The sequence below is a fragment of the Bradyrhizobium sp. WSM4874 genome (genome assembly GCF_055811835.1).
In genome coordinates this window covers 68,608-125,584 of the sequence record NZ_JBVVPR010000017.1, presented here as the reverse complement: position 1 = coordinate 125,584, position 56,977 = coordinate 68,608, and the positions used below count along the sequence as shown (strand labels likewise).

50 protein-coding genes and 1 tRNA gene (1 of these 51 cut by a window edge) are annotated in these 56,977 nt (G+C 61.6%); 23 read left to right on the top strand and 28 right to left on the bottom strand.

The annotated features are described in order from the left end of the window. A protein-coding gene (locus tag AC0L3P_RS19345) for an alpha/beta fold hydrolase (protein ID WP_354205804.1) crosses the window boundary here: on the bottom strand, positions 1–274 show its beginning. Its footprint begins 491 nt before the window's first position; the window shows 274 of its 765 coding nt (coding positions 1–274); it begins with the start codon at positions 272–274; the stop codon falls past the left edge of the window. A gap of 306 nt (positions 275–580) precedes the next feature. Here AC0L3P_RS19345 and AC0L3P_RS19340 point away from each other — a divergent pair, with 306 nt between their 5' ends. The 3 genes from AC0L3P_RS19340 to AC0L3P_RS19330 all read left to right on the top strand — a co-directional run bounded on the left by AC0L3P_RS19340 (position 581) and on the right by AC0L3P_RS19330 (position 4,713). After that, positions 581–1,072 carry a (2Fe-2S)-binding protein gene (locus AC0L3P_RS19340; protein ID WP_275168695.1) on the top strand — a complete coding sequence of 164 codons (492 nt, stop codon included), beginning with the start codon at positions 581–583 and terminating at the stop codon, positions 1,070–1,072. Then, positions 1,069–3,351 (top strand): xanthine dehydrogenase family protein molybdopterin-binding subunit, encoded by a 2,283-nt coding sequence (locus tag AC0L3P_RS19335; protein ID WP_473304032.1) that lies wholly within the window; start codon positions 1,069–1,071, stop codon positions 3,349–3,351. Before AC0L3P_RS19340 ends, AC0L3P_RS19335 begins: the two co-directional genes overlap by 4 nt. 267 nt (positions 3,352–3,618) lie before the next feature. Further along, complete coding sequence (locus AC0L3P_RS19330) at positions 3,619–4,713, top strand: HD-GYP domain-containing protein (RefSeq protein WP_007616064.1); 1,095 nt, start codon at positions 3,619–3,621, stop codon at positions 4,711–4,713. Between the two features lie 95 nt (positions 4,714–4,808). On the opposite strand, the gene AC0L3P_RS19325 is transcribed toward AC0L3P_RS19330, so the two are convergent. Next, the gene (locus AC0L3P_RS19325; RefSeq protein ID WP_473304027.1) at positions 4,809–6,389 is read right to left on the bottom strand and encodes an ATP-dependent acyl-CoA ligase; all 1,581 of its coding nucleotides are present in this window, start codon (positions 6,387–6,389) and stop codon (positions 4,809–4,811) included. Positions 6,390–6,611: 222 nt separating this feature from the next. Then, positions 6,612–7,022 (bottom strand): VOC family protein, encoded by a 411-nt coding sequence (locus AC0L3P_RS19320; protein WP_473304024.1) that lies wholly within the window; start codon positions 7,020–7,022, stop codon positions 6,612–6,614. A 124-nt stretch (positions 7,023–7,146) separates the two neighbouring features. Here AC0L3P_RS19320 and AC0L3P_RS19315 point away from each other — a divergent pair, with 124 nt between their 5' ends. Next, positions 7,147–8,121, top strand: a complete 975-nt coding sequence (locus AC0L3P_RS19315) for a Bug family tripartite tricarboxylate transporter substrate binding protein (protein ID WP_027514642.1) — start codon at positions 7,147–7,149, stop codon at positions 8,119–8,121. Positions 8,122–8,288: 167 nt separating this feature from the next. Next, the gene (locus tag AC0L3P_RS19310; protein ID WP_473304020.1) at positions 8,289–8,567 is read left to right on the top strand and encodes a DUF3551 domain-containing protein; all 279 of its coding nucleotides are present in this window, start codon (positions 8,289–8,291) and stop codon (positions 8,565–8,567) included. A gap of 72 nt (positions 8,568–8,639) precedes the next feature. Here the strand turns inward: AC0L3P_RS19310 and AC0L3P_RS19305 are convergent, their stop codons facing one another. Then, complete coding sequence (locus AC0L3P_RS19305; RefSeq protein ID WP_275168684.1) at positions 8,640–9,884, bottom strand: S1C family serine protease; 1,245 nt, start codon at positions 9,882–9,884, stop codon at positions 8,640–8,642. 201 nt (positions 9,885–10,085) lie between these two features. Between AC0L3P_RS19305 and AC0L3P_RS19300 the strand changes: the two genes are divergently transcribed. From AC0L3P_RS19300 to AC0L3P_RS19280, 5 genes are all read left to right on the top strand, one after another. Beyond that, positions 10,086–10,703 (top strand): hypothetical protein, encoded by a 618-nt coding sequence (locus AC0L3P_RS19300; RefSeq protein WP_473304017.1) that lies wholly within the window; start codon positions 10,086–10,088, stop codon positions 10,701–10,703. Next, complete coding sequence (locus AC0L3P_RS19295; RefSeq protein WP_199198451.1) at positions 10,690–11,064, top strand: transcriptional regulator; 375 nt, start codon at positions 10,690–10,692, stop codon at positions 11,062–11,064. The genes AC0L3P_RS19300 and AC0L3P_RS19295 overlap by 14 nt, the downstream gene beginning before the upstream one ends. A 33-nt stretch (positions 11,065–11,097) precedes the next feature. Further along, a complete protein-coding gene (locus AC0L3P_RS19290) occupies positions 11,098–11,838 on the top strand; it encodes a di-trans,poly-cis-decaprenylcistransferase (RefSeq protein WP_473304015.1) in 741 nt (246 codons plus the stop codon). Positions 11,839–11,959: 121 nt separating this feature from the next. Next, positions 11,960–12,508, top strand: a complete 549-nt coding sequence (locus tag AC0L3P_RS19285) for a GNAT family N-acetyltransferase (protein ID WP_275168679.1) — start codon at positions 11,960–11,962, stop codon at positions 12,506–12,508. Positions 12,509–12,566: 58 nt separating this feature from the next. Continuing rightward, positions 12,567–13,052: a Crp/Fnr family transcriptional regulator gene (locus AC0L3P_RS19280; protein WP_275168678.1), complete on the top strand. Its 486-nt coding sequence runs from the start codon at positions 12,567–12,569 to the stop codon at positions 13,050–13,052. Here the strand turns inward: AC0L3P_RS19280 and AC0L3P_RS19275 are convergent. Then, positions 12,991–13,818 (bottom strand): metallophosphoesterase family protein, encoded by an 828-nt coding sequence (locus AC0L3P_RS19275; protein WP_275168677.1) that lies wholly within the window; start codon positions 13,816–13,818, stop codon positions 12,991–12,993. The genes AC0L3P_RS19280 and AC0L3P_RS19275 overlap by 62 nt on opposite strands. A 219-nt stretch (positions 13,819–14,037) precedes the next feature. Here AC0L3P_RS19275 and AC0L3P_RS19270 point away from each other — a divergent pair, with 219 nt between their 5' ends. Both AC0L3P_RS19270 and AC0L3P_RS19265 read left to right on the top strand, forming a co-directional pair. Continuing rightward, the gene (locus AC0L3P_RS19270) at positions 14,038–14,724 is read left to right on the top strand and encodes a DNA-3-methyladenine glycosylase I (RefSeq protein WP_473304009.1); all 687 of its coding nucleotides are present in this window, start codon (positions 14,038–14,040) and stop codon (positions 14,722–14,724) included. Between the two features lie 212 nt (positions 14,725–14,936). After that, positions 14,937–15,230, top strand: coding sequence for a hypothetical protein (locus AC0L3P_RS19265; protein ID WP_007598221.1), 294 nt, complete (start codon positions 14,937–14,939; stop codon positions 15,228–15,230). Between the two features lie 113 nt (positions 15,231–15,343). Here the strand turns inward: AC0L3P_RS19265 and dinB are convergent, their stop codons facing one another. Continuing rightward, positions 15,344–16,444, bottom strand: a complete 1,101-nt coding sequence (gene dinB / locus AC0L3P_RS19260) for a DNA polymerase IV (protein ID WP_473304005.1) — start codon at positions 16,442–16,444, stop codon at positions 15,344–15,346. 122 nt (positions 16,445–16,566) lie between these two features. Between dinB and AC0L3P_RS19255 the strand changes: the two genes are divergently transcribed. Continuing rightward, positions 16,567–16,776, top strand: a complete 210-nt coding sequence (locus tag AC0L3P_RS19255) for a hypothetical protein (protein ID WP_473304003.1) — start codon at positions 16,567–16,569, stop codon at positions 16,774–16,776. Positions 16,777–17,232: 456 nt separating this feature from the next. Here the strand turns inward: AC0L3P_RS19255 and AC0L3P_RS19250 are convergent, their stop codons facing one another. Next, positions 17,233–18,843 carry an AAA family ATPase gene (locus AC0L3P_RS19250; RefSeq protein WP_473304001.1) on the bottom strand — a complete coding sequence of 537 codons (1,611 nt, stop codon included), beginning with the start codon at positions 18,841–18,843 and terminating at the stop codon, positions 17,233–17,235. A gap of 740 nt (positions 18,844–19,583) precedes the next feature. Here AC0L3P_RS19250 and AC0L3P_RS19245 point away from each other — a divergent pair. Then, entirely contained in the window at positions 19,584–19,793 is a 210-nt protein-coding gene (locus AC0L3P_RS19245) for a helix-turn-helix domain-containing protein (protein ID WP_473303998.1), read from the top strand. An 895-nt stretch (positions 19,794–20,688) separates the two neighbouring features. Here the strand turns inward: AC0L3P_RS19245 and AC0L3P_RS19240 are convergent. The 14 genes from AC0L3P_RS19240 to AC0L3P_RS19175 all read right to left on the bottom strand — a co-directional run bounded on the left by AC0L3P_RS19240 (position 20,689) and on the right by AC0L3P_RS19175 (position 38,917). Next, positions 20,689–22,977 carry a DGQHR domain-containing protein gene (locus tag AC0L3P_RS19240; RefSeq protein ID WP_473303995.1) on the bottom strand — a complete coding sequence of 763 codons (2,289 nt, stop codon included), beginning with the start codon at positions 22,975–22,977 and terminating at the stop codon, positions 20,689–20,691. 4 nt (positions 22,978–22,981) lie between these two features. Beyond that, positions 22,982–23,881 (bottom strand): DNA adenine methylase, encoded by a 900-nt coding sequence (locus AC0L3P_RS19235; protein ID WP_473303991.1) that lies wholly within the window; start codon positions 23,879–23,881, stop codon positions 22,982–22,984. Between the two features lie 302 nt (positions 23,882–24,183). Continuing rightward, on the bottom strand, positions 24,184–25,473 hold the full coding sequence (locus AC0L3P_RS19230) for a hypothetical protein (protein ID WP_473303989.1): 1,290 nt from the start codon (positions 25,471–25,473) through the stop codon (positions 24,184–24,186). Positions 25,474–25,575: 102 nt separating this feature from the next. Further along, complete coding sequence (locus tag AC0L3P_RS19225; RefSeq protein WP_473303987.1) at positions 25,576–26,100, bottom strand: hypothetical protein; 525 nt, start codon at positions 26,098–26,100, stop codon at positions 25,576–25,578. Between the two features lie 57 nt (positions 26,101–26,157). Further along, positions 26,158–26,769, bottom strand: coding sequence for a site-specific integrase (locus AC0L3P_RS19220; RefSeq protein WP_473303985.1), 612 nt, complete (start codon positions 26,767–26,769; stop codon positions 26,158–26,160). 497 nt (positions 26,770–27,266) lie between these two features. Beyond that, positions 27,267–27,343 (bottom strand) — tRNA-Arg (locus tag AC0L3P_RS19215). 262 nt (positions 27,344–27,605) lie between these two features. Beyond that, a complete protein-coding gene (locus AC0L3P_RS19210) occupies positions 27,606–30,716 on the bottom strand; it encodes a bifunctional diguanylate cyclase/phosphodiesterase (protein ID WP_473303981.1) in 3,111 nt (1,036 codons plus the stop codon). 136 nt (positions 30,717–30,852) lie between these two features. Then, positions 30,853–31,938, bottom strand: coding sequence for a branched-chain amino acid ABC transporter permease (locus AC0L3P_RS19205; RefSeq protein WP_354205847.1), 1,086 nt, complete (start codon positions 31,936–31,938; stop codon positions 30,853–30,855). After that, complete coding sequence (locus AC0L3P_RS19200; protein WP_027566072.1) at positions 31,935–32,945, bottom strand: branched-chain amino acid ABC transporter permease; 1,011 nt, start codon at positions 32,943–32,945, stop codon at positions 31,935–31,937. Before AC0L3P_RS19200 ends, AC0L3P_RS19205 begins: the two co-directional genes overlap by 4 nt. After that, positions 32,942–33,664 carry an ABC transporter ATP-binding protein gene (locus AC0L3P_RS19195; protein WP_275168666.1) on the bottom strand — a complete coding sequence of 241 codons (723 nt, stop codon included), beginning with the start codon at positions 33,662–33,664 and terminating at the stop codon, positions 32,942–32,944. The genes AC0L3P_RS19200 and AC0L3P_RS19195 overlap by 4 nt, the downstream gene beginning before the upstream one ends. Continuing rightward, entirely contained in the window at positions 33,661–34,437 is a 777-nt protein-coding gene (locus AC0L3P_RS19190; RefSeq protein ID WP_275168664.1) for an ABC transporter ATP-binding protein, read from the bottom strand. The genes AC0L3P_RS19195 and AC0L3P_RS19190 overlap by 4 nt, the downstream gene beginning before the upstream one ends. Positions 34,438–34,601: 164 nt before the next feature. Then, a complete protein-coding gene (locus AC0L3P_RS19185) occupies positions 34,602–35,786 on the bottom strand; it encodes a substrate-binding domain-containing protein (protein ID WP_354205851.1) in 1,185 nt (394 codons plus the stop codon). 221 nt (positions 35,787–36,007) lie between these two features. Continuing rightward, entirely contained in the window at positions 36,008–37,744 is a 1,737-nt protein-coding gene (locus AC0L3P_RS19180; RefSeq protein ID WP_354064520.1) for a putative bifunctional diguanylate cyclase/phosphodiesterase, read from the bottom strand. Positions 37,745–37,951: 207 nt separating this feature from the next. Then, a complete protein-coding gene (locus tag AC0L3P_RS19175; RefSeq protein WP_275168660.1) occupies positions 37,952–38,917 on the bottom strand; it encodes a sensor histidine kinase in 966 nt (321 codons plus the stop codon). 195 nt (positions 38,918–39,112) lie between these two features. Here AC0L3P_RS19175 and AC0L3P_RS19170 point away from each other — a divergent pair, with 195 nt between their 5' ends. Beyond that, positions 39,113–39,952, top strand: coding sequence for an SDR family NAD(P)-dependent oxidoreductase (locus AC0L3P_RS19170; RefSeq protein ID WP_473303968.1), 840 nt, complete (start codon positions 39,113–39,115; stop codon positions 39,950–39,952). A 119-nt stretch (positions 39,953–40,071) separates the two neighbouring features. Here AC0L3P_RS19170 and AC0L3P_RS19165 read toward each other — a convergent pair whose 3' ends face one another. Together AC0L3P_RS19165 and AC0L3P_RS19160 are read right to left on the bottom strand one after the other, a co-directional pair. After that, positions 40,072–41,448: a cytochrome P450 gene (locus AC0L3P_RS19165; protein ID WP_473303965.1), complete on the bottom strand. Its 1,377-nt coding sequence runs from the start codon at positions 41,446–41,448 to the stop codon at positions 40,072–40,074. A 63-nt stretch (positions 41,449–41,511) separates the two neighbouring features. Then, positions 41,512–42,747, bottom strand: coding sequence for an LLM class flavin-dependent oxidoreductase (locus AC0L3P_RS19160; RefSeq protein ID WP_473303963.1), 1,236 nt, complete (start codon positions 42,745–42,747; stop codon positions 41,512–41,514). A gap of 551 nt (positions 42,748–43,298) precedes the next feature. On the opposite strand from AC0L3P_RS19160, the gene AC0L3P_RS19155 reads away from it, so the two are divergent. Beyond that, positions 43,299–44,465 carry an extracellular catalytic domain type 1 short-chain-length polyhydroxyalkanoate depolymerase gene (locus AC0L3P_RS19155; protein ID WP_473303960.1) on the top strand — a complete coding sequence of 389 codons (1,167 nt, stop codon included), beginning with the start codon at positions 43,299–43,301 and terminating at the stop codon, positions 44,463–44,465. A 1-nt stretch (position 44,466) separates the two neighbouring features. Here the strand turns inward: AC0L3P_RS19155 and AC0L3P_RS19150 are convergent, their stop codons facing one another. Beyond that, positions 44,467–44,769, bottom strand: a complete 303-nt coding sequence (locus AC0L3P_RS19150; protein ID WP_473303958.1) for a hypothetical protein — start codon at positions 44,767–44,769, stop codon at positions 44,467–44,469. Positions 44,770–44,901: 132 nt separating this feature from the next. Here AC0L3P_RS19150 and AC0L3P_RS19145 point away from each other — a divergent pair, with 132 nt between their 5' ends. Further along, entirely contained in the window at positions 44,902–45,282 is a 381-nt protein-coding gene (locus AC0L3P_RS19145) for a winged helix-turn-helix transcriptional regulator (RefSeq protein WP_473303955.1), read from the top strand. A gap of 4 nt (positions 45,283–45,286) precedes the next feature. On the opposite strand, the gene AC0L3P_RS19140 is transcribed toward AC0L3P_RS19145, so the two are convergent. Continuing rightward, entirely contained in the window at positions 45,287–45,967 is a 681-nt protein-coding gene (locus AC0L3P_RS19140; RefSeq protein ID WP_354064534.1) for an MBL fold metallo-hydrolase, read from the bottom strand. Positions 45,968–46,139: 172 nt separating this feature from the next. Here AC0L3P_RS19140 and AC0L3P_RS19135 point away from each other — a divergent pair, with 172 nt between their 5' ends. Next, the gene (locus AC0L3P_RS19135) at positions 46,140–47,738 is read left to right on the top strand and encodes an alpha-amylase family glycosyl hydrolase (protein WP_473303953.1); all 1,599 of its coding nucleotides are present in this window, start codon (positions 46,140–46,142) and stop codon (positions 47,736–47,738) included. 162 nt (positions 47,739–47,900) lie between these two features. Here AC0L3P_RS19135 and AC0L3P_RS19130 read toward each other — a convergent pair whose 3' ends face one another. After that, a complete protein-coding gene (locus AC0L3P_RS19130) occupies positions 47,901–49,598 on the bottom strand; it encodes an alpha-amylase family protein (RefSeq protein WP_473303950.1) in 1,698 nt (565 codons plus the stop codon). A 277-nt stretch (positions 49,599–49,875) separates the two neighbouring features. Here AC0L3P_RS19130 and AC0L3P_RS19125 point away from each other — a divergent pair, with 277 nt between their 5' ends. Further along, entirely contained in the window at positions 49,876–50,364 is a 489-nt protein-coding gene (locus tag AC0L3P_RS19125; RefSeq protein WP_354206428.1) for an MmcB family DNA repair protein, read from the top strand. Between the two features lie 156 nt (positions 50,365–50,520). On the opposite strand, the gene AC0L3P_RS19120 is transcribed toward AC0L3P_RS19125, so the two are convergent. Together AC0L3P_RS19120 and AC0L3P_RS19115 are read right to left on the bottom strand one after the other, a co-directional pair. After that, entirely contained in the window at positions 50,521–51,075 is a 555-nt protein-coding gene (locus tag AC0L3P_RS19120; protein ID WP_007598178.1) for an ActR/PrrA/RegA family redox response regulator transcription factor, read from the bottom strand. A 103-nt stretch (positions 51,076–51,178) separates the two neighbouring features. Next, a complete protein-coding gene (locus tag AC0L3P_RS19115) occupies positions 51,179–52,489 on the bottom strand; it encodes an ActS/PrrB/RegB family redox-sensitive histidine kinase (RefSeq protein WP_354064539.1) in 1,311 nt (436 codons plus the stop codon). Between the two features lie 105 nt (positions 52,490–52,594). On the opposite strand from AC0L3P_RS19115, the gene AC0L3P_RS19110 reads away from it, so the two are divergent. The 4 genes from AC0L3P_RS19110 (at position 52,595) to AC0L3P_RS19095 (ending at position 56,832) form a co-directional block, all read left to right on the top strand. Further along, a complete protein-coding gene (locus AC0L3P_RS19110) occupies positions 52,595–53,398 on the top strand; it encodes an ABC transporter ATP-binding protein (protein ID WP_354205872.1) in 804 nt (267 codons plus the stop codon). A 109-nt stretch (positions 53,399–53,507) separates the two neighbouring features. Next, positions 53,508–54,326: an ABC transporter permease gene (locus AC0L3P_RS19105; protein WP_354064543.1), complete on the top strand. Its 819-nt coding sequence runs from the start codon at positions 53,508–53,510 to the stop codon at positions 54,324–54,326. A 121-nt stretch (positions 54,327–54,447) separates the two neighbouring features. Further along, entirely contained in the window at positions 54,448–55,776 is a 1,329-nt protein-coding gene (locus AC0L3P_RS19100; RefSeq protein WP_275168641.1) for a polyhydroxyalkanoate depolymerase, read from the top strand. A gap of 216 nt (positions 55,777–55,992) precedes the next feature. Further along, positions 55,993–56,832, top strand: a complete 840-nt coding sequence (locus AC0L3P_RS19095) for a M48 family metallopeptidase (protein WP_473303946.1) — start codon at positions 55,993–55,995, stop codon at positions 56,830–56,832. Positions 56,833–56,977 lie beyond the last annotated feature (145 nt).

The following is a 56,977-nucleotide window of genomic DNA, read 5'->3' as shown; positions in this document are numbered from 1 at the left end:
CGATGATGGCGCGCTCAGTGCCGACCGCATCGAGGATCGCCGCCATGTCGCCGACCGTGAGCGCTTCGCTGTAAGCGGCGGCATCGGCGGGATAGTCAGACTGGCCGTGACCGCGCATGTCCCACAAGATCAGCTTGTGATCCCTGGCAAGCGCCTCGACCTGCCCATGCCACATCGCCGAGGTCGAGGAGTAGCCGTGGGTGAGCAGCAGCGGCGGACCTTCGCCATGAACCTCGTAGTAGATTCCGACGCCGTCCCGATCGATCCCAGGCATTGCTTCCACCTTGTCATCTTGTTTCTTCGCTCATCCTAACGCGGTCGGTTACTCGGAGGAAACCGCCGTGACGCGATGGCCTGCATGCTTGGTGTGCACTCTGTTGCGTTCAGCCGCTGCATCACCGCCGGTCTCGCAACGCACAAGAAGCGCGCGCCGCGTTTGTTTCGATCGTTTCCAAATTGCATTTGCCTCCGCGCCTGAACGCGATCATTCTTGCGGGCAAGGCTGGCGCCGGCCCGGTGGGCGTCCGCTACTCAAGTTGCCGCCGTAAGCGGCTTCATGCACCGGCAGGGGAAGACGCCTATGCCAACTCTCACCATCAACGGGCGGAGTCTGTCCGTGGATGCGGCGAATGACACGCCGCTCCTCTGGGCGATCCGCGAGCAATTGCAGATGACCGGCACCAAGTTCGGCTGCGGTGCCGGCCTGTGCGGGGCCTGCACCGTGCACGTCAACGGCGAAGCCGTGCGTTCGTGCCAGACCATGATCAGCGATGTCGCCGGCAAGAAGATCACCACCATCGAAGGCCTCGCTGCCAAGGGCGACCATCCCTTGCAGAAGGCATGGATCGCCGAGCAGGTTCCGCAATGCGGCTACTGCCAATCCGGGCAGATCATGCAGGCGGCATCGCTGCTAGCGAAGAATCCAAACCCGACCAAGGAAGAGGTCGTGGCGCATATGGACGGCAATCTCTGCCGTTGCATGACCTATTCGCGGATCCAGAAGGCAATCATGCGCGCCGCAACCGAGATGCGCACCGCATCCGCCTCCGGCAACGAGCGGAGGCCCACATGAATAAGCACATCAAGACCGTCACAGCCGAAACGACTGATCTTAGCCGCCGCTCCTTCCTGGTCGGCACCGCCGCGACCGGCCTCGTGCTCGGCTATGCCGGCGTGCCTGGCATCGGTGAGGCGCTTGCCGCGCCTTCGGCCTTCGAGCCGAGCGTCTGGTACGCGATCGCGCCCGATGGTCTCGTCACCGTCACCTGCGGCAAGGCTGACATGGGCCAGCACATCGCCTCCACCATGGCGCAGATCGTGGCCGAAGAGTTAGGGGCCAAATGGAGCGACATGCGCGTCGCCCTCGCCTCCAACGATCCGAAGTTCAACGATCCCGTGTTGGGCGCGCAGATCACCGGCGGCAGCTGGTCGACCATGATGAACTTCGACGCCATGAGCCGGGCTGGCGCAGCCGGGCGGATGGCGTTGAGCGAAGGTGCGGCTGCCGCGATGGGCGTGCCGGCGTCGGAACTCGTGGTGCGCGATTCCATGATCTCGCATCCGAAGTCGAAGAAGACGATGTCGTTCGCCGATATCGTGAAGAGCGGCAAGGCGACCAAGACCTTCACGCCGGACGAGCTCAAGGCGATCGTGCTGAAGACGCCGGATCAATACACCATGATCGGCGTTTCGGTGCCGCAGCTCGACATTCCCTCCAAGACCAACGGCACGGCCAAATACGGCATCGACGTAATGCTGCCGGGCATGGCCTATGGCGCAGTGGTGACGCCGCCGGTGCGCTTCGGCGCCACGGTGAAATCGGTCGACGACAGCGCCGCCAAGAAGGTGCCGGGATTCATCAAGGCCGTCACCCTCGACGACAAGACCGGAACGACTTCGGGATGGGTCGTCGCGGTCGCCAGCACCTATGCCAACGCCAAGAAGGCAGCGCAGGCGCTCAAGATCGCCTATGACGGCGGTCCGAATGCGAAAGTGTCGAGCCAGTCGCTGCTCGACGAAGCCAAGCGGCTTCAGAAGCTGGAGGATTCCGGGCAATTCTTTGTCAAGGACGGCGATCCCGCGGCGGCGTTCGGCACGGCGACCAAGGTGCTGGAGGCGGAGTACACCACCAGCATCAACATCCACGCGCCGATGGAGCCGATGAACGCGACTGCGGAGTTCAAGGGCGACATCCTGCACATCTATTCCGGCAACCAGTTCGCAACGCGCTCCGGTGCGATCGCGGCGGGTGCGGCCGGGATCGATCCGAAGTTCGTGGTCATGCACCAGATGTGGCTCGGCGGCGGCTTTGGCCGCAGGCTCGATGCCGACATGATGATTCCGGCGGTGCAGGCGGCAAAGGCCATCGGCAAGCCGGTGAAGGTGATCTACACGCGCGAGAACGACATGACGATGGATTTCTCGCGTCCGCTCACCTACCAGAAAGTGAAGGCGGGCGTGGACGGCGACGGCAAGCTCGTCGCGCTCAGCCACGACGTGGTTTCGGCCTGGCCGACGGCGCGCTGGGGAATCCCCGATTTCCTGACGCCCTCGGTGGACAAGAAGGGTCCGCTGGACTCCTTCACGGTGAACGGGGCGGACTTCTTCTACACCGTGCCCAACCATCATGTGCGCGCGATCAAGAACGAGATGGCGCACAGCGCCACGCCGTCCGGCCAGCTCCGCTCGGTGGCACCGGGCTGGACCTTCTGGGCGGTCGAAAGCATGATCGACGAGATCGCGGCTGCCGCGGGCAAGGACCCCGCGCAGTTCCGCATCTCGCTGCTCGACGGCGCCGGCAAGAACGACGGCGGCGCGCAGCGGCTGCGCAACACGCTGCTCGCCGCGATGGGCCTTGCCGGTTACGGCAGCAAGAAGCTGCCGAAGGGTGAGGGCATGGGCGTGGCCTGCGTGTCGTCGCAGGAACGCGCGACCGCAAGCTGGACGGCCTGCGTCGCCCACGTCGCCGTCGCGCCGTCGGGCGAGGTGACCGTGAAGAAGCTCACGGTCGCAACCGACGTCGGCACGCAGGTGCATCCCGACAACATCCGCGCCCAGGTCGAGGGTGCGGCGCTGTGGGGCCTGTCGCTGGCGATGTACGAGAAGGCGACGCTGAAGGACGGTGGCATCGAACAGACCAATTTCGACAGCTACACGCCCTTGCGCATGAGCCAGGTGCCCGAGGTCGCGATTGCCGTGATCGCCAATGGCGAGAAGGCCACCGGCGTCGGCGAACCCGCGGTGACGGTGATTGCACCCGCGATCGGCAACGCCATCTTCAACGCCTCAGGCGCCCGCGTCCGGGCCCTGCCGATCACGGCCGAAGCCGTGAAGGGCGCGATGAAGGCGTAAGGCTGGTTGCGATTGTTGACCTGACATGATCCGCCGGGGGGGCAGCCCCCGGCGGTTTCGTCGTTAAAAAATCCCTGTGTTTGCAAGCACATCTTTACTGTGCATGGGGTTGTTTTCGAGGTTTTTGATTGGAGCCGCCCGGGAAGGCGAACTCCGTAAAATTGTCCCTGATTCCGCAGGGTTCCATTGAGCACGCCTCTTAAGGGCCGGAGAACCTGATCCGGCTTAGGCTTTGGCCCGAAACACGCCCGTGCTCTTGGGGAAGCCATGAACGCCTCAGCCAAACCAGCCGCCAAACGCCGGCTTCTGCTCGCCTCCGACCGGAGCGACGAGAGCACCGAACTCGCCAGCATCCTCAAGGCGGTCGGCGACGTTGCCACGGTGACGACGCAGGAGCTCCCCGAGCAGCCCTCGCGCGATCTCTCCGGCCTCGTGGTCGACATCAATTTGCGCTCGCCCGAGAGCGTGCAGCGGGTGCGCAACAAGCTGCGCGGCGACGCCTATCGCGCGATGCCGCGACTGTTCGTGCTTGCGGACGCCCTGCATCACGGCACCATGCAGGCCTGGGCGCTGGGCGCCACCGACACCATCTCGCGGCCGCTTCAGCCCGAGGACATCCTGCAGCGCATCCGTGCGGCCTTCCCCGACACCGCCGTCTATGACGCGACCGATCGCGGCAAGACGCTCAACCGCGGCGTCGAGGCCGCACACGCGGTGCTGAAGAAGATGTTCGAGAAGCTGCCGCTCGGCGTGCCCCTGACCTTCGACGACGTCATCGCCGCCGAGAGCAAGATCCTGAAGGCAATCAAGCACTCCTCGCTGCGCGAGTGGCTCACCACGGTGGGCTGCCACCATGTCGGCAGCTACCGCCACTGCCTGTTCGTGACCGGATTTGCGGTCTCCTTCGCCCAGCATCTCGGCATGCGCGAGGACGACCAGCGCCGGCTGACCCGCGCCGCGCTGCTGCACGACGTCGGCAAGGCGTTCGTCCCCTCCGCGCTGCTCGACAAGCCCGGCAAGCTCACCGACGAGGAGATGGCCGAAATCCGCCAGCATCCGCGCCGCGGCTATGACGCGCTCGCAGCGCAGGGCGGCTTCCCGCCGGAGATGCTGGACGTCGTGCTGCATCACCACGAATTCCTCGACGGCTCCGGCTATCCCAACAATCTCTCGTCGAACCAGATCAGCGATATCGTGCGGGTCACGACGATCGTAGACATCTACGCGGCACTCGTGGAGAAGCGCGCCTATCGCATGCCCTTCACCCACGCGCGAGCGTTTGCGATGATGGAAGGCATGGGCGGCAAGCTGGACCAGCAGCTGTTGCAGGCGTTCCGCCCGGTGGCGCTGGGGTCGTTCTGATTTAGGGGTCATTCCGGGGCGCGCGGAAAGCGCGAACCCGGAATCTCGAGGTTCCGGGTTCGGTGCTTCGCACCGCCCCGGAACGATAGAAAAACTCACCCCACCATCTTCCTCAGCTCCGCCTTCGCCACCTTCTCCAGCGTCGAGCGCGGCATGTCGTCGACGAAGCGGATCTCGCGCGGCACCTTGAAGTCGGCGAGGCCGGCGCGGCAGGCGGCCATCACCGCCTCGTGCAGATCGGGCCGCGCACCGGCGACGCCCCCTTGCGGGATGATGAAAACGACCGGCACCTCGTCCAGCATCGGATGCGTCTTCGCCACCACGGCGGCCTCGCGCACGCCAGGGACGACTGCGACCACCTGCTCAATCTCGGACGCGGCGACGTTCTCGCCGCCGACCTTGAGCATGTCCTTGCTGCGGTCCCCGAAGCGGATGTAGCCGTTCTCCAGCCGCACCACCCGATCACCGGTGAGAAAGAAGCCGTGCTCGTCGAAGCTTTCGCGCGTCGCCTTCTCGTTGTGCAGATATTCGGCGAACAGCGACAGGCCGACGATGCCCTTGATCGAGAGGTTGCCGGTGTCGCCGACCTCGGTCGGCCTGCCGTCGTCGTCGGTGATGCGGATTTCATATTCCGGCGCGGCGCGGCCAATCGACATCGGAATGTTGGGCTGGTCGATCTCGCCGACGATGCCGTGGGTGATGGTCTCGGTCATGCCCCACCAGCCGATCATCTTGACGCCGAAGGCGGCGAAGGCCGGCGGTTCGTTGATCGCGGTGCCCCACAGACGGAATTTGTGATCGCGCGGGATTTCCTGCTCGAGCAGCGCCTTCATGCAGAACGGGATCGTCGAGGTCCAGGTCGAGCCGTGCTCGCGCGCGGCGCCCCAGAACCGGCTGGCGGAAAAGCGCGGCTGGATCATGCAGGTGGCACCGACCCAAAGCGTCGCCAGCATCGAATAGGCCAGCGCGTTCGTATGGAACAGCGGCAGATAGGTCTGATGCACGTCGCTTGCGTGCAGGTCCTCGTGCGCGGCGTTGATCTTGGCGCCCCACAGCGCGTTGGCGTGGGTCCACAGCACCGCCTTGGGGCGCGATGTCGTGCCCGAGGTATATTGCACGCTGCACGGCGCGAGCGGATCGGTCGCGCGCCTGGGACGGTCGGCACTGTCGGCGAACAACTCCTCAAAGCTGTCGCTGCGCGAAACCGGTTTTGCGGGCGCCGCGCCCGAATCATGCGAGGTCACCGCCATCCAGCGGATGTTGCGGCAGTTCTGTGCGACGATCTCGGCATAGGCCGGCTGCGTGATCGCGGCGACCGCGCCGCAATGATCGGCAAAATAGTCGAGCTCGGCCGGTGCCGAGCGTGTGTTGGTGGTCACCGCGATCGCGCCCAACTCGACACAGGCAAACCAGGCCAGCAGCGCCTCGATGCAATTGTCGAGGTGAATAAGCACATACTCGCCCGGCTTGACGCCGCGCTTCGCCAGTCCCGCCGCGAGCGCGCCGACCCGCTCGTGAAACTCACCATAGCTCCAGCGCCGCGCGGGCGCGTCGAACGGCGCCCAGATCAGGAATGGATGCGAGCTGCGCACCTCGGCCCGCATCTTCAGCAGCCAGGGCACGTCGAGCCCGTCGAATGGGCCCACGATTCCGGCGGCGGCTTGCGAATTCGGCATGTGTCCTCCCGTGCAACCTGCATCTTGTCGTCGGCCGCGTTTTGATAATTGCGTCTTCCTGCCATCGGACGGCGCGGGGCGCAAATGCCGTGCTCTCTCTGCCGTCATGGCCGGGCTTGTCCCGGCCATCCACGCGCTGACGCATGGTACGAAGAACGTGGATGCCCGGGACAAGCCCGGGCATGACGACGGAGTGCGTGGCTCGAAGCGCCTTACCGGCCGTCAGTCCTCATACGACGAAATCTCGATCAGGCTGCCATCCGGATCCCTGCAATAGACCGAGCGCAGGGTGCCGCGCGCGCCCTGCTTGGGAACCGGACCCTCCTCGATCGCGACGCCATGTGCCTTCAAATGCGCCACCACCTCGTCGGGGCTGGCGGAGGTGAGGAAGCACAGATCCTCGCTTCCGGGGGTCTGGTGGTCCGCGGTGAACCACTCCACCTTGTCGGCATCGCGGGGCCGGACGTTGATCTTCTGGTTACCGAATTGTAGCGAAGTCCGCGGCGCTTTGCCGCCGCCGGGGTCGAACACCTTGACTTCCATGCCGAGAATCTTGCCGTACCACGCGGCGGTCTCTGCGACATCCGCGACGTTGATCACGAGATGATCGAGGGCTTCGACCTTGACCGCCATGCCTTATCCTTTCGTCGCGATGCGCCCCGTGCACTTTCCGCCTGCGGCAAGCTTTGTTACAAGCGCGCCGACGCCATTTTCAAGCTATCTGGCTTCAAGAACAACACTTGGGAGAACCCTTGAGATGATCACTCGCCGTACCGCGCTGAGCCTGCTCGCCGCCAGTCCGCTTGCAGCCAGCCCGCTGTCGAAGGCCCTTGCCGCCGACTACCCGACCCACCCGGTGAAATGGGTGGTCGGCTATCCGCCGGGCGGGGCCACCGACATCCTGGCGCGGCTGATCGGCCAGCGGCTGTCGGAGAAGTTCGGCCAGCAATTCGTGATCGAGAACAAGCCGGGTGCCGGCAACAATATCGCGACCGAATCGGTCGTCAATGCCGAGCCCGACGGCTACACGCTGCAACTGGTCAATCCGGCCAACTACATCAACGCCTCGCTCTACACCAACCTGAAGTTCAACTTCGTGCGCGACATCGCGCCGGTCGCCTCGTTCCAGCGTGTGCCGAACGTCATGACCGTCAACAAGGACGTGCCGGCCAAGACCGTCGCCGAATTCATCGAATACGTGAAGGCCAATCCCGGCAAGGTCAACATGGCCTCCTCGGGCAACGGCACCTCGGTGCATCTGTCCGGCGAGATGTTCATGGCGCTGACGGGCTGCAAGATGCAGCACGTGCCCTATCGCGGCGCCGCGCCCGCGATCACCGACATGCTCGGGGGCCAGGTGCAGGTGATCTTCGACAACATGCCCTCGATCATCCAGCACATCCGGTCCGGGGCGCTCCGCGCCATCGGCGTCACCACGGCGGAGCGCTCGCCGCAGCTGCCCGACGTGCCTGCGATTGGCGAGACCGTGAAGGGCTACGAGGCGAGCGCGCTGTTCGGCATGGGGGCGCCGAAGAACACGCCCAAGGAAATCATCGCCAAGCTCAACAGCGAGATCAACACGCTGATAAAGGAGCCGGACATGGCCAAGCGCCTGGTCGAGCTCGGCGGCGAGCCGCGGGCGCAGACGCCCGAGGCGTTCGGCGAGGAGATCAAGGCCGAGACCGAGAAATGGAAGAAGGTCGTCGAGTTCGCCGGCCTCAAGGTCGAGTAGCGATCTTGTGATGTCCGTGATTGGAGCCCTGCCCCGTTCGGCAGGGCTTTTTTCTTGCGTATCAAGGTTTCTTGCACGCCAGCCTCGTTGATCTGGAATAAAACGGCTTGGCGAAACCTGATGCTATATGGCGCGTATCTCGCGCTGTGAGGATAGGAGTTGGGATCATGCGCAAGACGCAATTGGCACTGCTGGGCCTCGGCGCCACACTCCTGGCCGGCTTCTCCGCCGTCACGCCTGCAGCGGCGCGCGACTATCCCTGGTGTGCCCAGGGCGGTGAGTATGACTATCCGGGCGAATGCTCCTACAGCACCTATGAACAATGTCAGGCTAGCGTGTCCGGCCGACTGCTGTACTGCGATCGAAATCCCCGCTTTGCCTACAGCCAGGTTTCGCCGGCGCAACCGCGGCTGCACCGGCGACCGCGGCCCGTCGCGCCGTACTAGCGAGCTGGCTGATTTCAGCCCGGACAGAGCGCTTCGTATAGGCCCAACCGCTCCATCCGGCCTGCGTTGCCGCTACCGCTTCGCCTCAGCCTGTTCCGTACCGTTGCACGAGATCAGCATCGTATACGGCCGCGCGTTGCCTGCGATGTCGGTGGTCTTGATCTCGCCCTTCGGTTCGGCAGTCTGGTAGGGCACCACGGAGTTGTCGAGGAAGTCACGCAGCGCGCCGGTCTTGATCGCGAAGTTGATGTTCTCGGGGATGTTGCCGGTCGCAGCCGCGACCCGTAATCCGTCCAGCTTTCCCGTAACGACGCCCACGATCTGCCCGGTGGTGTCGAACAGCGGGCCGCCGCTATTGCCGGGCTGCACCGGCGCACTGATTTGCAGGAAACGCGAATCGTTGCGCATGCCGCTGAGCGAGCTGACGATGCCGGTCGTCACGGTGAAGTCCGAAGTCAGCAGCCCATGGAAGGGAAAGCCGATCGCGACGACGGAATCGCCGGAGCGGATCGAGCGATCGCGGATGCGGGCGAACTCCTTGAACGTGGTCGTCGACGGCGCCTGCAGCAACGCGAGGTCGTTGTTGGCGTCGCTCGACACCACGCGCAACACCATTCCGGCTTCACCCGTGAGATTGCCCTTTATGTCGCCGACGCAGCCATTGATCACATGGTTATTGGTGACGACGTGTCCGCTGGCACTCACGACAAAGCCGGTACCGCTTTTGGCTCTGGTGGGCTTGCTAGCCGACGGGGATGCCTGTTTGTCCGGCGCGGCCTGCGGCTTTGCCGCAACCTTCGTAAAGTCTCCAGCCTTGCTCAGCCCGTCGGCTTTGACTTTGGTGACGCAATTGGCCAACGCCGCGATCACGGGCCCGGCCGAGGTCAGGTCGAAGTTCAGGACGGTGCGGCCGCTCGTCGCCACCATCAGGCTCGCCTTCTGAAACGTTCGTACCACGTTGGCAGGCATGACGGAGCTGAGCATGTTCGTCTGGTTGGCCGTGGCGAACAGTCTGGCCTGCTCCTGTCCGTCAAAGATGACGTCGATCGCGGCGTTCTCGCCCTTGGTGAAGCGGTAGCTGGGACTCGCAAAGCTCAATATCCACGAGCCCCCAGAATTCTGGCCGACCACGAGAATGACGCCGTTGGCATAAGGCGCCGTCGCGGCACAATGCGAGAAGGCTCCCGTTTCGTCATTGCTGAACGCGCCGCCGACCCAGTTGCCGATTTTTACGCTGCCGAATGGCCCGGCCGCGTGCGCTGCGGTGACGACGCCAAGCTGCAATAAAGACGCAACGATGAATGACTTAAGCCACATACTTTCCCCCAGAGCGCATTCGCGCGCATCTTATCTGTGGGAGGAGGTGACGCGCAACCGGCAGTTGTCCGGCGAGGGACCAGTGTTGAGAGGCGACGTTCGGGCTTGCCTTTACTTTGCGATCCGATATACTTTGCAATACAAAGTAATGGGACCGATATTCCCGGCAAGCATGGGCGGAGCGAGGTTTTGGCGTTGCCAATGCGCGATCTCGACAAGGCACTGGCCGACATCGTGGCGATCCGCAGCCAGATTGCGGCCGGCACGGCATTCCGCGGCTACGGCCCGGCGACCATGGCCGCGACCGGCGCGGTCGCGTTTCTCACCGCGATCCTGCAAATCTGGTTGCTCGATGATCCCACCGGCGAGCCGCTCGGTTTCTTCTTCGGGTGGTTCACAGCCGCCGCGCTCTGCGGCCTGATCATCGGCGTCGAGATGCGCGCGCGTTCGCGCCGCCATCATTCGGGCCTCGCCGATGCAATGATCCACCAGGCAGTCGAGCAGTTCCTGCCCGCAGGCGTTGCCGGTGTGCTGCTCGCGGTGGTGATGTGGAAATTCGCAAGCGAAACGTTGTGGCTGCTGCCCGGCCTGTGGCAGATCCTGGTGTCGCTCGGCATTTTCGCCTCCGTCCGGTCGCTGCCACGCACCGTGGCGCTCGCCGGCGCCTGGTATTTCATCTCCGGCTTCGCGGTGGTCGTGCTCGCGAGCCAAACCCACACGCTGTCGCCGTGGACCATGGGCCTGCCTTTCGTGATCGGGCAGTCGGTAATGGCGGGCATTCTTTATTTCGCATCCGGAGACCATGATGTCGAAGATTGACAGCGCACCCTTCTCTTATGAAGGACTGGACCGCGTGATCCACGAAAAGGCGAGGCTCGGACTTCTGACCTCGCTGATGGCGCACCCGAAGGGTCTGGCGTTCGCCGATCTCAAGCAGCTCTGCGGCCTCACCGACGGCAATCTCAGCCGGCATCTCGCCGTGCTCCAGGAAGCCGGCCTCGTCGAGGTGACCAAGGGCTATGAGGGCAATCGCCCGCACACGACCTGCCGCCTGACCAAGGCCGGCCGCCGCCGCTTCCTCGACTATCTCGCCGTGCTCGAACGCCTGGTGCGCGACGCCGCCAAGGCCGCCGGCCGCGAGACGGCGCCGCTCGGCCGTCTCGGTATCGTCTCGACCTGATCCCCTTCCCTTTTTTTGACCGGAGACTTTGCAATGCAAAGTGACCTTGCGTCCCGCAACGAGAAGCTTCACGTCGGCATCATCATGGACGGTAACGGCAGATGGGCGACGCGGCGCGGCATGTCGCGCGTGCGCGGCCATGAGGCCGGCGTCGAGGCGATCCGCCGCATCGTCGAAGCCGCGCCCAAGCAAGGTATCGGCACGCTGACGCTCTACGCCTTCTCGACCGACAATTGGCGAAGGCCGAAGGCCGAGGTCGGCGCGCTGATGACGCTTCTGCGCTTCTATCTCGCCAACGAGGTGCAGAGCCTGGTCAAGAACGGCGTGCGCCTCACCGTGATCGGCCGCCGCGACCGCCTGCCCGACGGCATTGCCAATGCGATTGCGCGAGCGGAAGACGCCACCGCGCAGGGCAGCACGCTTCATCTGCGCATCGCCGTCGACTATTCCGCGCGCGATGCCATCCTCAACGCGGCGGCCAAGGCGGCGGCGTTGACGAGTCTCACCCGCGAGGCGTTTTCGCAGCTCGTCACCGGCGAGGCCGGTTTGCGCGACGTCGATCTCATCATCCGCACCTCGGGTGAGAAGCGGCTGTCGGACTTCCTGCTCTGGGAAGGTGCCTATGCCGAGCTGCACTTCACCGAGCGGATGTGGCCCGAATTCGACGCGGGCGATCTCGCCGCGGCCCTGGCCTCCTTCCACGGCCGCGAGCGCCGCTTCGGCGGCCTTCAGGCGATCGTGCCGGAGGAGGTGCCGTCACTCTCTCGCGTGTGACGCCCGGCACTCGGCAACGAACTGTTCGTTTTCGGCCGCAAGATTGGCCGCAATGTCCAAGCGGTAAGCGCGCGGTCTCAGTTAGGTGTGCATTCGATGCAACCTGCCGAGAGCCTCGCGCATGTCACAGTTGTTGCTGGATGCCATTGTCGAGCCAGCCGAAGCCAACGCCACGGTCCGTATCAGGCCGGCCAGCGCGTCCGATCTCGAGAGCCTCTCGATCTATTTCACGGGCCTCTCCACGACATCGCGCAACAAGCGTTTCATGGGTGCGCGGGCGGACTTTGCCGTGGTCGCGGCCGAATGCGTCGCCAGGACCAGCCATCCCGATCAGTTCACCCTGCTCGCCGAGATCAGGCAGGAAGGGGAAGGCACGATCATCGGCGAAACCAGATACGCGTACGATGCGGCTGCACGGCATGGTGATTTCGCCATCTCCGTTGCCGATGGCTTTCAGCGCAAGGGCGTCGGCCTCCGGATGATGACGGCCTTGGAGAGGCACGCGAGCGATCTCGGTCACGAGATGATTGCAGCTGAGACCGCGCGCGTGAACGCCGAGATGCGCGGCCTTGCGAAGAAGGCGGGGTTCGAGGACACCGGTCTGGGAGACTGGCAGTCGGTCCACCTGGCGAAGCGGCTGTCGCGGGTGCGGGGCTTGCCGCAAATTTGAGCAAGCACGCGACGCCGATCGTGCCCTACTATCTCCCTGCGGCGGGAGCTTTGGTCGGATGCGCGCAGTTCTGGATTATTGCACCGGTGGGACGGAGCGGCAGGTTGCGGCCGGCACGATTATCGTCGCCGAGGGCGGCACCACCGGTCATCTTTTTGTGCTGATGCAGGGCAAGCTCGAGGTGCTCAAGGGCGAGATGGTGGTCGCCACCGTGGTCGAGCCCGGTGCGGTGCTGGGCGAAATGTCGGTGCTGCTGGGACAGCCGCACACTGCGACCGTTCGGGCCTGCTCTGATTCCGTCGTCTACGAATTCGAGGATGCCGCCTCGTTCCTCAAGCAGGAGGCGGGCGTGGCGCTTCTGATCGCCAAAATGCTGGCGCAGCGGCTCAATGTCGCCAACACCTATCTCGCCGATCTCAAGCAGCAATATGCCGGCCACGGCACGCATCTGGCCATGGTCGGCGAGGTGCTCCAGAGCATGATCAACCTGCCGCCGCTCGAGGTCTCGCCAGGCTCGGATCGGCAATCCGATCCAAGAATGTGAGCCAGTCGGGCGGCGCCTCGATCGGAGCGGCGGGCCGCTTCAGCGGCGCGCCAAGATCGATCCATTGCGCCTCACCGGCCGCAAGCCAGAACGCCCTGTCCGCATCGAGGTCCAGCACGATATATGTCGGCGGGCGGCCGGGTTGCAGGCCGGTATTGAAGACCCAGGTCTGGCCGAGCCGGTCGAACCACGAGCCATCGGTAATGAACGGCGACTGATGCACATGGCCCGAGATCACCATCGAGGGCTGGTACTGCATGATCCATTGCACCAGCTCGACGTCGCCAAAAAAACGCTTGCCGCCCCAGCTCGTCGGTGAATCCGCCGGCGGCGCATGATGTATCCAGATCCAGCGCTGCGGCCGGCCGGCCGCGGCGGCGGCGAGCTGCGCGACGAGGCGTTCCTTGACCAGCGGCCCATCCCACCATGGGCACACCGTGAACAGCGTGTCGCCGATGGTGAGGCCGTCACCGTCGCAGGCAACGCCCAACTCGCGCACCTCCGAGATCCAGCGCGAGATCTTTTCGCCTTCCGCATTGCGCTCGTCGAGATCGTGATTGCCCGAGCAGAGGATCACGCTTGTCTTCGCGGCGAGCAGGGCGAGGTACTTCTTCACCACCACGATCTGCGCGCGAAAATCCACCATCGAGCCAATGTCGAGCGCATCGCCGGCGAAGATCACGAGGTCGAATTGCGGAGCGGCGCTGACGAGCCAGTCGAGCTGAGGCAGCGAATAGTGCAGGTCGGCCACGACCAGGCAGCGCATTGGAAATCCACGGGTGAGACGTCAAAAATGCTCGGGGATTGCAAAATGTCTGAACGCAAGAAGCGGACCAGTGGCATTTCTTGCCAATTCAACGCGGGCAGTATGCTGCGGCCCATCCGCGGGTGCAAGCATCGAAGCGTTGCCGGGCTGGACCGGATCATCGAATTCTGATGTCGTAGCGTATCCTCAACAGCTCGCGCCCCCAACAGCTCGTTTCCCATGACCTCGTTCAAGACCATTTGTGCTCGCGCGGAAAAGCGCAAGGGCGGGCCCAAGGCGCTCGAAAAGCTGATGCCCGAAAAGCCCGACCTGAAAGGCCTCGCCAAGCGGGGCGACGACCGCATTCTCGCAGAGATGACGAAGCGTGTGTTTTGCGCCGGCTTTGCCTGGAGCGTGATCGAGACGAAATGGGACGGGTTTGAAGACGCCTTCCTGCGTTTCCAGCCGGCCAAGCTCACCTTCCAGCCGGAGGATTATTGGGAGGGCCTGCTGCGCGACGCGCGCATCGTGCGCAACGGTGCCAAGATCATGTCAGTGCGCGACAACGCCGCCTTCGTCCAGGAGATCGCAAAAGAGCACGGCAGCTTCGGCAGGTTTTTGGCGAAATGGCCGCCGTCCGACCAGATCGGCCTGCTCGATCTCCTGAGCAAACGTGGCAGCCGGTTAGGAGGGAATACCGGCCAGATGCTGCTGCGGTTCGTCGGCTGGGACGGCTTTGTGACGTCCAGGGACGTCGTGGCGTGCCTGCGCGATGCCGGTCTCGACATTGGCGAAGAGGTCAAGTCGAAGGGCGATCTCGCCAAGGTGCAGGCGCAGTTCAACGCCTGGGCCGAGGAGACCGGGCTGTCCTACACATATCTGTCACGCATCTGCGCGCTGTCTGTCGGCGAGAACAGAAGCGAGTAGCGAATTCGGCTCTTGGAATGTCGAATCATGTGCGTCCTGTGGCGATCTCGTGCCGCAAGCGCGGCAGACGCGACGCGCGATCACGAAATGCATTCCTCAGGAACATTTGTGCGCAGCACCCGTTCGGGAATTGAGCCAGGCGAACATCGGCGCAGGGAACGCCCGCTCTGGCTCAGCGCAATGAAACCGACGTGACAGAAACGGAGCAGCTCATGAAGCTCACATCCGAACAGGTGAAGCAGACCGTCAACCAGCTCGGCGCTCAGGTGCTGCCCGACGAGCATCCCGCCATGCCGCAGCTCAACAGCATGTTCGGCGAGCACACTTTCTTCGTCGATGAGACGGGGCTGAAGGTCGTCGAGCCCACGGCGCCGCCCGGCACGGAGCGCCAGAGCGGCGAAGTCGTCAGCCTCGCCGATTGGGGCGATTCCGAGCTGACACGCCTGATGGCGCACGAGCCCGAGCCGACCGGCGTGATCGTGGTGTTCGAGCACGTGAGGCATTGACCAGCCCCGTCGGATCGACCTTCGGTGGCGAGTCTGAAAACCCGCCACCGTTCATTCACGGCGAGCGCGCTCTGCGCGCCTGGCTGCGTTCGCCAAAAGCCCGTCAGTTCAGTTCAGATGCCGAGAGTCAGCTGCGGCTCCGCATCGTCCCCGGCCTGGAGGGAAGACAGCGATACTCCCAGCAGCCTGACGCTCTTGGGCAGCGGCATCTCGACTTCGAGCAGGCCGCAAGCCAGCCGCTCGAGAACGTCCCGGCCTGCGACCGGCGAAGGGGCCGACCTGCTGCGCGTGATGATCTCGAAGTCGGCAAACTTGATCTTCAAGGTGACGGTGCGGCCACGGCTGCCCGTCGCCTCGCAATGGCGCCACACCTTCTCGACGAGCGGCTTGAGCTCGGCGACCAGCGCGTCAAATTCGGTGAGATCGTTTGAAAACGTGGTCTCCGCGCCGATGGACTTGCGGACCCGGTTGGCCCGGACCGGCCGTTCGTCGACACCGCGCGAGATCCAGTAGTAATAGGCGCCCGACTTGCCGAAATTCGCATTCATGAACTCCAGCGTCTGACGACGAATATCGAGACCGGTGAACATGCCGAGCGCGTTCATCTTCGCGCCCGTGGCCGGGCCTATCCCGTGGAATTTTCCGACCGGAAGCGTCTCGACGAAGGCGGGTCCCATCTCCGGTGAGATCACGAATTGACCGTTGGGCTTGCGATGGTCGGAGGCGAGCTTGGCCAGGAACTTGTTGTAGGAGATGCCGGCCGAAGCGTTGAGGCCCGTCTCGGCCTTGATCCTCTCGCGGATCCTAAGTGCGATATCGCGCGCCAGCGGGATGCCTTGCAGATTCTCCGTCACGTCGAGATAGGCCTCGTCGAGCGACAACGGCTCGATGATCGGGGTGTGCTCCGCGAAGATGTCGCGGATCTGCCTAGAGATCGCCTTGTAGACCTCGAAGCGCGGCTTGACGAAGACCAGATCGGGACATTGTCGCTTCGCCGTCACGGATGGCATGGCGGAGCGAACGCCGAACTCGCGGGCCTCATAGCTGGCGGCCGCGACGACGCCACGTTCTGCGGAGCCTCCGACCGCGACCGGCTTTCCGCGCAGCTCCGGATGATCGCGTTGTTCCACGGACGCGTAGAAGGCATCCATGTCGATATGGATGATCTTGCGGACGGGCGAGGCTTCGCCGGTCGCCGTGTCGGATTCGCTCATGGCAGGATGATACAATCGAGCGGCGTGAAGTGCGAGGTGAGGGGTGATTCACAGAGCAATCTCAAGCTTGTGAGTGGCAAGCATGGGCATGCGCTCTAATATGAGCCTGCGGAGGACAGCCCATGCAATACAGCTCCGAACTCATTCGAACGATGCGTCAGGCGCTGGAGGCCGTGATGGCGAGCGTGCCGCCCGATCAATCGGTCTTCGGCCTGAAAGCGGCCGTAGCCGAATGCATCCTGAAGACGGCCGCACACGGTCAGACGTCTTACGACGGACTGGTCACGTCGGGTTCCGACCAGGTCCAGGCGATCATCTCGATGCTGACGTGAGGGTCGGCTCGGTGGAGCAGGCGATGACTCCAGCTTGCATTGGAAGAGACTGGCGCACCCGACACGATTCGAACGTGTGACCTTTGCCTTCGGAGGGCAACGCTCTATCCAGACGCTCGGCTTCGCTCGCTTGATCGGTCGTCAAAATCAACTGCTTACGCAGTTTACGACCTTTTCTGAGCTACGCAATTCCCCGTGTTTCCTTACAGCCGCTGTGACCAGGGTGTGACCGCCAAAATCTCGTTAACCGTAAGGAGAATGCCGCCAGCTGCGAAGCGAGGTTGTGCCTAGTTATCAGGGGACGGGAGGTCGGTGCCGAAGAAGGGGGCCGGAGGGGGGCCGGGGGGCCGTAAGACCCCTGAATGGGCCTCGAGTTTTTCTCACAGAAAAGCAGCAAATTCAGAGCGAGGGAGCCTCTATCACGCAGTTGTCCGCTACCGGACTTTCCAGCATGGATTACGATCGCGCGAAGATGCATTCCCGCAACTCAACGAAAGCTGCCATGCTCTCGGTGAGATACTCAGCAAGGGCGATCTTGAAAGTCTCGCTGTTCAAGCTGCTTTTAATCCCGCAGATATTTTTGATGCGGCCGGTCTCGTCCTTGAGGTTCTGGTTGCAGATGTCAGTTACGAAGACATCGTAAGCGGCTTCATCAAAAGTAAGTTTGTTGTCAGAACAATATGCCATCAAAACTTCTTTGTCGAAGAGGTAGTTTTCCAACTCAAAGCGCTTCATCACCCTATGATTCGCAGGATTGTTTTTCAGATACACCTGACGGTCGTTTTCGTCGGTTGTCTTTCCAGAAGCCATGTCTCTGTCTTTGAAAACAAGAACTTCAATGTTCGGGAATACCTTGCTCAGAATAGCTATTGCTATTGTGCTACGCTGATCGAGTTCGGTATTTCCACCACTTGAAATAAAGAGCGCGTCTGGATGACGTTCTACGAAGACTTTGTTGAGCACCTGAGCATCCATGCCGCGTTCGGCGCCTCTTCTGCCGGGATCACCCCTTCCCTCGCAGTAAATGATGGTTTTAGGGCTCACCAAGCTTGCTAGATCGTCCAGGGCTACCGCGAATAGGTCACGCCAAGCGGTTACACCAGCCTTCATCGGTGTTAGGGTATAAGGCTTAGATGCCAGTTCATATTCGTTTTTGAATTGAATAATCTGGCACTTGTCTCTCATCTGCGTTTGCAGCGTACGCAAGAAGCCGATGCTGTGAGTAGTTAGCCAGATTTGACAAGCGTTTCCTATCAGCCGATCAATCTCTATCAGAAGCTTTCCTTGGATGGCTGTATTGATGTGAAGCTCTGGCTCATCGATTAAGAATACTGTGTCGTCGTAATCATGCTTGCGCAGGTACAGATCCAGAAGCAAATCGACTACTTCCTTTTCCCCCGATGATAGAACGTTGAACTCAAAGTCTTGAGGGTGGTCCAGCTTCTTGAAATATAACGTTCCTTGGTTAGCATCAATGTTTCCGACGCTTGCGATTTTTAGATCCAGGCAGTTCCCAAGAGAAGCGTTCAAGTCCCCGACTATATGAGCTCTTGCTTCACTTGGCTTCACATCGTTGTCCTGCATGTAGCGATAAACTGCAGCTTGCAGGCGTCGATAGTTGCTCTCCATCTTCGAATCGAGACTGGAGGCGTCAGCAGCGCCATAGTCGTTAAGATGAATCGCGCTCAGTGCCCGGATAGCGTCTATTTTAACGTTGGTGTTGTACCGGTACGGACTCCGGAAAGAGAACACCGTATTGTCCTTGCCCAGCTTATCGCGAGCTGCTCGCACGTCGATGTACGAGCCTTCGACAAATTCGATCGCAATGTTGCCGTGCGCGAAGGCTTTACCCGCATGCATTGAGTGATAGCTCGAGTCCCGCCCTCCTGTCTCACCAATGCCGCGCCAAGCTGAATGATGATAAAGCAATCCATCGAGCACACTGCTCTTGCCACAGCCATTCGGCCCCACAAGCGCGACGATACGGGCCGGCTCGTCACCCAAGTCAATCGTAAGGTCGTGGAAGCGCTTGTATCCGTTCTTCAGCCTCAACTTCTTGATCCGCATTAGTGCCCCCGATTTCCCAGCCCGCCAGATTAGATAGCACGCAATTTTTTGTTGTCGCGGCTCTTTTATTCCAAAGGAGGCGGGGCCTGGCTTGGATCAGAATACACGGGGCGGTTCGCCTGCCTTCCTCAGATGCCGCGCAGGCGTATGCGACTCAAGGCCGAAGGCTTGGTCTTTTGCGCGTATGGCAGCAAAAGGCTACTACTCAGGCAGTCTCACGGAGCGAAGTTCTGTCAGAGGGATGCTTGCTTGTCTCGCGACACTGATAATCGCACACTGAGATGGGTGGTAGAACAAGCCTAAGTCCGAGAATTCTGGATCGTCGCCATGATACCGGTAGCTATCACCGTGGATCTTTACCCAATTCTTGCTGCGGCTAACTTTTTCGCTGTATCGCTCGCAAGATAGTGCGGCCTCCGCCTCTTCGCTCCGGAAATCCATATAGCAAAAAGCTGCGTCGGTTGGTCGAGCACCTTTGCAAAGCGAGTTGATCGTAGCGATTTTCGTGGCGGGAGATAGGGGCAGTGTGCGTACAATCGCGGTCTTCAGACGAATAGTCTGAGGAAGGTCGACGAACCAGAACGCTGCGGCTGAGAGCAGAGCTGCGACAATCCAGACCTTTACCCCAGTCATGCCAACGGCTCCTCAATTGCTCAGCGAAAGGAAAACCCAAAGAAAAATGCCGTGATAGGGACTATATTCCCTAGAGACTATATGCCTCATCGTGCCCCATCCTGCAAATGCGGGATTGGAGGGCCATAGTCGGCAAGAACGTCCGAAAGTTCAGGACGCAGAAACGCATGACGCAGGAAGAGCTCGCTTTCGCAGCCAAGATTGACCTGACCTACGTAGGAGGTATCGAACGCGGGAAGCGAAATCCGAGCCTCTTAGTGCTGGCGAGAATAGCAGAAGCCCTCTCCATATCTCTAAACAGATTGGTCTCAGAATGAGTCCTGCTGGGAGGTATAGGAGGGATAGACTTGCAGTATCTCTGAGGCGACCTCTGAGGGAGGCTTGCTGTCATTCGCTCGTTGCCCAATCCATTGAACAATAACAATAATTCAAATCGATTAGGGTCTCTCGGCGTTGGGCTAAGAACTTACCGAGCGGAATCAGATTTGAAGCACCTAAATCGAAGCCCTTGTTAGCGTCGTCCCTGACTAACGTCTTAGTCTGAAATTCTGAGGGGTGAGCAGGATCGATCCGTCTTCCGCTTTGTCTCTGTCGAACGACCCCGTCGACCAATCTCGCCTAATATCATTTAGCAAAAGGTAGTGGCAGTACTTGTTGAAGTACGGGGTACTCACTTTCTTGCCGTATCCATCGTCCAGTTGTTCGTATTGCATACGTATGGATGACCCTACGTAAACTCCACGGTTCAACAGATAGATTGCGCCTGCGACCACAAATAGCCCGAAGAACGCCCAGCCGACCGAAGGCAATCGCATCGCCCCTCCCTTGCGAACCTAGCCTTTGAGCATTAGCATTTCGTGCGCCTAGCGAAAAGCAGGAGCCGGACGATGGATGATGACGAAGTAATTCCCAATCTCAAGTGCGACGTGGAAATGGAGCTTTCAGGCCCCAACGATGAACGCTAACAGGTGGGCTGCAGATGCACTTCGACGATTAGCAGACTCGCTTGAGAAGGGTGAGCTTGAAACCGGGCATCACGACTTGAAAGATAATGTCGGAAAATCCATCGGCACGGTCTACGTGGACTATTATGGGGAAGGGATCTGATGCCCGAGGGGATAGTATCTCCAGGTCGTAGCCGCGGCAGTTCCCTCGGGCCGTGCCAGCTCCTCCGCATGCTCTGTTGATCTTCTGTTCCGCGTCACTGTATCGTCAGGTCGGCTCGGCGAAAGTCTCATTCACCTGCGTTTGTAGCCAACGATGTATTTCATCCAAGAATGCGACCTGCTCTTCCGTAATTGGGAGGCTCTGACCTTTCGACGCGTGCATCACTGGCTTTCTTAGATCATTCACTTCAACTAACCATTTGGTCCGGGCTTGCTTGTTACCCTTTCCACGGCCAAGCGGAGCTTCGAAGAGTTGCCAATTTGCCTCAGCAATTTCTCGATAATCTATCAGGTCAAAATTCTCTTCTCGACCGCCCTTTTTCCCTCCTTCCTCGTTTATCCGGTCATCGACTTTTTTTCGAACGCCCTTAGGCACTCCAGCGAACCACCAATCCGCTTCCTCATCTCCAAACTCGTTTTTCAATTCTGACAAAACAGTCGTTTGCAGAACCCGCTCAATTCCCTGAAGCAATTCGAAGGCTTGAGTTGTCGTTTGCGCCTTCTCGCGACTCAAGAACTCCCTAAGGCCGGGTGGGTCGAATGAGGCATCGAGGCTCTGCACAAATTCCTCTGCTCGCCTTGTGCCAGTGGTTTGTCCTTGTATGCCCCTAAGCGATCGAAACTGCGTCATTTGCTCCGGAGTCCGAGACGCGAAGTATTGACCAATCGCTCGGCCGTAGGGCCCTAGTGCCTCTACAAGCTCTGGCGCATCGAGTTGAGACAGAGGCACGCGCTTGACGACTTGAAGATGGTGAACCGCGCTCCGAAGAACATTTAAGCACACCGTAATTCCGTCGTTCATCGTTAGTCCGCCGCCTTCGGCCGATCCCTTTTCCCACAACTCTGAAGCTGAAGATTTAACGAAGTCGAGGAAGCCAATCAAAACTGTTACGGTGCGCTTCAACGTATCTTGGTTCTCGCCATCCCAGAGCGGGCCGTATTCTATAACTTCTCCCTTTTTCGTTCTTGCGATGAACAGGCCGGTTTTTTCCAGGGCATGAAAAATACTGGTCAACGATATGCATCTGGTGTCGGAACGAGGGTCATCAGCTTTCAGAACGCGACCTAGAAGCGGAGATCTCAAATCCGTGTCGAGGGCCTGGATGACTTTCGACAAGATTGCTTGCACACGAATTTCAGGGGCATCCGCATCCCAATGCAATTCTGCGTAAAGCTCTTGGAGAAGGCTTTGCTTGACCTTGCGCTGCTCGGCATTGATGTCAACAAAGAGCCGGGCCTGTTCGCTCGGTTCCAATCCAACGAAAGCGATTACCGAAATGAGGCCCTTTTTTGCGGAAGGGTGGTCTGCATAGGCAAAGAGTCGATGCTGACCATCAATGATCCATGCAACGCGGTAGGCTGGGCGAATTGTAAGCCAGCCGAATGTAGCATTTTTGTCGTCGCCTTCTTGCTTGCCTCGATCAAAAGAGAGCCAACGGCTTTCCGCTACATTTACAACAATGTTTGTTGGAAAAATTCCTCCGTCGCTTATGTATTGACGAATTGACCGCAGCCGAGACTTCTTCAGCAGTCGCTGATATGCATCGATGTCTGAAGCCTTGCCTCTCGCTCTATGCGATACGAATGCAATCTTTAAAAGGTATTCTGGCGAAATGCTGAACGAGTAGCTCGTCGAGCCTCCCATTCTAGCGCGAATAGCCGGTATCTTAATTTCCAATCCAGGTATACCGCGCCCCTTTAGAACGTCGGCCAAGAATTGGAATCTCGCTGCCGTTCCAACCTGAAGAATGAGCAGCTCGTAATACTCTAGATCTTTCTGGTCCAGCAGCGTTACGTTGGCCGTGTTGGCTCGAGTCCTATCATTGTCGGATATGATAATGTTCGACGTCCAAATCGCAAAGCGTGATACCCGTTTGTGGTCTGCCGGTATCTGGGCGGCAACTGAGCGAGTAAACCTCTCCTTCAACGCCGCATGCTTTGCGAGAACGGTTGAGAAGTCCGCAAATTTCTTAGGATTTTCGCTCGACTTACATTCGATTGCAAACGCAACCTCACCGTCAATGGCCACGACGTCAATCTGGTTGTCAGGGCCCTTCGGATCGTTTGCGTTAAGAAGCTGGAACGCACCTCCAGGTCCCGAAAGATTAGTAAAGCCCATTCGATACATCAAAGTCCAAACACGGTCTTCGAGCGCCTTGTCATGGCTTTTGGGCTTGCATAACCGTGAGGTCGACGCATTCACCTGCACGACCTCCCAACCTGTTGCCAATTCCTCTTCTACGAGCGGTTGTCGGACTGTTTTAAATTCGTCAGCCTTTGCTCTTCTGGTAGCGAGTCCACGGAGTTCGTCTCGGTGAGAAATATTATTCAGCATGCCCTCAGGCCTTTTGATAATTCACGGTTATGGCTAGCTCAGAGGTCTCAGTTCGAAAACTTGAATTTGCTGCCAGTACCGAGGTCCGAGGCAAACGAGCAAACTGACCGACGTCGCGATATAGGTCTCTAATTGATTTGTGGTTGGCATTGAGCACTAACAGTCGGACGCCTCTGTCTCGTGCCCGGACAATCGCTTTCGATAATCGGATTTGATCATCCCAGCTAAAAATCGACTGATTATACTTTATGAAGCCGTTCATGTTGTGCTTGACGGTGTACGGCGGATCGATGAACGCGAAGTCACCCTCGTGCGCGCGCTCGATCGTAGCCTCGAAGTCACAGCATTCTAGTTCGACACGCTTGAGCAGCGCCGAAATGGCCATGAAATCATCGGACGGTAACAAGACGCTATTCTTTGTACCTCTTGGCACATTGAACTGACCGCTCTTGTTGACGCGATACAAACCGTTCCAACACGTGCGATTCAGATAGATGAGCCGTGCGGCCCTACTTGACAATTTCGTAGGCTTGCTTGCCCTCATTTCATAATAGTATTGATCGGAATGTTTTTTACTGTGCTTCTCGAGAAGTGATTGTACTGATAGGGGATCATCACGCAGCGCTTGGTAGGTAGCTACAAGATCTTCGTTCAGGTCTGAGATTGTGCCGCTCAACGGGCGAACGTGGAAGTAGACTGCTCCGCTTCCAAGGAATGGTTCAAAATAGTTTTTGATGTCCGTAGGAATGAGATCCGGAAATCGCTGTGTTAGCCATCGCTTCCCGCCTGCCCATTTGAGGAACGGTTCGGAATCTACGGAATCAACCGGACTTGAATCGATCGTTGCATCCATAACTTTTGGAAATTCCCCCAACCCCGGCGAGACGAACTCAGGGACGGCCAATGCCCTCTCGCTGTCCGACTCACTGCGTATGCTTCTTCTTTTATCGTATAACTCGACTCAAACGGGCAATAGGGACTTTCGTGCAACTTGCCGAACCGGGCTCAGCAGCCTTGCGGGGGCGGTGGCGCGTTGCATTTTTCGCAGTGCGAGACGATGCACGATGGCGGTGCGACCTTGTGACAGGCTGCGAGCGGTTCCTAAACGCCGTCCCCAATGAAGAAAGCAGGCGCCCTCCGGGACCCCTTCAGTAGTAGTCCCCGCATAGAAAGAAGGTCGCCACGAGGGCGGCTCTTCCAACGGGACTAGTAGCGTCCCTCACTTTGCATCCATTCAAAGTATCGGGAGCTAGGAGGAGCCTTCTCTTTGAATAGCTCTTCGAGGTCCCGTCTCGTGGGTAAGACAACATTGTTGGGGAGTTGGCGCTCACCCATACGGAGCTTCGATTCCTTCCCCTGCCCCGGGTTGTCATCTTCGAGAAAGCCCTGGCGGATCGCTTCGACCGCCGCTCGGCTAACATTGCTTGGATGGATTCCAAGATGATCAGCAACAACCCGCTGACTTACGCTCACGTGAGCATCAACGGGGATAGACATCTCCTCTTTCAAGCGATTGATTTCATGCTGAACTCCTTCAACCAATCTCCGAATATTGGCAGGCACTGTCGCGTCAAGTCCCTCAGCAAGAGGAGCGGCGACCAAGTCATGCACGTTATCGTAGTCATCGAGTTCAGCAACGATAGCCCCATCTCTCGTTGAACGAGAGACCTTGTGCAGCAGTGCGTGAGCCCGAATTAGCGATAGCAGCTGGGGGAAGTCTCTCTGCACCCGAGGGTGAGAAGATGGCATTTTCCTGGCCAGCGCCTCCGCAAATGGAATATGCACCTTGTTCGAACCTGAGCAGACGTATTCATGCAGATGATACCAAGGTAGACAATCGATCTCCTTTAGAGAGCCGGTTCCTAGTGCTTGACTGAGGAGCGCCTCCATAATTCGTTCCGGCGATTCATCAATGTGGACGGACAGGAATCGAGTTTCATCTTCTAAGTGAAGCTCTGTTGCGGTTGTGGTCATCATGGCCCCCGTCGGCCCCTCGAGCGTGGGAAGCTTCTTTCCGACAAGACCCTGATCTGTCTGTTGCACTGTTGCGTAGTTGACTCGACCTTCCGACAACAGCTGCCTCAGAAAGACTCGACCGACTCCTGTGCTTAGGCCAGCGGCCTCCTGGATGATTAGATATTTGTGCTTCAAATTTAGGTCCTGCATGTAGAGCAAGGCACGCTCAGACATCCCGTGATATTCTTCGTAGGCGGAGGAGGGAATGTATCGCTTCGCAGACGAGAGAGCGAAGGACTTGCCGCTGCCCGAAGGGCCTTTAATGAGCAGAGAAACAGGCTTCTCGAAGATTCGAGTGTAGAAGCTGAGGAACACTAGACGAGGTATGCTCGTCGACCCGGTGAAACCACTTTCTTTCAAGCTGGCATCGAGTTCGGACAAGATCGAGCGTTTGCTTGCTAATTCTCGACACACGTCGGGTGGATCGCTCAATGCATCCATTGTAGTGCTGAAATTATCCGCAGGTTCGGTGTCGTGCATGATAGGTGACCTCCTTTTCAGAAGAGCAAATGCTTCTTCTTCGAGGACACTTAGGCGAACTGAGACCCATTAAATATGCCCATTAAATTCGAGAGCTGCGCTTCATTTCATGCTCTCCTGCTTCAGGCGCAGGTACTCTCGTCTGATCGCGTTTTCGATCGATTTAGCCTTCGGCGGCTGCACTTTGCTTACGCGTGCGACGTCCTTGACCCAGCCCTCTAGTTCTCGCGCCTGCCCCGCAAGTGTTGGCTTAAGCTGCCCAGCTGCGGCTGTCTTCTCTAGCTGTTGCAGTATTGCGTCCATAACCGACGGACGACCCGGGTAGGAGTGACCTTTGTCAACACCGAACCAGAATGCAGGGAAGGGCCAGCGCTGCTTCTCGCAGAACTGTTCTATCTCCATTTTCGTCATGATAGAATTGGATGGAGGTAGGGCTCCCGCAGGAAAGTCCTTTATCGGGCTGTTGCCCTCACGCAGGCGCGGCATGTTGATCAACGAGAGTGAGAGCTCTCTCTCTATAGTTGAAAGAGGAACGTCGATTTCCTTCGACCACAATTTTGCGATTTCTTCGATCGTGAGCCAACGCACCTCTCTAAAATAATCGGAAGAGGGATTTGATTGAGACAAAGTCAACCTCGCTTATGTTGCTATTTACCTCGCCAGTGTCACGCAATTGCGCAATACTTAGATCAAGCCGTGGTTTGAAGCGGCTTTGTCAATCTTCACTAGTATGTTCTGCCGCGCTGCGTGGGTGTACCGAAACAACATTCTGATATCTTTGTGTCCACTGATCAACGCGACCTCAGGCACAGTCAAACCTTGTTCGAAAAATCTGCTTATTGCCTCATGTCTCAGATCATGGAAATGGAGGTCTTCAGTTTCCGCTTTGAGTTTCACCCTCTCCCATGCCAGCCGAAAGCCGTTCGCCGTGATGGGGAAGACCCTTTCATCGTCCTGACGCTGTCCAGCCAGCACTTCCAAAGCTGATGCGACCAAGGGAATGGTTCGGGACTGACCCGTCTTTGTGTCTGGAATGAGCAGTGAGCGTTGAGCTCGATCGATGTGCTTCCATCGCACGGCCAGTATTTCGCCGCGACGCATACCAGTGGCGACAGCAAATCTGATGATCGATCCAATAAGCGGATTGCGTCTCGACTTCGCTGCTTCAACGAGCCTGTCGAATTCGCCTTCTCTGAGCCGCCTCTCCCGTCTTTGATCGTGCGCGTCTAGCTTGAGCTTCTTTAAGGGGTTCTCCCCGACGGGCATTCCCCATTCCTCCCGAGCAATTTCGAACATGTGGCGCACTGGGTTCAATTGGCGCTTTAGGGTAGAGGCCTTTATGGAGAGGAGCCGCTCGTCCCTGTAGCCAGCAAAGTGCTCTGTCCGAAGCTCTGAGAGGCGCCTAGAGCAAATTGGATGATCCATGAACCTGCGCAAAACCACACGCTCAAAATGTGCTCCGCGCTTCTTGACTGTGACGGTGTTGACGTAACGCTCAACCAGGCTTCGTAGCGCTGTTCGTTGTAGGATCTTTGTGTCTTGTGGTAGATCCTGCCTATCGGCCCGCCGTTCCATCTCGCGTGCCCACTCCTCTGCGTCCTTCCGAAATTGAAAGGACTTCGAGTAGGCCTTCGCTCCCGCTCGCCGAACCTGAACCTGCCATTTGCGTCTATGCTTACGGATTGTCGCCATCGGAAACCTCGCGCTGTGACCACTGTGTGACCAGCTGAGTTTTCGGACCGATGGAAGCTTGCGAGGGTAGCTAAAACCCGAGTCGTCTCAAGGTGTTAGACTGGCGCACCCGACACGATTCGAACGTGTGACCTTTGCCTTCGGAGGGCAACGCTCTATCCAGCTGAGCTACGGGTGCTAGTCGAGGTTCATTTAGCCGATTGGCGAGGGGCGGGCAACCGCTTCCGCCGTTTCCGGCTCGGCTGATTTGCGGGCGACGCGGCCAGGAACCGGCACGCCGTCCCGCCCGAGGTCGGCGAGGCAAGGGCGCCTGGCCTCGTAGAAGGCCTGCCAGTGCTTATTGTGCCGATCACCTCGGAGGCGGCGACGCCGGTCAGCCGCACGGCATAGGAATCCGCAACGTCGACCGTCTGGCTGACGTTTCCCTCGGCTTCGCCATCTCAGGCCACCGCCGCCACCGGCAAGGCATGGTTTGGGCCGAACAGCTTTCGCACTTCGCTGGCCGGCTTCGGTCTGCTGAAAAGATAACCCTGCATCTCCGTGCAGCCGAGCGCGCGCAGCATCTCGCGCTGCGCCTCGGTCTCGACGCCTTCCGCGACCGTGGTCATGTTGCTGGCGGCGGCGATGTTCACCACCGCCTGCACGATCACGGGCGCGCCGCTCGCCTCGGCGATATCGGCGACGAAGCAGCGGTCGATCTTGATCTTGTCGAACGGAAAGCGCTTGAGATAGCTGAGCGAGGAGTAACCGGTGCCGAAATCGTCGAGCGCGATGCGCACGCCGATCGCGCGGAGCTGGTGCAGGATCGAGAGCGCCGCCTCGTCGTCGCGGATCAGCACGGCCTCGGTGATCTCTAGTTCGAGCCGGCACGGGGCAAGTCCGGAATCCGCGAGCGCGCCGGCGATTCGCAGTGCCAGCGTCTCGCATTTGAGCTGTACCGGCGAGACGTTGACCGCGACGCGCACATGCGCCGGCCAGGTCGCGGCCTCGTTGCAGGCCATGCGCAGCACCCAGTCGCCGAGCTCGTTGATCAGGCCGGTGTCCTCGGCAATCGGGATGAACTCTGCCGGGGACACCATGCCGCGCTCGGGATGCCGCCAGCGCAGCAGCGCCTCGCAGCCCGTGACATCGTTGGTGCGGAGGTCGACCAGCGGCTGATAGTGGATCTCGAAACCGCCGTTCACCAGCGCCTGGCGCAGATCCTGCTCCAGGCTCAGGCGCGCCTTGGCGCTCGCATCCATCTCCGGTTCGAAGAAGCGGTGAGTGCGGCGTCCTTCCGCCTTGGCGCCGTACATCGCGAGATCGGCATTCTTGATGAGCTGGTCGAGATCGGTGCCGTCCTGCGGCGCCATCGCGATGCCGATGCTGGCATCGGTGGAGAGCTGATGGCCGAAGCAGTGATAGGGCCGGCGGATCGCCTCGAAGATCCGCGTCACGAATGATACCACGTCGGCGGATGAACTGATCCCGGTCTGGATCACCGCGAATTCGTCGCCGCCGAGCCGCGCGATCAGGTCGCCCTGTCCGAGGCAGCCGCGGATGCGCGCCGCAATCCCCTTCAAAAGCTCGTCGCCGACGTGATGACCGAGCGAATCGTTGATGCCCTTGAACTCGTCGACGTCGATATAGAGCAGCGCGAACTGACTGCCGCCGCCGACCTTCTCCAGTTCACGCTCGATCTGCTCGCGGAACAGCGCCCGGTTCGGCAGGTCGGTGAGCGCATCGTAATGCGCCATATGCGCAATCTTCTCGTCAGCGCGCCGCCGTTCGGTGACATCCTCGACCACATTGATGAGGTAGCGCGGCTCGCCGGATTCGTCGCGGATTCCGATACGGGTCGAGGTGATGTAGCGCAGCCCCTTGGCCTGGCTCTGCCAGGCATGCTCGTCCTTGAATAAGCCCCCTCCCGCCTTCAGCGCCTTGCTATCGTCGTCGGTGACGATTTTGGCGGAGGCATCCGGGTATATGTCGAAGGGGGTCTTGCCAACGATGTTTTCGCCTGATTGGCCGAATTGCTCTTCGGCGGTCCGGTTGACCAACAGATATCGCCGCGTGTGAGCATCCTTCACCGTGATCTGCGACGGGATGTGGTCGATAATCTCGCGCAGGAACATGTAATTGCGGTCGCGTTCCTGCTCCAGCTTGCGGCGCTCGGTGATGTCTTCGATCGTGGCCACCCATCCACCCTGCGCGAGCGGGGTGTTGATGACCTGGAAAGCGCGGCCACTCGGCAATTGATGGGTTCTCGTGGAGACCGTGCCCTCGGCGACGATCCTCATGACGTCGGCGCAAAATGCCTCGACATCGCCGTCGAACGCGCAGCGCTCCCTGCGATGATACATCGCCTCGCGGATGTGACAGCCGGGCTTGATGACATCGTGAGAGAGGCCGAACATGTCGGCGTAGCGGCGGTTGCAGGTGACGATGAATCCGGCGGCATCGTACAGGATCAACCCTTGCGACATGTTGTTCAAGGCGGTGTCGAGCCGCCCGCGCTCCGCCTCCAGCCGTTGCTGCGCCTCGCGATTCTGCCGGTTGATCTGGCGAACGATCAGAAACAGGATCAGCGCAATCACCGTGGCCGAAAGCGCGGCGGTGGTGACCATGAAGCCGGTCTGCTGCCGCCAGTCGGCCAGCGCGGCTCTCGTGGTGTTGGTCGCGACGATGACCAGCGGGAAATGCGACAGCGAGGCCCCGGAGCCGAGGCGCTCGTCGCCGTCGATCGGGCCCTTGACGCGCAGGGTGTGCCGGCCACCTTCGGCAAGCATCTTGCGCATCAGCGGCGCGTCCTTGAAGTCCCTGCCGATCAGCTCTTCGACATGCGGGTAGCGCGACAGCATCTTGCCATTGCGGTCGAACAGCGAGATCGCCGTGCCCTCTGCAAGCGCAACGGACGCGAAATAGTTCTGGTAGCTGTCCGGATCGATCCGGCGGACCATCGTGCCGAAGAAGCTGCCGTCCGCGCCGCTCAGCCGACGCGCGACAATCGTGGTCCATTTTCCGATGATGAAGCTGCGGACCGATTCCAGCGCCACCGGTTCGGCCATCGGATTCGATTTGAAGGTCTGAAAGTAGGCGCGCGAGGAGATGTTGATCTTGGGCAGCGGCTGGGCCCGCGACCAGTTGATCAGTTCGCCGTCGGCATCGTAGATCGCGATGTCGCCGAGGTAAGACACCGGGCCGATCTTGCTGCGCAGCATCTGGTTCGTCGCGGGTCCGGACATGCGCTCGCGGAACATCGCGGCCGAACTGATCTCCGGCAGATTCATCTGCCCGATCACATCGGCAGCGACGACGTCGGAGTCTTCGAATTGCTGATCGAAGTGCCGCGCGATCAGCTGCACCGTATTTTCTAGCTCGCGCTCGCGGTTGACCAGGGTACGTTCGCGAAATTCGCCGACGGCCATGGCGGTCACGGCGAAGATCCCGGCGACCAGCAACACGCCGCACAGGGTGAGCCACAGCACCGGTCCGCGCCGAATGGCCGCCTCCCAGCCGTGCTTCGCGGCTAGGAACATTCCGGCTGCAATCCCTGCAAAGACCTGGCGCATTCCCCCTCCCTGGAGGGACAGGGATACACCACACAAATGGCGTAAAGCTTAGGAAAGCCAGTTACCTGAGCGTTAATCTCGTTGCGTGATCGCAATCGTGTTCAGCGAGCCGCTGCGCTGCATCATGAATCGCGCGTTAATGCGAGCTGCCCGCACTCTTGTCGCCGCCGAGACTGCGCAGCCGTCCGACCACGCCGGTCGGAAAGAAGTAGACGCTGGCGATGAAGAGCAGCCCGAGCCACAGCAGCCAGCGGTCGGGATGCAACAGTCCCGGCAGCAGCGGCAGGCCGGCTTCCGACGCCGCTTTGGAGGCGACGCCCATCAGCGACTGCAGATAGTTCTGGGCGAGGATGAAGATGCTTGCCCCGATGATTGCGCCGTAGATCGTGCCCATGCCGCCGATCACGACCATCAGCAGAATGTCCAGCATGATCGAGAAGCTGAGCGAGGTATCGGGGCCGGCATAGCGCAGCCACAATGCATTGAGAATGCCGGCGCCCGCGGCGACCAGTGCGGCGATGCAGTTGGCGTAGGTCAGGTGGAAGACGGTGCGGAAGCCGAGCGCCTCGGCGCGGAAGCGGTTTTCGCGGATCGCCTGCAGCACGCGCCCGAACGGCGAGTTCACCACCCGCAGCAAAGCGAGGATCATCAGGGTCGAGACGGCGAACACCAGATAATAGGTCAGGATGCGGCCGTTGACCTCGAATCCGAGCACGTTCTTCGAGATCAGCACCGTGCCGGGCCTGAGCAGCTCGGGCAGCTGAAAGCTGCGTCCGTCTTCGCCGCCGGTCAGCCAGGACAGCTGCGAGGCCAGCACCTGGAAGGCGGATGCGACCGCGAGCGTGATCATGGCAAAGAAGATCGCGGCCACCCGCAGCGAGAACAGTCCGATCGCAAGCGCAAGCAGCGCGGCAAGCGGCAGGCCGACCACGATGCCGGTTGCAACCGCGCCCCAATTCGGGCCCATCCCGTACAGCGCGATCGCGATCGCGTAGCTGCCGATCCCGTAGAACATGGTGTGTGCGAACGACACCGAGCCGGTATAGCCGAGCAGCAAATCGTAGGAGGCGACGAGCGCGGCGAAGACGCAAATCTTGGCCGCAACGTTCAGTGCCTTCGCCCCGGGAAACAGGAACGGCGTCGCCACCAGCGCCAGGATGATGACGACGAGAACGAGCGCGAGCACGCGGCTGCGCGGCGGATCGCCTGACAGGATCATCATCGGCTGGTCACCGCATAGAGGCCGCGCGGCCGCCACATCAGAATGGCGACCATCAGCAGGATATTGGAGACGAGGGCGAGCTTCGGCACCAGGAAGCCGCCGTAATTGGCAATCATCGCCACCAGGATCGCGCCGATGAAGCAGCCGCCGATCGAGCCGAGGCCGCCGATGATGACGACGATGAAGATCAGGACGGTGAGGTCGTCGCTCATGGAGGCGTGGACCTGCTCGCGATACAGCGCCCACATCACGCCGCCGAGGCCGGCCAGCGCCGATCCCGTCATGAACACGCCGAGGAACAGACGGCGGATGCGATAGCCGAGCGCCTCGACCATCTCGCGGTTCTCGACGCCGGCACGGATCAGAAGGCCAAGCTTGGTCCGGTTGAGCACGAGCTGGATCGCGATGAAGACGGCGAGGCCGATCAGCGTCGCCAGCACGCGGTATTTCGCGATCGCGACGTCGCCGAGGATGAAGGAGCCGCGCAGCGACGTCGGCAGCGGTGTCGGGATGATCTGTGGCCCCCACACCGCATAGAGCGTCTGCTCGGCGACGATCAGGCCGCCCGTCGTCATCAGGATCTGTTTCAGATGCTGGCCGTAGACGGGCAGGATCAGCACCCGCTCGACGATCAGGCCGAGCGCGCCGGACACTGCCATCGACAGCAAGGCCGCCGGCGCCAGCACCGCGAGGTTGATCCACAGCGAATCAGCCTGGAGGGAGGCCGCGAACGGCGCCAGCACCAGGGTCGCGACATAGGCCCCGACCGCGATGAAGGCGCCATGGCCGAAATTGAGCACGTCCATCAGGCCGAACACGAGCGTGAGCCCCGAGGCCATGATGAAGATCATCATGCCCATCGCGAGGCTCGCGGCCGTCAGCGTCAGCCAAGTGCTGGGTGAGCCGATCAGCGGGATCATCACGAGGGCGACGGCGATCGGCAGCAGGATCGGCGCGATGTCGCGCTTCGGCTTCGGCAGCGGATCGGTTGCGGCGAGCTCGGTCATTGATGCGTCTCCAGGCTCAGACCGAGCAGTCGCTCCTGCAGCGGCACGTCGGAGGCCAAGGCCGCCATCTCGCCGCGATGAACGATGGTGCCGTTGTCCATCACCAGCACGTCGTCGCCGAGCTCGCGGGCGGCAAAGAAATTCTGCTCGACCATCAGGATGGTGGCGCCCTTGCGCTTGATCTCCTTCAGGCACTCGATCAACGCCATCACGATTGCCGGAGCCAGGCCCTTGGTCGGCTCGTCGATCAGCAGGAGCTTGCGCGGTTCGACGATGGCACGGGCAATCGACAACATCTGCTTCTGTCCGCCCGAGAGACTTCCCGCGCGGGACAGCCAGAACCGGCGCAGCGCGGGGAAGAAGCCGAAAATCCAGTCGAGCTGGGCGTCGTCGAGCGGTCCGTCGCGCGCCGCCAGCACGAGATTTTCCTTCACCGTGAGGTCGGAGAACACCGCCATGCTCTCCGGCACGTAGCCGACGCCGAGCCGCGCGATGTCGGGCGTCGCACGGCTCTCGATGCGCTCGCCGGCGAGACTGATCTCGCCGGAAGAGGCCTTCCAGAGGCCCATGATGGTGCGCAGTGTCGTGGTCTTGCCGGCGCCATTGCGGCCGAGCAGCATCGTGGTCTGCCCCTGCGCGACAGCGAGATCGATACCCTGGAGGATGTGATAGCGGCCGATATGGGTGTGCACCCCGGAGAGCCTCAATAGATCGGTCACGCGGCGCTCCCTGCAACATTCTTGGGCGCGACACCGAGATAGGCCTCCTGCACGATCGGTGACGCGATCACTTCGGCAGGCCTGCCGTCCGCAACAAGCTGCCCGTTATGCAGCACGATGATGCGGTCGGCGAGCGATCGCACCACATCCATCTTGTGCTCGACCAGGAGAATGATCCTGCTCTTGTCCTGCTTAAGCTGCGCGATCAGGTTCAGCACGACCGGCACCTCGTCGATGCTCATGCCTGCGGTCGGCTCGTCGAACATGAACACCTTCGGTTCGAGCGCCATCATCAGCGCGACCTCGAGCTTGCGCTGATCGCCATGCGACAGTGCGGTCGCGGCGACGCCACGGCGGCCGCCAAGCGCGACCTGATCCAGAATAGCATCGGCGCGGGCGATCAGATCGCGGCGGACCATCCATGGCCGCAGCATGTCGTAGTGAGTGCCGTCGGCGGCCTGCACGGCGAGGCGGACGTTTTCCTCCACCGAGAGATTGGGAAAGAGATTGGTGAGCTGGAAGGCGCGCCCCAGGCCGGCACGCGTCCGCATCGGCGCGGAATGCTGGGTGATGTCGGTGCTGTCGAACAGGATGCTGCCGCTCGATGCGCGGAGCTGACCGGAGATCAAGTTGAAATAAGTGGTCTTGCCGGCGCCGTTCGGCCCAACGATGGCGGTGAGCTCGCCCGGCCGGAAACTGCAGGTGACGCTGTTGACCGCGACATGGCCGCCGAAGCGGATAGTGAGGTCGCGGGTTTCAAGGGTCAGCGTCATGGGTCTAGCAAATGGTGAGAGAGGAATATTTCCGCGATCGCGCCGCGCTCCCTCTCCCGCTTGCGGGAGAGGGGTGGGGAGAGGGTGTCTCCGCAATCGAGAGCCCCCAAGAGGACAGAGCCCTCTCCCGGCCTCTCCCGCAAGCGGGAGAGGTGAAGAAGCACCTACCGCTTGTTCTTGATCGGAACGTTCATGTCCTCGATCTTCAGCTCGCGCACCGGCTCGAGCACGGCCCAGGCGACATTCGGATCGACCTTGACCTTGAAGTGATACATGCTCTGGAGCGCCTGATGGTCTTCCTTGCGGAACATCATCTTGCCCTTCGGCGTGTCGAACTCCAGGCCTTCCATGGCGCTGATCAGCTTCTCGGTGTCGGTCGATTTCGCCTTGGTGACCGCGGCGACGACGGACATCGCGGCGGCGAAACCGCCCGCGGTGAAGAAGTCCGGCGGTGCATTGAAGCGCTTCTGGTGCTCGGCGACGAACCAGTCATTCACCGGGTTCTTCGGGATCTCGTAGAAATAATAGGTCGCGCCTTCCATGCCGGGCAGGCCCTTGTAGGCGGCGAGCGCCGGCAGGATGTTGCCGCCGGTGGACAGTTCGATGCCGTAGCGCTTCGGATCCATGTCCTGGAGTTTTGCCAGCGGATTGCCGGCGCCGGCCCAGATCACCCAGATCACCTTGCGACCCGGCTTGTCCTTCAGCGCGTCGAACAGGCGCTGGCCGACCGCGGTGAAGTCGGTGGTCGAAGTCGGGGCATATTCTTCGGCGGCGAGCGTCGCGCCGGTCTTGCCGAGCGCCTCCTTGAAAGCGGCGACGCCGTCGCGGCCGAAGGCGTAGTCCTGCGCCAGCGTCGCGACGGTGACGCCCTGCTTGCCGATCGCGACCGCGTTCGAGATCGCATCCTGCGACGAGTTGCGCGCGGTGCGGAAGATGTAGCGATTCCACTTCTCGCCGGTAATCTGATCCGCGACCGCGGGCTCGACGATCAGGATCTTCTTGTTTTCCTCGGCGACGGGCAGGATCGCGAGTGCCGCGGCCGACGAGGTCGTGCCGATCGCGATGTCGGCCTTGTCGTCCTGATAGGCTTCCGCGAGCGCGGCCTTGGAGAGATCCGGCTTGCCCTGGTCGTCCTTGGTGATGACGACGATCTTGCGCCCGTCGAGCGTCATGGTGCCCTTGGTGGCGTATTCAAAACCCATCTGCAGGCCGGTCTCGGTCTGCTTGGCATAGGCCTCGAGCGGGCCGGTCTTGCCATAGATCAGCGCGACCTTGAGATCGTCGGCCTGTGCGGACGTGCCCGCGGCGAGGGCGAGGATGGTTGTTGTTAAGATGAGCGAGCGGCGCACGATGGTCCCTCCTGGTGAATTCTTTGGCCATAGCGATTTGCACAACCGTGCAGACATTGCAATTCCACCTTCCGGCGGGACCACGCGAAGGGCATGTGTGACATTGTCCCGGCTTGGCCGCGCCGGATCGCTTCTGCCGAGGAAATCGGCAGATGCAATTGTTGACCTCACCCGTGGAACGGGCTGCTCAAGCTTTGGAAATCAACGATCAAGGCCGGGGCTTACCGCCTGTATCCGTTCGCCCGGGAATAGCCCTGCCGGTTCTGTTGGGTCGAGCGGTTTGTGACGCCGGCGCGTGCTTCGCTGGAGATGGGCGTTGCGAGCTTCAGCTCCTCCAGGAAGATCGGCCGTGAGAAATAATAGCCCTGCGCGTACCGGATTTTGGTCGCAGCCTGGAGGTAGGCGAGCTCCTCGTAGGATTCGATGCCTTCGGCAATCACGGTCATGCCGAGCGCTTCGCTCAGGGATTCGATCGCGCGCAGGATGCCCTGGTTGCGTGGGCGCTTATGGATATCGGTGATGAAGGACCGGTCGATCTTGATCTCGTCCGCGGTGATGTCGGCCAGCGCCGAGAGCGAGGAATAGCCGGTGCCGAAATCGTCGATCGAGATGGCGACGCCGAGCTTGCGGAACATCGGCAGGATCTCGGCCTGGAAATGATTCTTGGCGACGAAGGCGTCTTCCGTCACCTCGATCATGAAGCGCTGCGGAAAGCCGGTGTCGTCGAGCGCCTGGGCAAAGCTGCGCATGAATTCGGGGTTGCCGGCCTGCTTGGCCGCGACGTTGATGCTGATGGTCGCTTCCGCACCGAATGTCTCGTTGATGAGGTCGATCGACTTGACGATCTCGGCGAGCACGAGATGGGTCAGCTCGTCGATCAGCCCGAGTTCGGTGGCAAGATTGATGAACGAGCCCGGCGCCTGGATCACGCCCTCGTCGTCGCGCAGCCGTACGAGGGCCTCGATGCCCTTCACGTCCTGCGTGCGGATGTCGACCTTGGACTGGAAGGCGCAGCAGAAGCGTTTCTCCAGGATGGCGAGCCGCAGCGACTGCTCGATCTTCATCCGCGCCAGCGCCTCGCGCTCCATACTGGAGTCGAAGAAGGCCGCCGATCCCTTGCCGTCATTCTTGATGCGGTACATCGCGATGTCGGCGTTCTGACGCAGTGTCTCGAAGCTGCTTCCGTGATCGGGGTAGAGGCTGATGCCGACGGAGGTTGAGGCGAACACTTCCGAATTGTCGATGAAGAACGGCGCCGTCAGCCGCTCCAGCGTCGACTGCATGAATTCGGCGACTTCCTCCTGGCTCTGGATCGGCGACAGCAGCAGCAGGAATTCGTCGCCGGAGATGCGCGACAGCATGTCCGAGTCGCGCAAGCCGCGTCCAAGCCGCTTCGAAAGCTCGACCAGCAGGGCATCGCCCACCGCGTGGCCGTAATAGTCGTTGATGTGCTTGAAATTGTCGACGTCGAGAAAGGCGAGCGCAAAGCGCTCGCCGACGCGACCCTGCGCGAGCAGGCTGGTGGCGCGATGTTCGATCACGCGCCGCGAGGGCAGGCCGGTCAGCTCGTCGAAATAGGCCGAGCGGAACAGCTGGTCCTCGAAATTCTTCTGCTCAGTGATGTCGGAGGAGGCCGAGATCAGCAGCTCGCGTCCGTCGAGGCGGATCGGACGATGAGTGGTCAGCAGCACCTGGCGTGCGGCTCCGTCGTGGAGCGCTTCCTCGGCGACGACCGCCTGGCCGGAGCTCAGGGCCTGCCGGCAGGCTTCCAGGCGCGATGCGAGATCGCGCGAGGGGCGGCTGCCGTCCATGCCGAGCTGGGCGGCCGCGACATCGTTGACCAGGAGAAGTTCGCCCTGCGCGTCCTGCACGGTCAAGCCGGCAGGTAGCATTCTAACGATTTCCTTGAGGAATCCGAGTTCGGCTTCGCTCGCGCCGGAATATTTGTTGTCGTTCATAGAAGTCATGAATCTTGTTGTTTCAGCGCGCCTTTGCAATGGCCGCGATCTTGCGCGGTTCCCTCTTAAGTTTGGTTAAGGGGTCCGGAGAATTACGGTGGTGTTTTGCGGCGATGCGACGCGCGCAGCCCATCGTCATTAACAGGGCGTCAACGCGTCCGACGAATCGCGAACGACGCACGCGAACGGGTTTCGTTTGCGCCGTGTCTAACCGTCCTTGGGGATACGGCATTGCATGGTGCAATGGAGTCCGGTCCTGAGATAGGAGACCTCCGTCTTGCCGTCGAAGGCCGACAGCGCCGACTTCAACAGCTTGGTGCCGAAACCTGGCTCGGAGACCTTGTCGACGCTCGGGCCCTCGGTTTCATCCCAGGTCACGGTCAGACGGTCGTCGCTGACGGTCCATGACACCTGCAACAACCCGCGCGGCGCGGAGAACGCGCCATATTTGCCTGCGTTGGTGGCGAGCTCGTGAAACATCAGCGACAGCGTGACCGCAAGCTTCGGCGGCAGGAACAGCCGTTCGCCGTTGAGCGTGAAGCGGACATGGCCATAAGGGCCGAGCTCGGAGATCAGGAGGTCGCGAATGTCGCAGCCGGCCTTGTCGATCCGCGAGATCAAATCGTCGGTCGCGGCAAGTGACCGCAGTCGCGGATCGATCCGGGCCCAGATTTGCGGCTGATCGTGCAGCACCTGATGCAGCACGGCATGCACCGTCGACAGCTTGTTCTTCAGCCGGTGCTGGAGCTCGTCGACCAGCAGCTTGCGGTAGTCTTCTTCCTCGATCAGGCGTCTGGAAATCCGGCGCTGCTCGACGAGGAGCGAGCGATAGTGCTCGACGCCCCAGATGGTGAGCGCGCAGACCGTCCAATACAGCGCCAGCAGGGCGAATCGCGCGTTATCGGCAAAGGCATCGCCGAAATTCACGACGACGCCGAGCACGCCGCCGACCAGCGCCGTGATGATGCCGATGCGGAAGCCGCCGAACGCGGCCGCAAAGAACACGGCCGGGAAATACGGCGTGAAATAGACGTCGGGCCGCACATGGGCGAGAGCCCAGCGCGCCAGCGTCGCAACCAGCAGGCAAGCGACCGCAAACGCAAGGCTCAGGCCGAGCGATGGCGGTGCTGCGCCGTGCCAGCCCTTGCGGAATTCGTCGATCAGCTTCCCCATGCGCAGTCCGGTCGCGATATGCGTTCGACAATCGAGCGGTCGCCGGGAATGTTACGCATGTCGCCGGCCCCAAGCAAAGCTTGCCTTGTCGGAAGCCGGCAGGAATAGTGCCTGCTGCGGCGCCGACCGTCGCGGCGCCGTCGTCGATTGGTGTCCGCCATTTGGCGTCAAGGGGTTCGAAAACAGGGACATTCCATGGGCAGGCTGGATGGCAAGGTCGCGGTGATCACGGGCGCGACGAGCGGGATCGGGTTGCGGACTGCTGAAGTCTTCGTTGCCGAAGGTGCCAAAATTGTGATCGCGGGCCGGCGCATACCGGAAGGCGAGGCGCTGGCGAAGCAGCTCGGGGCGGCTTGCGTCTTCCGCCAGACGGATGTGACGGTCGAAGCGCAGATGCAGGCGCTGATCGCGCTCGCGGTGGACAAATTCGGCCGCATCGATTGCCTGTTCAACAATGCCGGCGGCCCGGCGCAGACCGGCGGCATCGAAGGCCTCGAGGTCGAGCGCTTCGACGCGGCGATGGCGACCCTGCTGCGCAGCGTCATGCTCGGCATGAAGCACGCCGCGCCCCACATGAAGAAGCAGGGCTTTGGCAGCATCATCAACAATGGCAGCATCGCCGGCCGTCTCGCCGGCTTCTCGTCCTCGATGGTCTATGGTGCGGCCAAGGCGGCGGTGATTCATCTCACCAAATGCGTGGCGATGGAGCTCGGCGAATCCAACGTCCGCGTCAACTCGATCTCGCCCGGCGCGATCGCGACCGGCATTTTCGGCAAGGCGCTGGGGCTTTCGACCGATGCGGCGGAGAAGACGCCGGCGGTGATGCGCGAGGTCTACAAGACCGCGCAGCCGATCCCGCGCGCGGGCCTTCCCGACGACATCGCCCATGCCGCGGTGTTCCTGGCCAGCGACGAGTCCAGCTTCATCAACGGCCATGACCTCGTCATCGACGGCGCGATGACCGGCGGCCGCAACTGGAGCCAGCAGCAGCAGGGTTACGTGGCCCTGCGCAAGGCGTTCGATCAGGGGGCGTAGGCGCCACGGGCGACGAAGCCGTAGGGTGGGTTAGCGAAGCGTAACCCACCACTTCTGTCACTGCGGACACCAAAGAGGTGGGTTACGCCTTCGGCTAACCCACCCTACGAGAGCGATGCTCACACAGCCTTCACCCGCACCCGCAATCCATCGCGCGGTTTCGGGATCGGCCACATCTGCCAGTCCGGCTTGTAGCCGGGCTCCAGCGACACCTCGATGTTCTGCAAGAAGTGCCGCGCGAAGCATTTGGCTTGCATGTAGGCGAAGTGCAGGCCGAGGCACATATGCGCGCCGCCGCCGAACGGCACCCAGGCGAAGCGGTGGCGGTTGCGCTGGGCCTCCTCGGTGAAGCGCAACGGATCGAACCGGTTCGGCTCCGGCCAGATCTCCTTCATGTGGTGCGTATAGAGCGGATTGACGCCGATCGCGGTACCGGCCGGAATCGAAAAGCCCTTGAAGGTGAAATCGCGCATGGCACGGCGCGGCATCGAGGGCACCGGCGGCTTGATCCGCAGCGCTTCCTTGAACGCCATCTCCGACAGCGGCATCTTTTCGAGATCGTCGAAGCTGCTCGGCGCATTAGGGGCGAGCCCCAGCGCCATGACCTCCGCGCGAAGCTTGTCCTGCCAGTCGGGATTTGCCGCGAGCTCGCCGATGAACGACGTCAGCGACGAGGTCAACGTGTCGTGCGCCGCCATCATCAGGAAGCTCATGTGGTCGATGATGTCCTGTTCCGAGAGCAGGGCGCCGTCCTCGTGGGTTGCACGGCAGAGCTGCGAGAACAGGTCATCGCCGCCGTGATTGCCGCGTCGCAGCGGAATCTGCTCGCGGAAATAAGCGACGATGCGCTTGCGTCCCCTGACGCCGGCCGCCATCTGCGTGCCGGGCAGCGGTCGGCGGATCGGGGCGACGGCGGCGGCGACCATGTCGACGAAGGCGCGGTTGATCTCGTCGACCTCCGGCCCGATATCGGCGCCGAGAAAGGACGCGGCGGCCAGATCGAGCGTGAGCTGCTTCATCGCCGGATAAAGCTGCATCTCGCCGGGCTTGGCCTTCCACTGCGCGACGCGAGCGCCGATGCCGCGGTCGAGATCGCTCAGATAAGATTTCATCGGGCCTGACTTGAACGCGACCGATAGCGCCTTGCGGTGCAGCCGGTGCTCCTCGAAATCCAGCAGCATCAAGCCGCGCGGAAACAGCAGGCCGAGCACCTTGTTCCAGCCATGGGTCGAGGAGAACAGCTTTTGCTGGTCGAACAGCACGAGCTCGTTGGCCTCGGGGCCGAGCAGCACGACATTGGTCTCGCCGAAGAAGTGCGTGCGATAGACCAAGCCGTATTTGGCGCCGTTCGCCTCGATATGCCCCTTGGGATCGGCGAGCACCTGGAAGGTCTTGCCGATGATCGGCCAGCCTTCGTCGCCGGGAATATGTGTCAGCTCGTTGCGCTTGGGCGGAGTGAAGCCGTGCGCAGGGGCGGCCACATTCTGCATCGACATGTCGATTGCTCCGGTTGGCGAGGCCCGGCCAACATAGCACGATCCGGTGACGATGACTCCGCGCTACCGCTTCGCCGCTTCCTTCTGCAAATCCGGGGCATTGACGGCCGGAATCGCAACGCGGCCGGCGCCGGTCACCTTCAACGCCTCGGCGGCCTTCTCGTTTTCCATGATCTTGGCCATCACGGCTTGGCCCGCGCGTTCGAAGATCGCGCGGTTCTCGATCACGAATTTTTGCGACTTGCGCAAGCCGTCGATGTAGCCGTTGATCTCGGGCACGACGTAGCGCGCGACAAGGTCCCAGCTCCGGCGCGTGTTCTCCGGATTGGCCCAGTCGTGCACGAAGCCGATGACGGCGCCGACGCCGCCGGAGACCTGCATCACATTCTTGATCATCTTGACGAGGTCGTCGGGCGTGCCGATGACGGAGGCCGCGCCGTCAACGAAAGCGGTCTTGTCCACGGCCTCGTCGGGCGAGCCGAACGCGGTGAGCCCGGGCCGTTGCAGCGTGCCGACATTATATTCGTTGTGCCAGCGCATCAGCCCGGCGCCGGCCTCGCGGCGCGCCTGCTCGCGCGTCTCGGCGATATGCCAGGTCAGCAGCACGCGCCAGTTCGCGCGATCGACTTTGGTGCCGTGCTTTTTCGCCGCGTCCTCGGCGAATTGCCATTGCTGCTGCAGCGACATCAGCCCCTGCGTCGTCATCGAACCCAGCGAGATGATGCCGATGCCGTATTTGCCGGCCAGCGTCATGCCGGAGGGCGAGATCTGCGAGGCCACCACGAACGGCATTTCCTCCTGCAGCGGCAGGAGCTGCAGCGCGGCGTCGTTCATGGTGAACCAGTCGCTCTTTGCGGTGACGCGCTCGCCGTCGAAGAGACGGCGGATCACGCCGATCGCCTCGTCCTGGCGGTCGCGCTGCGTCATCGGATCGATGCCGAGCGTATGCGCGTCGGAGGCGAGCGCGCCGGGACCGGAGCCGAAGATGGCGCGGCCCCCGGTCATGTGGTCAAGCTGCACCATGCGCTGCGCGACGTTGTAGGGGTGGTGATAGGGTAGCGACACCACGCCGGTGCCGAGCTTGATCCGCTTGGTGCGCTCGCCGGCCGCAGCCAGGAACATCTCCGGCGAGGCGATCATCTCCCAGCCGGAGGAATGATGCTCGCCGCACCAGAACTCGTCATAGCCGAGCGCATCCAACTGCTCGACCAGGTCGAGATCGCGCCGGAACTGGAGCATCGGATGCTCCCCGATCGGATGATGCGGGGCAAGGAAGGCTCCGAACTTCAGGCGCGCCATGGCATTCTCTCCAGCTTACATTTTTTGTTTGTTTGTGGCGCGAAGCTACGTGCTGAACGCAGCGAGCGCAATCACGCGATGTCCCGCGCGGTGGAATGCAGCCATGCGATGGAGCGCTCTCTCGGGGAAGACGTAAGGCCTCGCGATTCGTGCTCGCAGGTCATCGCGCGTTCGCGTGCCGATGCATCAAACCGTCACAAAGCAGATCGATTCATCGCGCGAGCTGGTGAGCGACATCCGGGCACCAAAACGTCTTTCTGGCCGGCCTCCGGCTTCACCCTGACTTTGCCGTGGAAGTCCTGCAATCGGCGCGCGCAGGAATGCTCGTCTCGCTCGCGCGGTTCCTAACGTTAATCATGATCTGCGCCGCATTCCCGGCGTGGATGCGCCGTTCATCTGCACGAAGTTGAGGCATTGCGGTGAATACGTGCGGATTTCTGCAGGTTTTCTCGCGATTTAGTGCGTCATCGACAGCACACGGCCTTTTTATTTTGCGCTGCAGCAACTATTTGGTTTGGGTGGACGTTGAACGTCGCCTGCCAGGAGCTGCCGTGTCGTTAACCAGAAATGTCGATCTCTTGAGACGTCTGCCAAAGCTGGACGGATTGCGCTTCGCCGAGTTTGGCCGGAGCGCCGATGCGTCCAGTCCGTTGCAAGAGGTCACGGGCTTCGGCGACAATCCCGGCAATCTGCGCCTGTTCGCGTTCGTGCCGCCGCAATTGCAGAAGCCGCGCGCGCTCGTCGTCGTGCTGCACGGCTGCGGCCAGACGGCAGCAAGCTACGACCTCGGTGCCGGGTGGTCGACGCTCGCCGAGCACTACGGCTTCGCGCTGTTGATGCCCGAGCAGCAGCGCGTCAACAACAGCAACACCTGCTTCAACTGGTTCAATCCGGAAGACACGGCACGGGACAGCGGCGAGGCGTGTTCGATTCGCGAGATGATCGCGCACATGATCGAAACGCATCGCGTCGATCCCAAACGTATCTTCATCACGGGCCTGTCGGCCGGCGGCGGCATGACGTCGGTGATGCTCGCGACCTACCCTGAAATCTTCGCGGCTGGCGCGGTCATCGCGGGGCTTCCCTACGGCATCGCGACCAATCTGCGCGAGGCGCTCGACGGCATGTTTCATTCCCCGGAGCGGCCCGCGCGCGAACTTGGCGATCTGGTGCGGCGGGCCTCGGATCATCGCGGGCCATGGCCGAGAATCTCGGTGTGGCACGGCAGCGCCGATCGCACCGTCAATCCCGGCAATGCCAACGAGATCGTCAAGCAATGGCTCGACCTGCACGATCTGCCCGAGGCGCCGATGGCGGAAACTGACATCGACGGCTATCCGCGCCAGGCCTGGTGGAACAAGGACGGCGAGACTCTCGTCGAGTCCTATGCCATCACCGACATGGCCCACGGCACGCCGCTCGGCCTGGCCGACAACGACCAGCGCTATGGGGTGGAAGGCGCGTTCCTGATCGAGGCCGGCATCTCCTCGTCCTATCACATCGCCAAATTCTTCGGCCTCACCGGCTGGATTCCGGACGCGGCGAAGAAGGTCGAGCCAAAGCCGACGCCGGCCCGCTCGTCCGCGCCGCATCTGGCACGCTCGATCCGCGCCGCTGTCGCCGAAGAGCCGGCCGAGCCGAAGCGCGAGGAGGCCCGCGGCTTCGATCTCGGCCAGATCATCACGCGCGCGCTCACGGCCGCGGGATTGATGAAGTAACTCAGGCCGTCGCGCCGATCCATTCGATCGGCGTCGCCGTCACCTCGCCGCCGGCGACCTTGCGCGTCATCTCCTGATAGGCCTTGAAGAAGCCGCGCGATTGCAGCGCCTTTTGCGCGGCTTCGTCGCTGACGCTGGCGAGATGGAAATAGCTGCCATTGTCGCGGTTCTTCAGGACGCGATAGCCGATCCGTCCTTTCAATTCCGGATCGCCGTCGATCGCCTTGATGAAGCGGCCGACCTCCTGGTGCCAGGCCTCCGTCGTGCCGTTCTTGAATTCGTACCGGATCATGAAATGCTTCATGTGACGCTCCCTGTTGGCGTTGTGCGTCATCATCTGCGTGCTGGATGCGATCCTGCAAGTATGGACAAAATTGATAGTATGGACTTTTTCGGCGTCGCTCTTATTCTTCATCTCGCACATGGAGGAAACGACATGGCCAAGGAAAGGACAAAGACAGTCCCCGCGCGCAGCTGTCCGGTCGCGGCCTTTCAGAAGATGATCAGCGGCAAGTACAAGCTGCGCATCGTCTGGGACCTCAAGGACGGTCCGCGCCGCTATGGCGAGATCAGGAGCGGCCTGTTGCGCGGCACGGAAGGCAGCGCGGAGATCACCCCGCGCGTGCTGAGCCGCGAATTGAAGGCGCTGACGGCGAGCGGCCTGATCGATCGCAAGGATTTTGGCGAGGTGCCGCCAAAGGTCGAGTATCGCCTCACCCGGAAAGGCAAGAGCTTCGTGCCGGTCGTCGCCGCGATCCGCGACTGGGGCGACCGCAATCTGAGCCAGCCCGCGGCGTTCGCAGACGCCGCGGAATAGGTGCCTACATCTCGCCGGTGATGAACGGATTGGTCATCCGCTCCTGGCCGATGCTCGAGCCGGCGCCGTGACCGCAGATGAAGCCGACATCGTCGCCGAGCGGCAGCAGCTTGGTCTTGATCGAGTCGATCAGGGTCGCGTGACTGCCGCCGGGCAAATCGGTGCGTCCGACCGAGCCTGCGAACAGGACGTCGCCGACATGGGCGAAGCGCAGATCCTTGTTGAAGAACACCACGCTGCCGGGCGAGTGGCCGGGGCAATGATAGATCTCGAACTGGAGATCGCCGATCGCCACGCTGTCGCCTTCGTCGAGCCAGCGGTCCGGCTCGAAATTGCGCACCCCCGTCATGCCGAAGCGCGCGCCGCTCTCGACCACGTTGTCGAGCAGGAATTTGTCCGCGAGATGCGGGCCCTCGATCGGCACCTTCAGCGCGTCGCGGAGTTCGTCCGCGCCGCCGACATGGTCGATGTGGCCGTGAGTCAGCCATATCTTCTCCACGGTGACGCCGGTCTGTTTGATGGCGTCCAGGATCTTCGGCACGTCGCCGCCGGGATCGATCACCACGGCCTTCTTGGAAGGCTCGTCCCAGATGATGGTGCAATTCTGCTCAAACAGCGTCACGGGAACGATGATCGCGCCCGCTTTCGCGCCGGCTTGGGCCTGTGTCTCGTTTTGCTCGGTCATGGCGCCACAATGCCGATTTTTGCCATGTCGCCAAGCAAAAGATTTGTCCCCATGGCTCGGGAACAGTCGCGGACATCGTCACACAGCTGTCCCAATTCGCCTGCTGTTTTGAACCGGGGCGCTCCTTCCGCGTTCTCCCGCGCGAGAAGCAGTTTTTGGATGGATTTCCCGCATGGCTCAGAGCGGCAGCAATTGGTGGCGCGACGGCATCTTCTATCAGATCTACCCGCGCTCCTTTCAGGATTCAAACGGCGACGGTGTCGGCGATCTCGCCGGCATTTTGCAGCGGCTGCCCTATGTGAAATCGCTCGGCGTCGACGCGATCTGGCTGTCACCGATCTTCCCCTCGCCAATGGCCGATTTCGGCTACGACATTTCCGACTACACCGGCATCGAGCCGTTGTTCGGCACGATGGCGGATTTCGATGCGCTTCTTGCCGCCGTGCACGACAATGGCCTCAAGCTGATCCTCGACCTGGTGCCGAACCACACCTCGGACCAGCATCCCTGGTTCGTCGAGAGCCGCGCCTCGCGTGATAATCCCAAACGCGACTGGTACATCTGGCGCGACCCGAGCGAGGGTGGCGGCGTGCCGAACAATTGGCTGTCCGAATTCGGCGGCAGCGCGTGGCAGTTCGACGAGGCGACCGGTCAATACTACTATCACGCCTTCCTCGCCCAGCAGCCGGATCTCAACTGGCGCAATCCCGATGTCCGCGCGGCGATCTACGACGTGATGCGGTTCTGGCTGGAGAAGGGCGTCGACGGCTTTCGCGTCGACGTGATCTGGCATCTGATCAAGGACGCCGATTTCCGCGACAACCCGCCCAATCCGCACTATGTCGAGAGCCGGCCGCCGAACGAAAGGATCCTCACACAATATTCCACCGACCAGCCGGAGGTGCACGACGTCATCGCCGAGATGCGGCGCGTCACGGATGCCTATGCTGCCCGCGTCCTGATCGGCGAGATCTATCTGCCGCTGCATCGCCTGATGGCCTATTACGGCAACGATCTCACCGGCGCGCAGATGCCGTTCAATTTCGCGCTGCTCTCGACCTTCTGGAGCGCGCGCTCGATCGAGAAGATCGTCGAGGATTACGAGAAGGCGCTGCCGAAGGGCGCCTGGCCGAACTGGGTGCTCGGCAATCACGATCGCCCGCGCGTCGCAAGCCGCGTCGGGCCGGAGCAGGCCCGAATCGCCGCCATGCTGCTGCTGACGCTGCGCGGCACCCCGACGCTGTATTACGGCGACGAGATCGGCATGCATCAGCTCGCGATCGCCCCCGAGTTCGTGCGCGACCCCTTCGAGAAGAACGTACCCGGCATCGGTGTCGGTCGCGACGGCTGCCGCACGCCGATGCAGTGGGATTCCTCCAACTTCGCCGGCTTCTCGGACGTCAGGCCATGGCTGCCGCTGCCGGAGGATCACATCCACAACAACGTCGTCGATCTCGAAGCCGATTCACGTTCGATCCTCACGCTCTACAAGCGCCTGATCGCGTTGCGGCAGGGGTGTCCGCCGCTGGTCGCGGGCGACTATCATCCGATCGCGGCGCAAGGCGATCTCCTGGTCTATCGCCGCGAGGCCGAGGGCAGGGCGGTGGTGGTGGTGCTCAATCTCGGCCCTGAGCCGATCCCGGTCACCACCAGCGCGATCAAGTTTGGCAGCGAGATTCTGCTGTCGACGTTCCTGGATCGAGAGGGCGAGCGGCTCGAAGGCGTGCTGGATTTGCGCGGGAATGAGGGCGTGATCATCACGCCGCCCTGACCGTCGTCCTGGACAAGCGATGAGCAGGGATGGCCCACGCTCTTTCCTCGTCATTGCGAGCGCAGCGAAGCAATCCAGAATCTTTCCGCAGAGGCAGTCTGTATTGCTTCGCTGCGCTCGCAATGACGATCGTGGAAGCGGCGCAACTCCAGCATCTCCACATCACCCCGGATGCTTGTTGCCCCGTATCGTTTTGTCGATATCGCTCCGCTTCAGCAGATAATCCAATCCGCCGACGCGGTACCAGCGATACCCATAAGGCTCCAAGACGACGCGGTGCTGGCCGCGCTTGTCGGCGTGACTGTGGTCCTCCGCGAGCAGATTGATCAGGTGCTTGCCGGCCTCGCCCGGCAGCCCCGCCGAGAACGCGATCTCGCGCGGCTTCTCGTCCAGATTGTGCACGAACAGCACGGAATTGTTGCGCCAGTCGTAACGCATGATGAACACGGCGGGATCGCGCGTCGGAATGACTGTAAAATCGCCCCAGCCGATCTCCGGCACCTCCTTGCGCATGCGGACGATGCGCTCGGTCCAGTTCAGCATGGAGTTGGGATCGCGCCGTTGTTTTGCGACATTGAGGTGCTCGAAACCATAAGGTCCCTCATCGATGACGGGCAAGGCCGGCTTGTCGCTGGTGGTGAATCCGCCATGCGGCTCCGTCGACCATTGCATCGGCGTGCGCGCGCAATTGCGTTCGGGCAGCGATAGATCATCGCCCATCGCGATCTCGTCGCCGTAGCGGATCACGGGCGTTCCCGGCAGCGTGCACATCAGGCTGTAGGCGAGCTCGAGCCGCCGGCGGTCGCCGCCCAGCATCGGTGCCAGGCGACGGCGAATGCCGCGGTCGTAGAGCTGCATGTCCTTGTCGGGACCGAAGCTTTTGAATACGGTGTCGCGCTGCGCCTTGGTCAATCGCCCGAGATCGAGTTCGTCATGATTGCGCAGGAACAGGCCCCATTGCGCCGAGGCGGGCCGCGGCTTGGTCGCCTTCAGCGCTTTCCCCAACGGGCGTGAATCGGACGAGGCCAGCGCATAGAACAGATGCTGGTTGACCTGGAAATTGAACATCATATGCATGCGGTCGGCATCGCGGCCGAAATATTCCATGTCCGTCTTTGGCAGCACGTTGGCCTCGGCGAGGATGATGGCATCGCCCTGCCGCCATTGCAGGAATTCACGAAACGTCCGCAGCATGTCGTACTGCTCGGCCGGCTTTTTCACCTTGGCGCCTTTGGTCGAGATGACGAAAGGCACGGCATCCATGCGAAAGCCTGAGACGCCGAGTTGGATCCAGAAGCCCATGATCTTCAAAATCTCGGCCTGCACGCGCGGGTTCGAGGTGTTGAGATCGGGCTGGAAATCGTAGAAGCGGTGGAAGTACCAGGCGCCGGCTTCCTTGTCGCGCGTCCAGGTCGATTTCTGAACGCCGGGAAACACCATGCCTTGATTGGCGTTGGCCGGCTTCTTGTCGGACCAGACATACCAGTCGCGGTAGGGCGAGTTCTTGTCGCTCCGCGCCGCCTTGAACCAGGGATGCTGGTCGGAGGTGTGGTTGACGACGAGATCGATGATGACGCGAATGCCGCGCTGCTTGCAGCCATGGGTGAACTCGACGAAATCGCCGAGCGTGCCGTAGCGGGCATCGACACTGTAATAATCGGCGACATCGTAGCCGTCGTCGCGGCCGGGCGAGGTCTGGAACGGCATCAGCCAGATCGTGGTGATGCCGAGGCCGTGCAGATAATCGAGCCGGCGCAGCAAGCCCTTGAAATCGCCGATGCCATCGCCATTGGCGTCCATATAGGTGCCGACGGACAGGCAATAGATGATGGCGTTCTTGTACCAGAGATCGTCGATCATGCGCGCGCAGCCTCGGTGGTTCCGCCGAGGTGTGGCGGCTGCGTGATAAGTGCGAGGGAGACTTGAGGTTCCCCGCTTTTACTCAGGTGTCGTCCCGGCGAAGGCCGGGACCCATACCGGGTGATTTCTCCGTGAGGCGCGGTGCACGTACCGCGGGCCGCAACCATTAGCCTTCGCTAAACTCCTTTCCGTGATTATGGGTCCCGGCCTTCGCCGGGACGACATTTGAGAATGGAGCAAGGTGTCCGCGTTCGGAGGAATCGGCTATCCTCCCGCCATGGACAATCCCGCCCGCATTGCCCTCGTGCCACCACCCGACCGCCGTCAATCCGAGACGGCGCTGGCGATCGCGCGCGGCACTGCGCGATTGTTGCGCTCGCTCGGCTTCACCTGCATCAGCGAATTGCCGCTCCCCTCGGGGCGGCGCGCCGATCTCGTCGCGCTGAACGAGCGCGGCGAGATCTGGATCGTCGAGATTAAGTCGTCGGTGGAGGATTTGCGTGCCGATCAGAAATGGCACGAATACCGGGCGCATTGCGACCGGCTGTTCTTCGCCTTCACGCAGGACCTGCCTTGCGAGATCTTTCCGCAAGATACCGGCCTGATCATCGCGGACGCCTATGGCGCGCACCTGCAATGCGAGGCGCCCGAGCACAAGCTCGCTGCGGCCACGCGCAAGCAGATGACGGTGCGTTTCGCCATGGCGGCGGCGTTGCGGATCAACCGGCTGGTCGATCCGCAGGGGCATGCGGAGTTTTGGGAATAGGCCGGTCTCGTGTCCCGGACGCGCTGCAACGCTTCAGCGTTGCTGCGCAGAGCCGGGACCCAGCAGGCGACGATTCGAGCTGAGGCATGGGCCCCGCCGGCTCAGCAGCGCATCACTTCGTGCTGCGCAGCGTCCGGGGCACGGAAGGCATGACTATCAGCGCGGCGCGCGCTTGGCCAGGATCCGCTGCAACGTACGCCGATGCATGTTGAGCCGGCGCGCGGTTTCCGAGACGTTTCGGTTGCACATCTCGTAGATGCGCTGGATGTGTTCCCAGCGCACGCGGTCGGCCGACATCGGATTCGCCGGCAATTCGGACTTGTCCGAGCCGGTCGACAGCAGCGCCGCGACGACGTCGTCGGCATCCGCGGGCTTTGAGAGATAATCGACCGCGCCCATCTTCACCGCGGTGACGGCAGTGGCGATGTTGCCATAACCGGTCAGCACGATGGCGCGGGCGTCGGGACGCTTCTTCTTCAGCGCCGAGACCACGTCGAGACCGTTGCCGTCGCCGAGCCGCAGATCGACCACGGCGAATGCCGGCGCCGCCTTGCCGATCTGCGCCAGACCGTCCGAGACGGTGTCGCATGACGTCACCGCAAAGCCGCGCGTTTCCATGGCGCGCGACAGCCGCTCCAGAAACGGCTTGTCGTCCTCCACGATCAGAAGCGAGCGGTCGGTCTGTTCGTTCAGTTCGGCGATGGCGTTCAAGGTGTCGTCCTCTCTCCAGCGCGTCTACATATGGCGGCGCAATCGGGCGGTGCCAAGTGCGCCAATAGTCGATCGGCCCCGTTGTGCGACGCAAGGTCGCGGCCTATCCTATTGTTTCTTCGAAGGTCTCGATAGTCTCAAAACGCTCTCTCGGCCACGTGATCTGGACCACTGCGCCATGATCCGGAAAGGTCCGGTTGGTAAACGAGACCTTGGCGCCGGTGCGCTCCAGCAAGGTGCGCGCGATGAACACGCCGAGTCCGAGGCCGCCGCCTTCGTCCCGGTTGCGCCGCCGCGACAAATAGGGCTCGCCGATCCGGTTCAGGATGTCAGGCGGAATGCCTGGACCATCGTCGGAAATCACGAGCTCGATCGTGTCCTTGTTCCACCACGCATTCACCTCGACGGTGGTGCGGGCGAAATCGACCGCGTTCTCGACGATGTTGCCGACGCCGTAGAGGATCGCCGGATTGCGCGAGCCGACCGGCTCGGCCACGATGGCAACGGCGATGCGCACCTTGATATCGACCCCGAAATCGCGGTGCGGCGCCACCACCTCCTCGATCAGCTCCGACAGCTTCATGCGGTCGAACGGTGCGCCGGTGGAGGAGAGCTGGGTGATCTTGCTCAATATGTCGCGGCAACGCTGCGTCTGCTCGCGCAGGGTCTTCAGGTCGGCGGCAAAATTGGGCTCCTTCACTGTCTTCTCCAGCTCGCGCGAGATCAGGAAGATCGTCGCGAGCGGCGTGCCGAGCTCGTGCGCTGCGGCGGCGGCCAGGCCGTCGAGCTGGGTCAGATGCTGCTCGCGCGTCAGCACCAACTCGGTCGCGGCCAGCGCGTCGGCGAGCTTGCGCGCCTCCTCGGTGACCTGGAACGAGTAGAGGCTGGTGACGCCGATCGCGAGCGCGATCGAGAGCCAGACGCCGACGAGATAGATCGGCGGCAGCACCAGCGGATCGTCGGAATCCCAGGGCAGCGGCAGATGGAAGAAGAACAGGACCGAGGCGCAGGCGACAGCGAGCACGCCGAGGCCGAAGGTGAAGCGGGCCGGCAGCGCGGTCGCCGAGATCAGCACGGGTGCGAGGAACAGGAACGAGAACGGGTTCTGGAGTCCGCCGGTGAAAAACAGGAGACCGGCCAGCTCCACGATGTTGAGCGCGAGCAGTCCGGCCGCCTGCATCGGCTCCAGCCGCTGCAGCGGATTGGACACGGTCTGGAGCCCCAGATTGAGCGCCGCCGACAGCGCGATGATGCTGACGCAGGGGACGATCTCGACGTTGAATTCCAGCCCCTGCGCCACGATGAAGATCGCGGCGAGCTGGCCCAGCACCGCGAGCCAGCGCAGCCGCAGGATGGTATCCAGGCGGATATGCCGCTGCGCGGGGCGAAAGTCGGAAGCGGCAAGTTCGGTCATTTCGGCCAATGGGGCGGTGCCTTCTCGATCACAAGCGCGCGGCTCACGGAACCACCGGATTACAAGCCTTGCGCTCTCCGCTGCAATAGCAGAAGAACGCCCAGCATGACCGAGAATGACAAGGCTTCAAGCTGGCCGACTGTCGCGGATCGCAGCCTCTCCGCGGCAATCGCGGTCGATCACCTCGTCAAGGTGTACAAGCAGACCCGCGCCGTCGACGACATCTCCTTTTCGCTTCCGCGCGGCAGCATCACGGGGCTGCTGGGCGGCAACGGCGCCGGCAAGACCACGACCATCGCGACGATCATGGGCCTCGTGCTGCCGACCTCCGGCCGCGTGCAGGTGCTCGGGCATCGAATGCCGGAGGAAAGTGCTTCCGTGCTGGGGCGGATGAATTTCGAGAGTCCCTATGTCGACATGCCGATGCGGCTCACGGTGCGTCAGAACCTCACCGTGTTCGGCAAGCTCTATGCGGTGAAGAACCTCTCCGAGCGCATCGCTGAGCTCGCCGACGATCTCGATCTCACCGAGTTCATCGACCGCGCTAACGGCAAGCTCTCCGCAGGACAAAAGACGCGCGTTGCGCTTGCCAAGGCGCTGATCAACCAGCCCGAGCTGCTGTTGCTGGACGAGCCGACCGCCTCGCTCGATCCCGACACCGCCGACTGGGTTCGGGGTCATCTGGAGCGTTATCGCAAGGCGAACAACGCCACCATCCTCCTGGCCTCGCACAACATGCTCGAAGTCGAGCGGCTCTGCGACCGCGTCATCATCATGAAGCGCGGCCGCATCGAGGACGACGATACGCCCGAAGCCATCATGGCGCGCTACAACCGCACCACGCTGGAAGAGGTGTTTCTGGACGTCGCGCGCGGCCGGGTGAACGGCGCGCAGGAGGACGCACGATGAGTGACTGCATTCGTAGCCCGGATGGAGCGCAGCGTAATCCGGGATTCGCGCATCTGGCCCGACCGGCCCCGGATTGCGCTACGCTCCATCCGGGCTACGGGAGGCCGCCATGAGCGAGCTCACCGTTCACCGCGGCATCTCCCTGCATCGCATCGGCGCGATGATCCTGCGCTATTGGTACCTCTTGCTGTCGTCCTGGCCGCGGCTGCTCGAGCTGCTCTACTGGCCGGCGCTGCAAGTCATCACCTGGGGCTTTCTTCAGCTTTATATCGCGCAGAATGCAAACTTCTTCGCGCGTGCCGGCGGCACGCTGATCGGCGCCGTCATCCTCTGGGACATCCTGTTTCGCGGGCAGCTCGGCTTTTCGATCTCGTTCCTGGAAGAGATGTGGGCGCGCAACCTCGGCAATCTCATGATGAGCCCGTTGAAGCCGATCGAATTTCTGCTGTCGCTGATGATCATGAGCCTGATCCGGCTCGCGATCGGCGTCATCCCGATGACGCTGCTCGCGTTGTTCCTGTTTCACTTCAACGTTTATGCGCTCGGCGTGCCGCTGATTGCGTTCTTCTGCAATCTGATCTTCACGAGCTGGTCGGTCGGCATCTTCGTTTCCGGCCTGGTGCTGCGAAACGGCCTCGGCGCCGAGAGCATCGTCTGGACCTTGATGTTCGGCATCATGCCGCTCGCCTGCGTCTACTATCCCGTCAGCGTGCTGCCGGTCTGGTTGCAATATATCGCCTGGACGCTGCCGCCGACCTATGTGTTCGAAGGGATGCGCGCGCTGCTGATCGAAAACACCTTCAGGACCGATCTGATGCTGGGCGCGTTGGCCATCAACGTGGTGCTGTTGGTTGCATCTTTTGGGGCATTCCTTGCCCTTTTGCGCAGCGCCCGGATGCAGGGCTCGCTGCTGTCAGGCGGCGAATAACGTCACTTTCTCGTGGATTCAGCCCGGTTTGGGCACCTGGGCCACGTAGATGTACGGAACCATGCATTGACGCAATATTACGCATTCGGCAGTATGCTGCGATGCGAAGAGGAATATAGCGATGCCGATTGGTGAGTTTGGCGGCGCGCCGCCCCTGGTGGCCGAAGGCAGTCCGGTCCTGACGACGCCGATGTACTGGATGTACGAGATGGGGCAAGCCTCTCTCAATCCGGCGCGTGCGATCACGGACGCAACCAAGCTGCTGTTTCAAAATCCCCTCAATCCGTGGGCACGCACCGAGGTCGGCAAGTCGGTTGCCGCGGCTTGCGAATTGTTCGAACGCACCACGCGCCGCTACGGCAAGCCGGAATGGGGCCTCAACGATACCGAGGTCAACGGCATCCGCGTCCCCGTCGAGGTTCGCTCGGTCTGGGAAAAGCCGTTCTGCCGCCTGCTCTACTTCGATCGCAAGTTCACCCGTCCGCTGCGCAGCCCGCAGCCGCGCGTCCTGATCGTGGCGCCGATGTCCGGCCATTACGCGACGCTGCTCCGCGGGACGGTCGAGGCTTTCCTGCCGGCGCATGAGGTCTACATCACCGATTGGGCCGATGCCCGCATGGTGCCGCTCAGCGACGGCCGCTTCGATCTCGACGACTACATCGACTACGTCATCGAGATGCTGCATGTCCTCGGCGGTAACACGCATGTGCTGGCGGTGTGCCAGCCCTCGGTTCCCGTCGTTGCTGCCGTTTCGATCATGGAAGCGCGGCGTGATCCCTTCGTGCCGACCTCGATGACGCTGATGGGTGGTCCGATCGACACCCGTCGCAATCCAACCGCGGTGAACAACCTGGCGCAGGAGCGCGGCATCGACTGGTTCCGCAACCACGTCATCACCAAGGTGCCGTTCCCGCATCCGGGCATGATGCGCGACGTCTATCCGGGCTTCCTGCAGCTGAACGGCTTCATCAGCATGAATCTCGACCGGCATATGGACGCCCACAAGCAGCTGTTCGCCAACCTGGTGAAGGGCGACGGCGACCTCGTCGACAAGCATCGCGACTTCTACGACGAATATCTCGCGGTGATGGATCTCTCCGCCGAGTATTACCTGCAGACCGTCGACACCGTGTTCGTGAAGCATTCGCTGCCGAAGGGCGAGATGACCCATCGTGGAACACGCGTCGATCCCTCAAAGGTCACGCGCGTCGCGTTGATGACGGTCGAAGGCGAGAACGACGACATCTCCGGCATCGGTCAGACCGAAGCAACACACGCATTGTGTAGCTCGATTCCCGATCATCGCCGCGTTCATTACGTCCAGAAGGGCGTTGGACATTACGGCGTGTTCAATGGTTCGCGCTTCAAATCGGAAATCGTGCCGCGCATCCACGACTTCATGGTGTCGGCGGCGAATCCGAGCTCATTGCAGGCGCTCGCGGCAGAATAATCGCGTTTTCGGCTTTCCCGCTGAAAATCGACGCCCTGTCGGAGGCTCCGACAGGGGCGAGTTCCCGCCAGATTCGCGGTATTTAGGTAGCTTTGTAGGAGTGAGTCCACCCTCACCTCTTGGGGGTGCCGCATGCGCCTGACGGGGGCGAAAAAAGCCGGTTCCAACCCCAGTCTGTAGGGTCTCCCGGACGCCAGACCCCTGTATATTGGGCAAATGATTTGTTTTTGCGCCGAGCGCTTTCCCTGGCGGCGGTTATGGCAGAATCCGGGCGCTCTCCTGCCCCCCGGACTGACAGACATGGCCACTCGCGCACTCCTCTATCGTCGGCCCCACGAGCCGAAGACCCTCCTGATCACCCATGGATCGCAATATTTTGCGATTCGACTGCGCCGGCATCGCCGCGCGCGCCGTTACACGCTCAGAATTCATCCGAGCGATCGCGAAGCCATCCTCACCATGCCGCCGCGCGGCACGCTCGCCGAAGCAAAAGACTTCGCGCAGCGTCACGGCGCATGGATCGCGGCACGTCTTGGCCGTTTGCCGAAGGCCGCACCGTTCCAGCCTGGCACAGTGATACCGCTTCGTGGCGTTTCTCATCGTATCGTTCATCGCGCCGGCACGCGCGGTACGGTGTGGACGGAAGTGCGCGACAGCGGTGAACGCATTCTCTGCGTCGCCGGCGGCGTCGAGCATGCCGACCGTCGCATCGGCGACTTTCTCAAGCGCGAGGCCCGTCGCGACCTTCAGCGCGCCGCGGAATCCTATGCCGCGGAGCTCGGCGTCAAGGTCAAGCGGCTCTCGATCCGCGATCAATCGAGCCGCTGGGGCTCCTGCACCTCGGCCGGCTCGCTGTCGTTCTCCTGGCGTCTGATCCTTGCGCCGCCTTACGTGCTCGACTACCTCGCCGCCCACGAGGTCGCTCATCTCGTCGAGATGAACCACTCGGCGCGGTTCTGGCGCGTCTGCGGCAAGGTCTGCCCGTCGATGGAGCGCGCCAAGAAGTGGCTCGATACGTACGGCAACGACCTGCATCGCTATGGGGTCGAGGATTAGGCTCTCGCTGCCAACTCCATCCGACACTGTCATGGCCCCCGCAAGCGGGGGGGGAAAAGATTATAAAAAACGGGAGGATAAATAAAAAACACCCCCCGGAGATGTTTAGGGGGCGCGGCGGGGGGGGGGCAGACGAGGGAGGTTG

Coding starts and splice junctions, on each gene's coding strand:
- AC0L3P_RS19115 (WP_354064539.1), bottom strand. CDS start 52,489: ATGACCGAACTTGCCGCTTCCGACTTTCGCCCCGCGCAGCGGCATATC.
- AC0L3P_RS19105 (WP_354064543.1), top strand. CDS start 53,508: ATGAGCGAGCTCACCGTTCACCGCGGCATCTCCCTGCATCGCATCGGC.
- AC0L3P_RS19140 (WP_354064534.1), bottom strand. CDS start 45,967: ATGACCGAGCAAAACGAGACACAGGCCCAAGCCGGCGCGAAAGCGGGC.
- AC0L3P_RS19245 (WP_473303998.1), top strand. CDS start 19,584: ATGCGGGATTGGAGGGCCATAGTCGGCAAGAACGTCCGAAAGTTCAGG.
- AC0L3P_RS19175 (WP_275168660.1), bottom strand. CDS start 38,917: ATGGGGAAGCTGATCGACGAATTCCGCAAGGGCTGGCACGGCGCAGCA.
- AC0L3P_RS19165 (WP_473303965.1), bottom strand. CDS start 41,448: ATGTCGATGCAGAATGTGGCCGCCCCTGCGCACGGCTTCACTCCGCCC.
- AC0L3P_RS19135 (WP_473303953.1), top strand. CDS start 46,140: ATGGCTCAGAGCGGCAGCAATTGGTGGCGCGACGGCATCTTCTATCAG.
- AC0L3P_RS19205 (WP_354205847.1), bottom strand. CDS start 31,938: ATGATGATCCTGTCAGGCGATCCGCCGCGCAGCCGCGTGCTCGCGCTC.
- AC0L3P_RS19095 (WP_473303946.1), top strand. CDS start 55,993: ATGATTTGTTTTTGCGCCGAGCGCTTTCCCTGGCGGCGGTTATGGCAG.
- AC0L3P_RS19275 (WP_275168677.1), bottom strand. CDS start 13,818: ATGCGCTGCCTGGTCGTGGCCGACCTGCACTATTCGCTGCCTCAGCTC.
- AC0L3P_RS19290 (WP_473304015.1), top strand. CDS start 11,098: ATGCAAAGTGACCTTGCGTCCCGCAACGAGAAGCTTCACGTCGGCATC.
- dinB (WP_473304005.1), bottom strand. CDS start 16,444: ATGAGCGAATCCGACACGGCGACCGGCGAAGCCTCGCCCGTCCGCAAG.
- AC0L3P_RS19160 (WP_473303963.1), bottom strand. CDS start 42,747: ATGGCGCGCCTGAAGTTCGGAGCCTTCCTTGCCCCGCATCATCCGATC.
- AC0L3P_RS19310 (WP_473304020.1), top strand. CDS start 8,289: ATGCGCAAGACGCAATTGGCACTGCTGGGCCTCGGCGCCACACTCCTG.
- AC0L3P_RS19335 (WP_473304032.1), top strand. CDS start 1,069: ATGAATAAGCACATCAAGACCGTCACAGCCGAAACGACTGATCTTAGC.
- AC0L3P_RS19270 (WP_473304009.1), top strand. CDS start 14,038: ATGACCTCGTTCAAGACCATTTGTGCTCGCGCGGAAAAGCGCAAGGGC.
- AC0L3P_RS19110 (WP_354205872.1), top strand. CDS start 52,595: ATGACCGAGAATGACAAGGCTTCAAGCTGGCCGACTGTCGCGGATCGC.
- AC0L3P_RS19150 (WP_473303958.1), bottom strand. CDS start 44,769: ATGAAGCATTTCATGATCCGGTACGAATTCAAGAACGGCACGACGGAG.
- AC0L3P_RS19220 (WP_473303985.1), bottom strand. CDS start 26,769: ATGTTCGAAATTGCTCGGGAGGAATGGGGAATGCCCGTCGGGGAGAAC.
- AC0L3P_RS19145 (WP_473303955.1), top strand. CDS start 44,902: ATGGCCAAGGAAAGGACAAAGACAGTCCCCGCGCGCAGCTGTCCGGTC.
- AC0L3P_RS19295 (WP_199198451.1), top strand. CDS start 10,690: ATGTCGAAGATTGACAGCGCACCCTTCTCTTATGAAGGACTGGACCGC.
- AC0L3P_RS19170 (WP_473303968.1), top strand. CDS start 39,113: ATGGGCAGGCTGGATGGCAAGGTCGCGGTGATCACGGGCGCGACGAGC.
- AC0L3P_RS19330 (WP_007616064.1), top strand. CDS start 3,619: ATGAACGCCTCAGCCAAACCAGCCGCCAAACGCCGGCTTCTGCTCGCC.
- AC0L3P_RS19255 (WP_473304003.1), top strand. CDS start 16,567: ATGCAATACAGCTCCGAACTCATTCGAACGATGCGTCAGGCGCTGGAG.
- AC0L3P_RS19230 (WP_473303989.1), bottom strand. CDS start 25,473: ATGCACGACACCGAACCTGCGGATAATTTCAGCACTACAATGGATGCA.
- AC0L3P_RS19280 (WP_275168678.1), top strand. CDS start 12,567: ATGCGCGCAGTTCTGGATTATTGCACCGGTGGGACGGAGCGGCAGGTT.
- AC0L3P_RS19180 (WP_354064520.1), bottom strand. CDS start 37,744: ATGAACGACAACAAATATTCCGGCGCGAGCGAAGCCGAACTCGGATTC.
- AC0L3P_RS19265 (WP_007598221.1), top strand. CDS start 14,937: ATGAAGCTCACATCCGAACAGGTGAAGCAGACCGTCAACCAGCTCGGC.
- AC0L3P_RS19315 (WP_027514642.1), top strand. CDS start 7,147: ATGATCACTCGCCGTACCGCGCTGAGCCTGCTCGCCGCCAGTCCGCTT.
- AC0L3P_RS19320 (WP_473304024.1), bottom strand. CDS start 7,022: ATGGCGGTCAAGGTCGAAGCCCTCGATCATCTCGTGATCAACGTCGCG.
- AC0L3P_RS19130 (WP_473303950.1), bottom strand. CDS start 49,598: ATGATCGACGATCTCTGGTACAAGAACGCCATCATCTATTGCCTGTCC.
- AC0L3P_RS19190 (WP_275168664.1), bottom strand. CDS start 34,437: ATGACGCTGACCCTTGAAACCCGCGACCTCACTATCCGCTTCGGCGGC.
- AC0L3P_RS19305 (WP_275168684.1), bottom strand. CDS start 9,884: ATGTGGCTTAAGTCATTCATCGTTGCGTCTTTATTGCAGCTTGGCGTC.
- AC0L3P_RS19340 (WP_275168695.1), top strand. CDS start 581: ATGCCAACTCTCACCATCAACGGGCGGAGTCTGTCCGTGGATGCGGCG.
- AC0L3P_RS19100 (WP_275168641.1), top strand. CDS start 54,448: ATGCCGATTGGTGAGTTTGGCGGCGCGCCGCCCCTGGTGGCCGAAGGC.
- AC0L3P_RS19200 (WP_027566072.1), bottom strand. CDS start 32,945: ATGACCGAGCTCGCCGCAACCGATCCGCTGCCGAAGCCGAAGCGCGAC.
- AC0L3P_RS19285 (WP_275168679.1), top strand. CDS start 11,960: ATGTCACAGTTGTTGCTGGATGCCATTGTCGAGCCAGCCGAAGCCAAC.
- AC0L3P_RS19240 (WP_473303995.1), bottom strand. CDS start 22,977: ATGCTGAATAATATTTCTCACCGAGACGAACTCCGTGGACTCGCTACC.
- AC0L3P_RS19325 (WP_473304027.1), bottom strand. CDS start 6,389: ATGCCGAATTCGCAAGCCGCCGCCGGAATCGTGGGCCCATTCGACGGG.
- AC0L3P_RS19250 (WP_473304001.1), bottom strand. CDS start 18,843: ATGCGGATCAAGAAGTTGAGGCTGAAGAACGGATACAAGCGCTTCCAC.
- AC0L3P_RS19210 (WP_473303981.1), bottom strand. CDS start 30,716: ATGCGCCAGGTCTTTGCAGGGATTGCAGCCGGAATGTTCCTAGCCGCG.
- AC0L3P_RS19125 (WP_354206428.1), top strand. CDS start 49,876: ATGGACAATCCCGCCCGCATTGCCCTCGTGCCACCACCCGACCGCCGT.
- AC0L3P_RS19300 (WP_473304017.1), top strand. CDS start 10,086: ATGCGCGATCTCGACAAGGCACTGGCCGACATCGTGGCGATCCGCAGC.